The sequence below is a fragment of the Mesorhizobium sp. B1-1-7 genome (genome assembly GCF_006442705.1).
Taxonomy (GTDB): domain Bacteria; phylum Pseudomonadota; class Alphaproteobacteria; order Rhizobiales; family Rhizobiaceae; genus Mesorhizobium; species Mesorhizobium opportunistum.
The window spans coordinates 56,194-109,736 of record NZ_VFWQ01000007.1 but is presented as its reverse complement, the minus strand read 5'-3'; the positions used below and the strand labels follow the sequence as shown (position 1 = coordinate 109,736).

Here is a 53,543-nt window from a genome sequence, read left to right as displayed (position 1 = left end):
GCTCACCTACTCCCGTTACCAGGTCCGAACGGGGAAGGATGACCCCGATCGCGGCGGCGATCAGCAGAACTGCACAACTTCCCCAGATGACAAAGCGCGCGATGCCATTGGCGTTTTTCGAGAAGATCTGCGGCATCCCCTCGCCGGTTCTGCTGAAGGCAAACTCAGAGTTGACTACACCTAACGGTGCTTTCGCCACGAAAGTTCCGGAGCCATGCAGCAATCACAGAATGGTGACCGCCACGGAGACGGGTCGACAATTTAATCCGCAACCACAGCCGGTCGCGTGCGTTCGCCAGATATCACGATCTGTTCCACGCTGGAATAATGCCATGACCAACATCGCTGCCGACACCGCTCATCGTCCTGTGCGCCATCGCGGCGTCGCTTTCTGGTGGAGCGTTCTCGTCGGTATCCTATTGATCATCCTCGGCCTCCTGATCGGGGCCGGCGGCGCCTGGCTGATCGCACTTGGCGGATCATGGTACTACCTTCCCGCCGGCATCGCGCTGCTGATGGCAGGCATCCTGATGTTGGCTGGAAACCCGGCCGGTATCTGGCTTTACCTGCTGACCTGGCTCGCGACGCTCGCCTGGGCTTATTGGGAGGTGGGTCTTGACGGCTGGGCGCTGATGCCGCGTGTCTTGGCTCCTACGATCATCCTTGTCTTCGTTCTGCTGGCCATGCCTGCTTTCCGCGACGGTGCCGGGCGAGGCAGCCGGAATGCAGCCTATGTAACGGGCTTGCTGCTGCCGGTTATTGCAGCAGCGACGTTCGGCCTTTTCCACATCAGTGCCTTGGCGCAGTCACAACCTGCTCAACCGCCAACAACGTCCACCCCACCTGCACCTGTATCGCAGGACACCGCGATCCATCAGCCAGGCAACGATTGGCCGGTCTATGGCGGATCGGAATTGGGCACTCGTTATTCGCCGCTCAACCAGATCACCGCGGCCAATGCCTCCAAGCTCACCCGGGCCTGGTCCTTTCACACAGGCGACATGCCGAACCAGGCGACCAAGGATCTCTATTCGCCCGAAAACACGCCGCTGGAAATCGGCGGCCATCTTTATGCGTGCTCTGCCAACGACATCGTCATTTCCGCCGATGCGCGCAACGGCAAGGAAGAATGGCGTTACGACCCGAAGGTGTCCGACAACGCCATACCCTACGGTGCGAGCTGCCGCGGCGTCGCCTATTTCTCCGTTCCAGGCGCGAAGGCCGATCAGGCCTGCGCCACCAGGATCATCTTCGGAACGCTGGACGCGCGGCTGATCGCCATCGACGCCCGGACAGGGAAGCCCTGCTCGGATTTCGGCCAGCAAGGTAGCGTCGATCTCAACCAGGGCATCGGCGAGACGGTGCCCGGCTGGTACTCCGTCACCGCGCCGCCGACCATTTTGCGCGGCATCGCCGTCGTCGGCGCGCAGGTGAAGGACGGCCAGGCCGAGAACGCGCCTTCGGGCGTGGTTCGCGGCTATGACGCCACCACCGGCAAGCTCGCCTGGGCTTGGGACATGGGGCACCCCGATCGCACCGGCGCGCCGCCTCAGGGCGATACCTACACGCGCGGCACGCCGAATATGTGGACCGTCGCCGCCGCCGATCCGCAGCTCGGCTATGTCTACCTGCCGCTCGGCAATGCCGCCGTCGACTATTACGGCGTCGACCGCAAGGACTTCGAGAACCAGTTCAACTCGTCGATCGTCGCCATCGATGTCGCGACCGGCAAGCCCGTCTGGCACTTTCAGACTGTGCATCACGATCTTTGGGACTACGACCTCGGCTCGCAGCCGACGCTGGTCGATTTCCCGGCCGTGACCGGCAAGCTCGCGGCCATCATCGTGCCAAGCAAGCAGGGCCAGATCTACATCCTCGACCGCAAGACCGGCAAGCCGCTCTTCCCGGTCGAGGAGCGCAAGGTACCCTCGGGCGGCGTCGAGCCGGATAAGCTTTCCAAGACACAGCCCTATTCCGGCTACGCGCATCTCGACCAGCCGCCGCTCACCGAAAAGGATATGTGGGGCATGAGCCCGCTGGATCAGCTCTACTGCCGTATCCAGTTCCATCGGGCCTTCTATCAGGGTGAGTACACGCCGCCGACGGTTGATCGTCCCTTCATCGAATATCCCGGCTACAATGGCGGTTCGGATTGGGGCAGCGTCGCCGTCGACACTGACAGCGGCGTGCTGGTCGCCAACTACAACGACATGCCGAACTACAATCAACTCATTCCGCGCGAGAAGGCGGACCAGATGGGCTTCAAGCCGATCGACAAAGGTGGCAGCCCGAAGAAAGTAAAGGACATCGGCGATCCGCAGGCCGGATCCCCATACGCCATCGCGGTAAATGCCGGCTGGCGCCTTTCGACGGGCCTGCTCTGCTCGAAGCCGCCTTATGGTCATATCCGCGCCATCGATCTCAAGACCGGCAGAACGCTGTGGGACGAGCCGCTCGGCAGCGCAAACAACAACGGCCCATTCGGCATTCCGTCGATGCTGCCGCTCACCATCGGAACGCCCAACAATGGCGGCCCGCTGGTTACGGCCGGCGGCCTGATCTTCATCGCCGCGAGCACCGACAACAAGCTACGGGCGATCGACATCAAGACCGGCAAGACGGTGTGGCAGGCCGATCTTCCCGCCGGCGGCCAGACGACTCCAATGACTTATGAGGTCGATGGCAAGCAATACATCGTCATCGCGCCGGGCGGCCATCACTTCATGGAAACCAAGGTCGGCGACGAAGTCATTGCCTATGCTTTAGCTTCAGGATGAGCGCTCTGGAGCCGCAGGCCCTACGAAACGCCTGGAGCCTTTACCTTGTCCGGCCGCCATGCGGTCTATTCCCTGCTCGATTTCCGTTGCGCCTCGCACGCTCCGGCGTCGGGCGAGGACATCCATCCAGATCAAAATCAGGATCAGGAGAACGCCGGCGACAACCAGCATCCACATGCCGATGTGAAACATGAACGTCTCCCTATCGTAGGATGCGCCTTGCGATCGGGTATCGGGTAAGGTCGCGCCTAGACGTTCAAACCAGCGCGGGAAAAAACAGTTCCAATTCGAAAGGCGACAATCGTGCTCCGAGAAACAGCTTCCATCCTCATCGTTGGCGCCGGCCCGACGGGACTGACAAGCGGCCTTGGAGCTTGCGCGGCGCGGCGTCCACCCTCGTATCATAGACAAGAAGGACGGCCCCACGCCGCTCAGCAAGGCCGTCGGCATCAGCGCGCATAGCCTGGACGTTCTCGAAGCCTCCGGGGTTAGCGGGAAGCTGCTCGCAAAGGGGCTCAAGGTCCGCCACGCGCATTTCCACACGGAGACGCGCGAGCTCGTCACAATCGACTTCTCGCTGCTGCCGCACCGCTACAATTTCCTGTTGTCGCTGCCGCAGCGCGATACGGAAAGGATCATGGCCGAGATGCTGGCGACATTCGGCATCGAGGTCGAATGGCGTACGCAACTGGTTGGCCTCACCCAGCAAGCCGACAAGGTCGAGGCTCGGATCACGCGAGGCGGCGAAGAGGAAAGGCACAGTTTCGACATCGCCTTCGGCGCCGACGGCGCCGACAGCTCGGTCCGCAAGGCCGTGGGCATCGAATTCGAGGGCTACACCCACAGGCGGCAATGGAGCATCACGGATGCAGAGATCGCATCCTGGCCTTACGAGCCGGGAGCGGCGCAGGCTTTCCTCAATCGCAGCGGCGACGTCGGCTTCATCATACCGATCGGCGACAACCGCTTTCGCGCGGTCTCGAACACGCCCGATGCGCTGGCGCATGTCCCGGGCAATTATCACGTATCGCAGGTGCTGCGCACCGATCGTTTCCACATTCCGGCAAGGCAGGCGTCACGCTACCAGACCGCCCGCGCCTTCCTCGGCGGCGATGCCGCGCATGTCCACTCGCCTCTTGGCGCCCGTGGCATGAATCTCGGCATCGAGGATGCCGCCTCCTTTGCCCGGCGTTTCGGCGACGGCACGCTGGCTGGATATACCGATGAACGCCGGCCGGTAGGGCATCGCTGGATCGAGCTCAGCGAACGCATTCTGTCGACAGCGCAGTCGACCAACAGCTTCGTCCAGACGTTCCGCAACCTCGTTATGTGGACAATCGGGACGGTTCCCGTCCTGCAGCGACCGCTGCTCGAGCGCGTCGCGGGTCTGAAGGAGTAGCAGGGCGCGCGGCCAACCGTCGTCTTTTGCGTTCTCCCAGGCAACGAGCAGAACACCGGCAAAGACGCAGACAAAGCCGATGAGGTGGCCTTGAACACGTCCTCGACCTTGGCCGAGGCGCCGCTCTTCGCGACGATCTTTCCGTCGGCGAGGTCGAATTCCTCGTTATGGGAACCCGCCAGCGGACCGCCCTCGTCGGTCGCGGCGGCATAGAGCTTGGTTCGGATAGCGTCGCAGGCCTTGAGCACCGCCGAACACACGCTGGCCGTGGAGATCGACCCGCCCGAAACCGGAGCCGGAGGCAGGCTGCTGTCGCCCATTTCAACGCAGGCAGCGGCGACAGCAATTCGACCATCTCCGGACCGATGGCCTCTATTGTCATCGAGGCCCAGCGCTCGTAGTAGCGCTTCCAAGTGCCGACGCCCTGCCCGGCCCTTGCCGCTGGGATGAAGCGGGTAAAGATCGTCTGGTCGGCCTTTCTCTCGACCAGACTTACAATTCTCGGAAGCACCCTGGTGATCCAGGGCGTCGCCCATTCAGAGGGTTCGGCGAACAGTCTTTGCATATCCACGCAAACATGCGCGCAGTGCTTGCCAAGCGACCCGTAGCTCAATCCTTGAGCCGCCATCACAATGCCCGGCGGATTCGACCCCGCCGCGGTGAAGCCAAGTAGGAAAGCGCATATTTCGACGAGCCGGAGCGGCGCCTGAGATTCAAGATCTGATCCTCTGAACGTTTGGACAAACGCGTTGCCTTGATGCCTGTTCCCTCGGAAACCACATCTCGCGCCGAACGTTCAAACCGGATGAATACCATTGACCAGCCTCATCTCGACATGGAAGAGCGATGGTAGGGGCATCCGGCGTCGAGTTTCCCTTGCCCTTGAGCACGCAGCCAATGGAAGCGCGCACCGCGGAGGCATTGCCGTGGGACGACGGCCCCTGGCAGTACGAACCGAAATGGGATGGCTTCCGCTGCCTAGCCTTCAAAGACGGCAAAACCGTCGACCTCAGGGCAAAATCCGGCAAACCGCTTGGCCGCTATTTTCCTGAACTGATCGCGGCCCTGAGTGCGCTCACGGCAACCGAATTCGTTGCGGACGGCGAAATCGTGATCGAGGGGTATGCCTCTTTCGACGCGCTGCAGATGCGGCTTCATCCGGCGGAGAGTCGTATCCGCAAGCTCAGTCGGGAAACGCCCGCGCAACTGGTGCTCTTTGACATGCTCGCTGCCCCGGGCGGACAATCGCTGATCGAACTGCCCTTGCATGATCGGCGCGATGCAGCTGAAGATTTCGTTGCCAAGGCCCGGTCCAAGGCTTTGCGCCTCTCGCCTGCAACCACCAGCCTTGCGACAGCCGACAGATGGCTGAAGGACGCCGGCAGCGGTTCCGTGGACGGTGTCGTAGCCAAGCGGCTCAATGATCCCTACAGGCCCGGCGAACGCGCGATGGTGAAGGTAAAACGGCTGCGCACGGCCGACTGCGTAGTCGGCGGGTTCCGCTATCTGACCGGCACGAGGCAAGTCGGGTCGCTGCTGCTTGGCCTCTACAACGAAAACGGGCAGCTCGATCATGTCGGCTTCACCTCAACCATCGCCAACGATGAACGCAACGCTCTGACCGAGAGGCTCGAAGAGCTGCGTGGCGGACTAGGTTTTACCGGCAAGGCGCCGGGCGGGCCGAGCCGCTGGAGCACGGAGCGCAGCGGGAAATGGGAACCGGTGCGGCCGGAACTGGTCGTCGAGGTCCGCTTCGACCATGTTACCGGCAACCGTTTCCGGCATGGCACCAGGCTGCTGCGCTGGCGGCCGGACAAAGCACCGCACCAATGCACTTTCGAGCAGATCGCGTAGCAGTGACTTTCCGGAACAATCCGCCGGTGCGATTTCTGAAAGGAGCAGTCATTGGATATTGGAGAACGACATGGACCCCCGCAACAAGCAGCGATCCCAAAAGCAGGAAGAAACTGAAGCGCCGACCATCGAACAGCAGGATTGGGATTCCTTCGAAGGCAACAAGGTGCTTCCCGACAGCGTCGTCACCGAGAACGGCCCGGATCTGCGCGAGGCCGAACAGGCCCTGCCCGAGGAGGATGATGACAACCCCGATCAGGAAAGCGACGAGGCACTGCCCGACGACGAGGAGGAACGTGTGCTGTCGCGCGACCCGTCCAAGGAAGGCAGCCGCTTCGACGAGGTGTAGCTGACGGTCGGCCCGGCCGTGCCGATCCAAGCGCCTTCGCGCGGGTTGGCAGGTCATTGCGCGCGACCTGAATGCGGCTGACAGATTCGCCGGCACCGGAACATGTTGGACCCGGACGAGTTGAAGATCAAAGTCATAACAAGCCGAGCTCCACCATGAACCCGTCCACCACCGACCATGTTGAAATCCGCAAGTACAACCATCCAACCGGCGGATGGGGATCCCTCAAGTCGCTGATCCGCAAGGCGCGAGGCGAAGGTCTGTTGATGTCCGGCATCTGGAGCACGCTGCTCAAGCAGAACAAAGCCGATGGCTATATGTGCGTCTCTTGTTCGTGGGCGAAGCCCGCCGAGCCGCGGCCGTTCGAATTTTGCGAGAACGGCGCCAAGGCCACGATATGGGACCAGACGAAACGACGCTGCGGCCCGGAGTTCTTCGCCGCGCATTCCGTCAACGAACTGCTCGACTGGCCTGATCACGATCTCGAAAAACAGGGTCGGCTGCTTGAGCCGATGCGTTACAACGAGGTCACCGACAAATATGAGCCAATAGCGTGGGAGACCGCGTTCCGCGACATCGGCGCGGAACTCAACAGGCTCGATCCTAAATCCGTCGTCTTCTACACCTCGGGCCGGGCCTCGCTCGAAGCCTCGTTCATGTATCAGCTGTTCGCGCGCATCTATGGCTCGGGCAATCTGCCGGACTCGTCCAACATGTGCCACGAGTCGACCTCGGTCGGCCTGCCCGAGTCGATCGGCTCGCCGGTCGGCACGGTCCAGCTGGAGGATTTCAGCCATTGCGACCTGATGTTCTTCTTCGGCCACAACACCGGCGTCACCGCGCCGCGACTGCTCCATCCGATCGAGGAAGCACGCCAGCGCGGCATACCTGTCATCACCTTCAACCCGCTACCGGAACGCGGCCTGAAGCGTTTTAAGAATCCACAGAACCCCGTCGAGATGCTTTCGCCTGGTGCGGGCACCAGGATGTCGAGCGACTTCTATCAGATTCGCGGTGGCGGCGACATTGCGGCCATGACCGGCATTGCGAAAGCAGTGCTGGCTCTTGATGACGCCGCGAAACAGACCGGCGCCCCGCGCGTCCTCGACGTCGCCTTCATCGAAGAACACACGCATGGCTTCGAGGAGTTCGAGGCCTATCTACGCCGCACGCCATGGCAAAGGATCGAAGCCCGATCCGGCATTGCGCGCGCCGATCTCGAACATGTCGCCGACGTCTATAGTAAAGCCTCGGCGGTCATCGGCAATTACGGCATGGGCCTGACGCAGCACCGGCACGGGACCGAGAACGTCCATATGCTCTGCAACCTGCTCCTGATGCGCGGCAACGTCGGCAAGAAAGGCGCCGGCGTCTCCCCGCTTCGCGGTCACTCCAACGTTCAGGGCCAGCGAACCGTCGGCATCTCGGAGAAGCCTGAATTGGTCCCGCTCGACAAGTTCGCCGAATTCTACAAGTTCGAGCCGCCGCGCGAGAAAGGACGCGACACTGTGGAAACATGCGAAGGCGTGATCGACGGGTCGGTGAAGGCCTTTATCGGACTGGGCGGAAATTTCGTGCGGGCCGTTCCCGAAACAGGGCTGGTCGAAGATGCGTGGCGGCACTTGAGATTGCATGTCCAGATCGCAACAAAGCTCAACCGCAGCCACCTGATACCGGGAGCCGTCACCTATTTGCTGCCTTGTCTCTCGCGGATCGAGAAGGACGTGCAGAAGAGCGGCGAGCAGCACGTCTCCATGGAGGATTCCACGGCCTGCATCCACGGCTCCTTCGGCTCCCGGCCGCCGGTCGGACCCAACCTGCTCTCCGAGCCACGTATCGTCGCCGAGCTCGCGAAGGCGACGGTGGCGGCAAAGAGCTCGATACCATGGGATGAATGGGTGGCTGACTATTCGCGCGTGAGGGACGAGATCGAACGTTGCTACCCCGATCACTTCAAGGACTTCAACAAACGCTTCCTGGCGCCGGGCGGATTTCACCGCGACATAAAGGCCTCAAAGCGAGTGTGGCAGACACCCAACAAGAAGGCCAACTTCAAGCCGCCGACGATGCTGGAGACGGATCCGGACATCGACGTGTCGCGATCGGACGTACTGACGCTGATCACCGTCCGTTCCAACGATCAGTTCAACACGACGATTTACGGCTATCGCGACCGGCTGCGCGGCATCGACGGAACACGCATGGTGCTAATGATGAACGAAGACGATATCCGGCGGATGGGCCTTAGCGACGGACAGGAGATCGATCTGGAATCCGCCGCGGGCGACAGTGTCGAGCGCCGTGTGCGCGGACTGCGGGTCATTCCCTATCCAATTCCGCGCGGTGACTGCGCCGGCTATTACCCCGAGCTTAATCCGCTCATTCCGCTATGGCACCGGGCCGAAAAGGCACATGTGCCGGCGGCAAAGTCGGTGCCGGTGCGCGTGGTGATGCCTGGATGACGCTGAAGCACTACACCTCCGGCCTGACCTGCGAGTTTGGTTTCTCTGGCAGAACCCATCTCCGCCGAGAGCGGTCTTTGCCAATCGAGCTGGGAAATTTCACGGAAACACCGGCCTAGTGGCAGGCCAGAACCTCAGAACTGCGTCGGGTCATCAGTGGCCCAGGTCAGGTGTTGGAATCAACACGATGCGATGCCGCCGGGACTTTCCATTCGCGCCACGTCACAGTTGCTTCGCAAGTTCCTTGGCCAGCCGTTTACGCTCCCGCGCCGAGACTATTTGGCGTGTTTCGACCGTCGCAGAACGCAAGCATGCCTTGCCGCGGGCGTGGACTATCTCAAACCGGCGTGAGGCTCCAATCAGAATATCTTCCGAACCGTACATTCCAATAATCGTAATTTCGAACTGGTGAATGCCGCGGCTTAAACTCGATTCTCCGAGGATCTTCTCGCCCGTCTTTTCATGCAGAGCGTATTCCAGAATGCCTTCGAAGCTTCCCATGTCGACGAGTTTTCCAGGACCAACCGGGCCTTGGCGCGTCATGTGCGTCCAGCCAGACGGCGTCTTGGAATTCCTGAGATCTTCGGCATCGGAGATGAATATACGATGATGGCCGGACGGCGTTTCCAGATCGGCGATGACGCTTTGAATGAAAACTGCTCCTTCGCTCATGTTGGTGACGAAGCACCGCGCCGACAGCTCCCGTCCTTCGCCCCAATTGATCAAGAGCTTCGGCGTTCTTCGACGCTGGTGGCTTCGCCAGAAGATGTGCAGATAAACGGACCAAATCGCCAGCATGCCTATACTGGCAAAAGCCGAGATCAAGGTCGCCTTATTCGCCAACCATTGGTACATCCGGTGCCTCGTGCATTCTGATGTCGAATAGAACGTCGCCAGATTTGTTCCATGCAGCGGCTCGGCCGCTCCGCTGCCGACTTGCTGAATTGGTGCGGCGCAAGGTCGGCAGATGCCCAGGGTTACAGCTGGCGGCAACGAGGAGGCGATAGGCGGCCGCCAAAGCGACGCACGTTTGGCCCGTGCTTGGATGACAAAGAAATATAGGTCTACCATCCCCTTGCATGGCAGGCCTCCGTAGTCAGCCTAGATGAGAACCAAGACGATTTTATAGGTATTGGGATCGACGATGACGATCCGGCCGTCGGCGAGCACGAAATATTCGTAGCCTTCATAGGCCGGGACGATCTTTGACGGCAGACGGTGCAGGTGGATTTTTTGCCGAGGAACCTCCACACCGACTGAGATGTCGAAATCGACGTTGGAAACCGGCTCAACCTTGGTTTCCTTGATCACATTGGTGATTTGGGTTTTCTGTTCAACAGTGACGTTGTTGATCGAAGCGGTCTTGCCTTGATCCTGCTCGTTGGAGCCCTGGGCCTGGTTAGTTGTCGTGCCAGTCTTGCCCTGAGCCTGCTCATTGGTTTGTGTCTGGCTATTGCCCTGGGCCTGATTGGTTGTCGTGCCGGTCTTGCCCTGAGCCTGCTCATTGGTCTGCGTCTGTGCCTTGCCCTGAGCGTCCCTTCGCCAGCTAAAACCTCAGCTAAAAGGAATTGTTCCGAGCGAGATTAGGTCGGAAACATGCTCTTGAACGAGACATCGCCGTGGCCGGCGACGGGTCCGTCGCTGATCAATGCCAAGATGTTCGGCGGGATCGGCGAGAGCCAATCGAACAATGCTCCTGTTCACGCAGCGCCGTCCCTTTGAAAACGATTTGCGGCGCGTGGCGCTTTGGGGGGTGAAAGCACGCCATCCTCAAGCCCAAACGGCTGCGATTGGAACAAAGCCGTGAGACGGTTGTTCGGCTTCAATCCATCGAGCAAAGGAGCTTGAAGCCATGAACATCCGGATACTTCTTGGGGTGCTAGGCATCGCCGCGGCGCCGCTCGCCTTTCCGGCGGTTGCCGCCGACAACGCGCAGACCTTTGTCAACAAGGCAGCCATCGGCGGGATGTTCGAGGTGGATTCAAGCAGGATCGCGCAGGACAGAGCCAAGGACCAGCAGGTCAAGAATTTTGCCGAGAAGATGATTGCCGACCACGGCGCGGCGAATGAGAAGCTTAAAAAGATCGCCGGCGAGCAGAAGCTGGAGGTGCCCGCTCAACCCGACGCCCCGCATAAGAGCGATCTGGAAAAGCTGCAGAACACCACGAAGGGATTTGACCAGCCTTACGTCGAGATGCAGCGCGGCGCGCACGCCGATGCGGTGGACCTCTTCCAATCATACGCAAAGGACGGCGACAATCCCAGTTTGAAGGCATTCGCAGCGGAGACTTTGCCGACACTGAAGATGCATCAGGATATGATCGAGAAAATCGCAGCGGCCAACGCAGGCATGCCGGCGATCAAGTCGGCTTCCACGCCTAAACCGCCTGCCCCCGTTCCTGGCGCCAACAGCTTCACTGAAACCCAGGCAAAAAACCACATTGAGGACGCCGGCTACACGGATGTCTCTTCACTCGCCAAGGACAGCCAGGGCATCTGGCGCGGCCAGGCGAAGAAAGACGGAAAGAGCACCTCCGTCGCACTCGACTATCAAGGCAATGTCTTTGCCGACGAACAGTGATCACCAATAGGAGTCATCAAGATGCAAACCATTGCCGCGTTATTCGACGATTACGACGATGCCGCCGATGCCGTGGGCGAGTTGGAGGCCATGGGCGTGCCACCATCCGACCTCAGCGTCATCGCCAACAATGCTGATGGCCGGCATCCCTCTCCTGCTGCCGAGGACGCAGCCAGCGGCGCCGGGATAGGTGCTGTGGTGGGTGGCGCGGGAGGCTTGGCGACTGGTCTCGGCGCCATGGCGATACCCGGTGTCGGCCCGGTCATGGCGGCTGGTTGGCTGGCGGCGACCGCCGCGGGCGCGGCCGCCGGCGCAGTGGTGGGCGGGGCCGCCGGCGGCATCATCGGCGCCTTGACGGACGGCGGCGTGTCGGAGAACGACGCCAATGTCTATGCGGAAGGGGTTCGCCGCGGCGGCACGCTGGTCACCGCTCGCGTCGATGACGATCTTGCTCCGCAAGTCGAAGGGATCCTTCGCGATTCCAGATCAGTGAACGTCGCCGAGCGGCGGAACGAATACGAAGCAGGCGGTTGGACCGGATTCGATCCCGCGGTTTCCCGAGCCGAGGACATCGATCGCGGTACCGTGCGCCGCGATCGATGACTATCGCATCGCCTCAATCGCGAAGGATCGACCGCCAGCGCAGCGAATGAGGAAGCCGGCGTGAGACGAGTGCTGTTGCCGCTGATACTGACTGTGGTTGTTCTGTTGGCTTGCTACTGGGTGTCCGCCTACGTCGAAAAAGGCTGGCCGACCGCGCCGGTGAAGCGGACGCCGGAGCAGAACTAGGGCGGAAACGCGCCCCAGGACACATCTCCGGCGGCCGGCATAAAAGAGAATCCGCAAGACAGCAACAAGATGCCGGGCAATCAGTGATCGAGGCCTCTCGGGGGCGCCCTGGTTCACCTAAAGCGCGTCGCGTCGGAACAGATTCATGCGACGCGGTTTAGGTCGTTTGCTTGATGCATGTCGTTGTCGCAAAACCGAGGTCACTTTTGCGCGACATGCATTAGTCGCGATCGACGAATTTGTTGAAGCGGCTGGTGGCGCCATCGGCCGTCATGTCCTGATGCAGGAACGCCAAATTATTGGTGTCCATTATCCTGAAGAACTCTTCCCATTCGATGGGCTGCAGTTCCTCGTCCGCTTCGCCGAAATCCACGCGCAAGATGGCGCCCTTAGCAACGGCCGGCCGCCCTTCCCGCGCCTCGATCCATGCCCGGATAACCTCATGGTTTGTGGTTTTCAGTGCGTCGCTCACATCGGCCTCCTTGATTGCCGACTCGCTCACCATGCCTTGAGAGAGTAACCAGGCCTGGGCTTTCTTGTTCCTGAGCTTGCGTTCCCTCGATCAAACGAGAATCCCGAGAAACAGTACCGGAGGGCCATCCTCCGGACCGCCGCTCAGATAGGCGATCCGCAGAAGCGATGTATCGCAAAAGGAAACCTCCATGGATTCCACTCCGATCTCTACTTCCGCCCAACCTTGATGAAGGCGGCTTTGTTCCCCAGTTCGGACTCTTTGCCATTTGAAGGAACCAACCGCGGCGCTGCCGGTTCGGAAGGCATTCAGTGGAGCCTCATCATGCCAAATGCAGCGGAAATTCTCATCGATACTTTGATTGCCTGGAACGTTGAGGTCGTGTTCGGTCTGCCCGGCGACGGCATCAACGGCATCATGGAGGCTTTGCGGAAAAACCAGGACAAAATTTCCTTTATCCAGGTGCGTCATGAGGAGTCCGCCGCATTCATGGCCTGCGCCTATGCCAAATGGACGGGAAGGCTCGGCGTGTGCCTCGCGACATCAGGACCTGGCGGCGCCCACCTTCTGACGGGGCTCTACGACGCCAAGCTCGATCAGGCTCCGGTGCTCGCGATTACCGGAATGCAGTTCCACGATCTGATCGAGACGTTCACCCAGCAGGATGTCGATTTGACCCGCGTGTTCAACGACGTCGCGGTCTACAACGTGCAGGTCTCGGACGCGGCGCATATGGAAAACGTGGCAAGCCTTGCCTGCCGCACCGCGCTGGCCCGCAAGGGCGTCGCCCATCTTTCGATAGCCAGCGATATCCAAGAGCAGCCTTCCGACGCGGCCGAGCGCTCCAAGCGCAACCGTCCCGCGCATACGCCGCAGGACATGTTCGTCCCTCACTGCGTTGCCGAGGATGAGGAGTTGGACAAGGCGGCCGCCATCCTGAACGGCGCCAAGCGCGTGGCGATCCTGGCGGGGCGCGGCGCGATCGGTGCCTCGGCCGAGCTCGAGCAAACCGCGGAGTTGCTTGAAGCTCCAATTATCAAGGCGCTGCTCGGCAAGGCGGTGCTTCCGGACGACCATCCCTACACCACCGGTGGCATTGGCATCCTGGGGACCCTGCCGTCGCAGGAAGCGATGGAAACTTGCGACGCCGTCCTGATCGTCGGCTCGACCTTCCCCTACATCGAATACTATCCAAAGCCGGGGCAGGCGCGCGGCGTTCAGATAGATTGCGACGCGCAGCGCATCGGCTTGCGCTTCCCCGTCGAGGCGGGTCTCGTCGGCGAGGCGGCGGAGACGCTTCGGGCGCTCAATCGTCGCCTCAAAAGGAAGGCCGACCACGCATTCCTCGCCGCGGCGCAGACCTCGATGCGGGAATGGCGAGAGATGATGCGCCAATCGGAAAACGGCCATGCCCATCCACTCAAACCGCAACTCGTTGCCCGGGCGTTTGGCGAACGCCTGGCCGATAATGCCATATTGGCCACCGACTCCGGTCAAAACACCGAAATGGCGGCGCGCCATGTCGACCTCCGCCGGGGCCAGGCCTTCGGCGTTTCAGGCGCGCTGGCTTCGATGGCCTGCGGACTGAGCTACGCGATCGCCGCCGGCATTGCGTTTCCCGGCCGGCCGATCGCGGCGATTGTCGGTGATGGCGGGTTTGCCATGCAACTCGGCGAATTCTCGACGGCCGTGCGTTATGGCATTCCGCTGAAGCTGCTGGTCGTCAAGAACAACATGCTGAACCAGATCGCCTGGGAGCAGATGATGTTCCTCGGCAATCCGCAATTCGGCTGCGAACTGCAGCCGATCGATTTTGCCAAGGCCGCCGAGGCTATGGGCGGCAAAGGCTTCAGCATCGAGCGGGCCGACGAGGTGGAGCGTGTTCTCGACGAAGCCTTTGCCGCCGATGGGGCGGTCGTCATCGAGGCGCTTGTCGATGCCTATGAGCCGATGATGCCGCCGAAGATGCCATCAGATTATGCCAAGAATTTCCGCAACGCGCTGCCCCAGACTCCGGGGCACGAGCGGATCGCGCAGAACGTCGCGCGCGAGCCGGCCAAGACCATGATGGACGCCGAGGGATGACGCGGCCGCAGGCCCGCTGTTCCGCCGTCTGGGCCGGCGGGATCAATCCACGGCAGAAGGTGCGGACGAGCAAGTAATGCTCAGGTAGTTGCTCTGGCCGCCGTCTTCGTAGCCGTTCAGGTGCATCTGCGGCAGACCTCCTTCATAACTGCAACACTCATGACGGCAGCGCGCCGGATGATGGAGCTACGTTTCGCAGGGCCTGCGTTCAGCGTCCCGATCCTTCACGCAGGCGTCCGATTCGCGATCACTCTTTGGGCGCCTTCCCGTCCCTGGAGCGCTCAATCGGGTTGCCGGCTCCGGAGTTTTCCTCCGTGTCAGGGCAGAGTGTCGCTCGCCCCGGGGGATTCTGACCCTCGGATTGGTGCGTCTTGTCTTCCACCTCACCTTGTTTTCGGGTGAGCCCAAATCGACCGTGAGGCTTCTCGTTGTTCGCTGCGGCTTGTGAGAACTGGTCCGAGGGATCCGGGCCGGTGTTGGCCGGATATTTCCTGGCGCCGGTCTCGCGGCGGTTCTTTTCTTCGCTCATGGCTTATCTCTCGTTTCTCTCGTTGGCCTGTTGGATAACCGGAGAGTCGGAAGAGCGTTCCCCAAGGCGCGACAAGGCCGGCCGGTCCAGACTCAATGGAACAAATCATCGGACTCCTGATTGGGCGCGTGTAGGTGTCGGCTCCGCGCGAAGAGGCAGCAGCCATGGACAGGGAAGAACGCATCAGACGCAGCGCCCACGAAATCCGGGAGCGGGAGCGGCGGCCGGAAGGGCGGGAACAGGAGCACTGGGATCAGGAGCACTGGGATCAGGCAGTCCAGGTGATCGAATCTGAAGGCTCGCAGGCCGAGCGGGGCCTAGTCGCGCCGGCAGTCGGCACCGCCTCGGATCCAGACACAAACAAGTCGGGTGGCTAGGAGCCTCAGCGGAAGGACTTCCGATGTCGCGAACCTTTGCATGGATTGCAATCGCAGTAATCGTCCTTCTATTGATCGCCGTCTGGGTTTGGGCGGGTCGAGACTCGAGGCGCCCGCCGGGTCAGCAGCCTGCGCCTCACGCGATCGATCAGAGCGGCTGAGACAGGCCTCAACGCGCAACGGCTCACTCACCGCGTGGCCGTCTCACCTCCTTTGTTTCGCCGGGCCTTAGGAGGAACCAGCCGGCCGGAATTGGCTCGCAAGCCCCTGAAAAACTCCTCTACATAAGGCAGCAGCTCGAACAGCAGGATCACGCTCATCACAGTTGCAACGTACCCGACAGGCAGCTGCTGCTCCTTCCAGGCGAGGCCAAAGCGAGCACTCTCAGGCCCAAATCCGAACAGTGCCAGGAACTGGCCCCAGTGCAATGAAACCACGCTGACAAGCCCCATCAGCGGAATCATTTCAAGGAAACTGTGGACGTGCTGTTCGATCGGGCTCACGGTACGCGCGGTGGTCGCATAGCGCACCATATGGCGGTCGCCTCGTGGCTGAGAAAAACGATCATCATCACGGCAATGACCAAGGCGTTAACCTCCAGGAACATCGCCGCGAGCAAAGGAATGCCGACTTCGGCGAACTCAGCAGATGGATCAGCGATTCCTTTGCTCCGGTCGTCGATTCGATGTGCGTGGCACGATGGCAGAGCCAGTCGGCAAATCCGGCGACCAGCCAGACAGGCAGTACGAAGTACATCAGAATCAGCACCATCGGATCGTTCAGCATTGCAACGCTCTCCGGCACCGAACCGTTGTGGTTTTCATGGGATTCTCAAGCGAGCTGCATTTGTACCCAACGTCCTGCGGGTCCGAACTGCGCGCCGGGCTAATGGTTCCGAACGGCACAATCCTGATGTCCAAACGCAACCGGCTTTGGAACGACTTCTCCCTCACCACGTTCTACAAACAATTTTCCGATGGCATGGTTCTGCGAGACACGCTCCCCACGGTAAACCCACTGGTAAAAGATTTGCAGTAGCAGTCTCTCTTTCGGGAATAGGAGTAACGGAAACTCTGTGCAGGCCGGGCTTTGGCTGGCTGCATCGGGCGTAGCAATGCGAAAGGCACGTACATTCCCCAAGACTGCTACGAACTGAACGAGGGACCGCTCTGTGCCAGACTTGACAGGTGTTCGCTTACTGATCGTCGAAGACGAGTGGCTGTTGGCCGACGATCTGGCAAAATTCTTCGGCGACATGGGTGCTGTTATCCTCGGCCCCGTAGCAACGGTAGAGCAAGCCGAACGCCACACGCAGGCTGCCGAAGCCGCCATTCTGGACATAGACCTCAAGGGTCGGCGGGTGTTCCCGATTGCAGACGAACTGATGCGTCGCAACGTACCGTTCGTGTTCTTCAGCGGTTATCAGGACATAGCCATCCCGGAACATCTGAGACACGCCAGCAGCCTTTCCAAATCAGCGTCCAGGACCGCCGTGTTCGACGCTTTGTTCGCTCCGCAATCTACCCGATCAGGAGCCAAGTCGAAGGGAACCGGTTCAGACGATGTTCTTGGCCTTCTGCCAAAGCTGAGGCTTGCGGCGCGGCTGCTGCTTGGCGACGTAAGTGCTTCGGACCGGCTGGTCGAACGCACGCTGGAGAGGGCCCTCGACGAGGTCGAATCGAAGCCGACGGGACAGGCGACCGCCGATTGGCTGACTGGCATTATGGCCAAGATCGCCCGTTCAAGCGGATCAAGTTTGCTGCATTGACGTCCGTCCGAGCACTACCGGCGACTATCGCGACAGTCGCCGCCCAAAGCCCCGTTCGGTCAGTGCATGAAGCGACTTCTCAGCCAGGCAAGGAACCGATTGCCGGTGATGATCCGGCGGACGCGTCCAGCAGCCCAACTGGCCTGCATGGTTGCGCCGGCATGGCAGCTGCAGACGATTTCGTGCAATTCCCAATCGGAGAGTTCAAAGAAGCGCCTGGCTTCCCCATAGGTGTCGGACTGCAATCCCGAGGCCCTGAGCAGCGGATCCTCGAAGGCGACTGTGAGTGGCGATCCTGGCGCCCGCGCCTCTTCTCGCATGGCTGGATAGAGATATTCGGTGCCGGTGAGCGCGGCGAGACAGCGCAACGGATTCTTGTCGAGCAGTTCTGCCCACCTCTCTATCTTTTCAGCTTTTGTCTCGAGCGGCACGAGCGGATTGATATCCGCGATCGCGTGCAATTGATCGAGCGTTTGGTGTTTCATGATTGGCTCCCGTCCATTGTTGTCCGACCGGTTCATACCGGGCAAGTCGGCAGGGCCCGTCGAAGCGACCGGGGCGCGGGCCGATCAGGATTGCCCACCGATCTTGGGCAGGTGCCAATCGACGGCGCCTGCACAATATCGAACTGACAGTCGTCAGCAATGTTCCGGAGGAAGATGGAATTCGTGTATCGGGCTGCGCCGCCGCCAGAAGGTGGAGCATCGGCTCCTACAGTGCGGCGCGTTTCTCGATGATCTGGTTTGCGAGCTTGACCAGATCCGGGATCGCAGCCGGCTTCGACAGGTATGGCGCATCGTGAAAGACAGGCGCCTGGAACGCAGGATCATAGCCTGAATGCACTATGAAAGGCACATTCAGTGCCTTAAGCCGGCTGGCGGCAACACCGCGCTGCCCGTCCAGCAACTGAATATCGATGACGGCCACATCCGGCCTGTTGTCGGCCAACCAGGTTTCGGCCGCATGCTCAGAGGCTACACAGGCTACTCGGAACCCATTTTGCTTCAGTCCGTCTGCAACGTCCGAAGCGACCAGATATTCGTCTTCTACGATCAGTGCCAATGGCGCCTTCATATTCGCCTCCCGGCGTCCACCTGCGGACCTAACAAAACGCCGGCCGGCCGGTTCCATCATGAAGGGAGGCGGAGGACTGCTCCCGACTCAACGAGCGAGTGGGGGCCGCGAAGATTGCCTGACGTCTTGTTCAATTCTTCCGGGCCCGGAACTTCAGGGCCGCTCGGGGAAGCGAAGCACGCCCTTTTGCGACGCTTCATCCACATTGCCGACCGGATGGGGGCCGGCCTGGACCAGGCCGTCACCTTGGGCTTGGCCGAGCACGACCACGCCAGGCACACCCAAAATAAGGTGTGATCTGAGCAGACGGGCAAGCTTGGGGTGCAGCCCGTCGCCTCTAGGTGCCGCCAATGTATCCAGCGGGAGTAAGGGATTCATCACATGCCCTTTCTTTGGCTGTGCAGCCTGCGGCCGCCGTCGTGGAATAGTGAAGATTAAAGGCGCGCCTATTGGAATTGTTCCGGCTGCCCTCACGATCGTCACCCGCAATAGCGGACGGAATAACGAAAATGCGCTACCGAACGGCGCGTTGTTCTTCACCTCCAGCATATCCATCTGGAACAGCAAGGCCCGACAGATGTTTTGTTGCGAAGGAGTTGCCCGATGACCTTACCTGACGAGCGGACCCCTGCCGAGGACCGGGGCGAAATCCAGGCAGGCACAACTCAAGACAAGACACCCGGGTTCGATCCAGCGGCCGCGCCGCAGGAGACGGACGCCGAGGCGGGGAGTTCCGCGAATTCAGCCCGCCCCGCTGTCCGGCATGAACCAAATTTCACCAACCAGGCGAGTTTCGCCAACGCAATGCGGCGTCCAGAGAACGCGCCCGACCTTCAGCCGACCAGGACGGGACCTGTGCTGGTGATTGCGGCGTTCGTGGTCCTGGCGGCAGCCGTGCTGCTGCTTGCCGCACTACTGCGATAGTTGCCGGCGCACCACAAGTTTATAGCGGAAGGAGGCTATTTCGATGCCAAACTTAAGAAGGCTTCTTCGCCGTCTGTGGCCACGGAAAATTCAACCAGCGGCCGATCCATCACCGGTCGATGCGATCGTGCGGGTGTTGCGTGAAGCCAAGGATCAGGATTCGCGCGGCCACAAGGGATAGAGTTTCATACGTATAAATGTCGCGCCTACACCACCGGGTTGGCTGCACGCTCGACATGCGCCGGACCAAGTTGGTGTCTTGCGCTGTATTGCTTGACCATCATCGTTCCAGGAAATGGCCCAAGGCTCTCAGCGACGACAGCCGATCGGAAATGATCTTGAGCATAGCCAGTAGCGGGAACGCCAAAAGCGCCCCCGGCGCTCCCCACATCCAAAACCAGAATATCAGGGACAGGACGACAAGAACGGGATTCAAGGTAAAGCGGCGCGCCAGAAGGAGGGGGGTGACCGTCTCTCCTTCGATGAGATGAATCAGGAAATACAGCCCCGGCGGAAGAAGCGCCCACCACAGACTATCAAACCCAAGCAACCCCACCAGCAGAAAAATACCGACCCCGAGGAGAGGACCCAGAAAGGGAACGAAATTAAGCAGAAACGCAGTCGTGCCCCACAACAGTACGTCTCCGATCCCGCACAGATACATGGCTGCTGCGGTGGCCAATCCGACCAGAGCGTTCATGAGTGTTATCGTCAGCAGATAAATGGATATGTCACTTTCGATCCGTTGGAAAATCTCGACGGCCTGTCGTTTGTCGCCGAAATCCGGCAGTATCTCGACGAGGCGCCGAAGGAACGTGTCACCCGATAACAGGAGAAAATAGAGGACCAGGACCGTCGTGAGCAGTCCGTCCAGAACGGCCTTGGTGCCGGCGAACAATGTCCCGGCAAGACCTAGGTCGCTGCGTACCGCTACCATGGTGTGCCCCTGCGGAGGCGCGTTTGCGACTTCCTCGGCAACTTCCAGCGCGCCTTGCAACTTGTGCACCGGGCCGCTTAGCACCATTAAATGCGCTTCCAATCTTGGCACGCCCTGGGGCAGTTTTTGAGCCCACGTCGCCGCGGGCTCGGACAGGGCGGCCACAAGGCCGACCAATATCCCGACCACCAGGGCGATCGGCAAAATCGCTCCCCGTGCCCTCGGCACGAAAAAGCGTTCCAGCAGGCTGACAGCGGGTTGCAGGAGCAACTTGAGCACGACCGCAAGCACGAGCGGAAGCACTATGGCGCTCGCTGCAAAGGAGGCGGCAAGGATTGCCAGGAGGAAGAGCCCGCCTGTGAAGAATGTCACAAGGCGCAGGCGCGACGACTGGCTTGCGTGCGAGCTGTCACTCGGTTCGCGGACGGGGTCAGTCATGCCTGCAGGAGCCGGCGACGATTGTTCGAGCCCGGTGCGTCCGTTCGGCGCTGAAATCTTTGCCCGCATGTCCGGTGTTGAGGCGTTCCTCCGTGATCCGCTGTTGTTGCTCGTGGGTGGCCTTGGCTGTTTACGACTCCGATCGTTTCTTGAGCACGATCAGGATCACCACACCGCTCACAAAACCGGCAAATGGCACTGATGTTCCCTGTTGGAACCAAGAAACGGTGGGCTTCGGAACAACCGGCCCCCGGGTCAGTTGGATACGGCTCCAATGACCGAAATTGATTTGGAACGACCCGTGGCCGTACGGAAAATCGACAAGGACAGACATGAGCGCACATCCCTTGTGGCGCGCGAACTGCTTGAAGCGGAACGCCTGGCGCGCCAGGCGAAGACGGCCCGGCTGCGCGAACAGCGCCTGGCTGGGACGCCGGCGGGCAAACCGCCGCCGTCCGCCGCGAATCTTAAGCCGTCACGGAAGAGAACGAAAAATCATGGATGTTAGCTGGCGCTTGGGTCAGTTCGACGATGCCGTAACTGACCGCACAAATTGGGCAGCGTTTCAGCCAGGCCTGGTCGTCTTGCCAAGATGCATCGGCGTGGCCTGCCTATGTGCCTGTCTTGTCACTTTGTCGGCCCCGCTGGCATCCTGATTGCCGGCTTGCCTCAGCGCCTTCGCCGCCTGGGTCAAGGCAACCCGGTCACTGCCATGTTGCGCGATGAGCCGCTTCACCTGTTCTGTGGTGACCCCATTCTGGCGCGCGAAATGCTCGATCTCGTGTTCTTCAACCACCGCCAGCGTATCTCGAATTTTACCTGCGCTCTTGGTCATCTTGAATCCTCCTCGAAGGGCGTCGATGATGAACGAACGCCATCCAGCGATAATCGTTGCCTTGGATTCCTGACGACCCAGCTAGGTGGCGTCTGTCCGCGGGTGATCACCAGAATCGGCCGCCAATGCTGTGTGGCAGGTTGGACGCCGAGCGATTCAAGGCAGGTGCAGCGGTCTTGCGCCGGATCAGGCCAGCCACGCGCCAGCGAGTGTCACCGATCGTCACGAGAAGGAATTCTCACTCCCCGGCGGCTGGATCCCGCAATCCAATCTCGGTCTCGTCATACATGTGCTCGTGGATAATGCCTAGGATTTGCAGCCTCACCTCCTCGCGCGCCTCCGGCTGGATGAATGGCATAAGGAGATCTACCGTCTCGTTGACTCGCTGCGGCAGATCGGCTCCCGGGTCGCTCAAGTAATTGCCATGCGCATAGATGTTCTCGGCCAGCTTTTTGTTCAGATCGGAAAACAGTCCCATGGCGGCCACTCCGCTTTTCCGCCCGGAACGGCTGAATGCTCAAAATAGTTCCATCCCACGGCGGCCGCCTCTGGCCAATATCTCGAAGCTTGAATGTCCCGGCCCAATTTGGGCGACAGACGACCGGCCGTGAGGTCCGCAACGTCAACACGCTTGCAAAGCTATGGCAGTGATGCCGGCGCGAGCTCAACCCTTCCGGCTGCGCTCGACGAACTTGTTGAAGCGGCTGGTTCCTCCGCTGCCGGGCTCGTCCTGGTGGAGGAAGGCAAGATCGTTCTCCTCGAATATCCGGAAGAACTCCTCCCACTCGACCGGTTCAAATGCCTCCTCCGGCTCACCGAAGTCGATGCGCAATATGCCGCCCTCGCCCTTCGTACGGATCACCGCGGGACGGCCGTCCCTCTCCTCTACCCATTTGCGGATTTCATTGTGGTTGGTGGTCGTCTTCGCCTCGGACATGGCTTTCCCTTTCTCGCTGCGGAACCGATGCGGCTCTAACAGCACGCAAAGGGCAATGTTCCAAGCAAGGCAGCCTGGCATCCAACTCGCAGCATCCGGAACGGCGGCGAGGAACTTTGTTGAAGCAGGGAACAAACCTTTTGTCCCGCAGTTCGGAAGCCCAACGTCAAATCCGCAAGGAGTTCTCGTGAAACGTGTACTGGTTACAGGGGGCTGCGGTTTCATTGGCCGGCATGTCGCCCAGGAACTCGTCGAACATGGTTATGAAGTGCGCATCCTGGACGTGCTCCTCGACCAGGTGCACGGCGGCGAAACCGTGAGCATCCCAGCTGAATCCGAGCTGATAAAGGGCGATGTGCGTGACCGAGGCGCAGTATCCGAAGCGGTCTCGCACATCGACGCCGTCATCCACCTCGCCGCCGAGGTCGGTGTCGGCCAATCCATGTACGAAATCACCCGCTACGTCGGCACGAACGATCTCGGCACGGCGACCCTGCTCGAGGCGTTGATCAAGAAGCCCGTCGAACGGATTGTCGTCGCGTCGTCGATGAGCATCTACGGCGAAGGGCTCTACGAGACACCGGATGGACGGCGCATCAACGGTGCCCGCCGCAGCCCGGTCGACGTCAGGGCCGGCCAGTGGGACCTGCTGTCGGCCGCGGGCGAAATGCTAGTGCCTGTGCCCACCGACGAGGAGAAGCGGCCCGACCTCGCCTCGATCTACGCGCTGACCAAATATGCGCAGGAGCGCGCGGTGCTGATCTTCGGCCAGGCCTACGATCTGGATGCGGTAGCGCTGCGGCTGTTCAACGTCTTCGGCGCCGGACAGGCGCTCGCCAATCCTTACACCGGCGTGCTCGCCAACTTCGCCTCGCGCCTTGCCAACGGCAAACGGCCGATGATCTTCGAGGACGGCAACCAAAAGCGCGACTTCGTCCATGTGCGCGACGTGGCTCGCGCTTTCCGGCTGGCCCTGGAGCAGCGCCCGGCCGCCGGCCACGCCATCAATATCGGCAGCGGGCGATCCTACACGATCAGCGAAGTCGCCCGCCTGCTTGCCGAGGCGATGGGCGTTCCGAAGCGCCCCCCCGAAATCCTCGGCAAGGCGCGCTCGGGCGACATCCGCAATTGCTTCGCCGACATCGCCAAGGCGCGCGAGCTGCTCGGCTTCGAACCCAGCCATCTGCTGGAGAACTCGCTCGGCGAATTCGCAGCCTGGGTTCGCAACAGCGTCGCCGTCGATCGTGGTGCCGACATGAAGCGCGAGCTTGAAGAGCGAGGGCTGGTGTCATGAGACAACCTCATCGCGATCATCGCAATCAACCTGCAGCGATTGTCGGCGGCAGCGGCTTCATTGGCTCCAATCTCGCCGACAGCTTGTTGTCGGATGGCGAGCCGGTGCTGGTCATCGACAATCTCAGCCGTCCCGGCGTCGAACAGAACCTCCAATGGCTGGCGCAAAAACACGGCAGCCATCTCAGTGTGGAAACTGTCGACATACGCGACCAGAGTAGCCTGGTTTCAGCGTTGGCGCCGGCCAAGGCGATCTTCCATCTGGCTGCGCAGACGGCCGTGACCACCAGCCTGCGCGATCCCACGGAAGACCTCGACATCAATCTCAAGGGGACGTTCAACGTGCTCGAAGCGGCACGTCTGGCGAGCGTGCCGGTGGTCTTTGCCAGCACCAACAAGGTCTACGGCAGCTTGCCCCAGGTCGCGGTGCGGGAAGCGGACGATCGCTACGAGCCCAGCGACGAAGCCATCCGCGCCAACGGCGTGGACGAAACGATCGGGTTGAATTTTTGCACGCCCTATGGCTGCTCGAAGGGCGCGGCGGACCAGTATGTCCTTGACTACGCCAAGTCCTACGGCCTGCCGACCGCGGTGCTGCGCATGAGTTGCATCTACGGACCGCGCCAGTTCGGCACCGAGGATCAGGGCTGGGTCGCGCATTTCCTGCTGAGCGCGCTCAGCGATCGGCCGATCACGATATACGGCAACGGCAAGCAGGTGCGCGACATCCTGCATGTGTCCGATGCGGTCGCCGCTTATCGCGGCGTGTTGGCCAGGATCGAAGATCTCAAGGGGCAGGCCTTCAATCTCGGCGGCGGACCGCGCAATGCGGTCAGCCTGCGAACGCTGCTGTCGGAGATCGCCGCCATAACCGGCCGCGAGGTTGCGCTTCGCCATGATCTGCAACGCACCGGCGATCAGCCTTTCTTCGTCGCCGATACCCGCAAGATAGAGGACGCTCTCGGCTGGCGCGCGCATGTCCCGTGGCGCGAAGGTGTCCGCGATCTCGCCGGCTGGCTGCTGCGGCACCGTCTCCAGCCAGCTCCCGAAGCAGCGAGGTACGTCGCATGAAAATCGCACTGGTCAACCCGCACTGGACATACGAACACAGCATCTACTTCGGTTGCCGCCAACCGCACCTGCCGCTGGAGCTTGGTTACGCCAAAGCCCTGCTGGAAGCGGACGGTCACGCCGTGCTGATGCTGGACGGGCAACTGCAGGATCTCGACAACGCCGCGCTTGCCAAGCACGTAGCGGCGTTCGAGCCGGATATGACGGTGGTGACGACCGCGCCGACTTACCTCTTCTGGCGCTGCGCGCAGCCGGAGCTGCGGGTACCGGCAGAATTCCTGAAGCATCTCGCCGGGCGCGGCGGCCGCACCGTGGCTGTCGGGCCGCACGGCTCGGCGACGCCCGCTCCTACCCTGCGCAAGCTTGGCGTCGACATCGTCGTGCGCGGCGAATGCGAGGAAGTGGTGGCGGAGCTTGCCCGTCAAAGCGACTGGAGCGCCGTTTCGCACACGGCTCGGCTTGAAAACGACGAATTGATCTCAAACGGCGGAGTGCATGTCAGCGGCTTCGTCGACCACCCAGCGCTCCATTGGCCCTCGGACTGGATCGCGGCCCATGCGCACCATCATCACCGGTTCGACGCGAACCAGATAGGTGCCGGCGCGGAAGTGGAGGCGTCCCGGGGCTGCCCCTATAATTGCAGCTTCTGCGCCAAGATCGATTTCCGCGATGCGTACCGGCGCAGGAACCATGACGCCGTCGTTGCCGAGATCGACGGCCTGATCGCGCAGGGCGTCGGCTATGTGTATTTTATCGACGAGATCTTCCTGCCGCAGAAAGCGCTGCTTGAGGGGTTGATCGAGCGCGACGTCCAGTTCGGCGTCCAGACGCGGATCGATCTCTGGAAACCGGAGCTGCTGGAATTGCTGGGCGAAGCCGGCTGCGTCTCGATCGAAGCCGGCCTCGAAAGCCTGACCGTAGAAGGCCGCGAGATGCTGGCCAAGCGCTGCCGACTTGGGACCGAGGAATTGGCCGCGCTGCTGGTCAATGCCCGCCGTCATGTCCCTTTCGTCCAAGCCAATCTGATCGGCGTGGTCGAGGACGATCCGGCGCTGGTGGACTATTGGCGCAAGCACCTCATCGACAACGGCGTCTGGGCCAACGAGCCGGTGCCGCTCTATCCTTATCCAAGTTCGCCCAGCTACCGCGAGCTGTGGGGCGAACCCGACGATTTCGCTTGGGAGCGTGCGCATGAGCACTACCTCGCCTCGTTCCAGGCATTCAGCGACATCCAGGACCAGCGTCCACGCGCGCTTGCCGAGTTGGAGTGCTCATGCTGCAATCATTGACCTATCGCCCGAGACGTATCCTGATGACCACCGATGCCGTCGGCGGGGTCTGGCGCTATTCGCTCGATCTGGCGCGCGAGCTTGCGACCGGCGGCGACAGCATCATGCTGGCGGGTCTCGGGCCTCCGCCTTCGGCGGAGCAGGTCAGGGAGGCGCAATCGTTCACCACGCTCGAATGGCTTGAAAGCCCGCCTGACTGGATGACACGCGACGAGAACGATCTCGAGCAGTTTCCTGGCGAGCTGAAGGCCCTTGCGACCGCTTATGGCGCCGATCTCGTCCACCTCAACGCACCTACGCAAGCGGCGAAGCTCGATCTGCCTTGCCCTATCGTCGCGGTCTCGCATTCCTGCATCGTGACATGGCAGCATGCGGTGCGCGGCCAAGCCGTGGCGAGCGATTGGGCCTGGCAGAAAGATCGCAACAGGGCTGGGTTCGATCGCGCCGGGGTAGTCGTCGCGCCGAGTCGAAGCCACGCCGACATGCTTGAGACCTGCTACGGGCCGATCGCGCGGTTGAGCGTCGTCCACAACGGCGCCTTGCCCGGCCCGCTTGCGTCGCGCCGCGAGTCGTTCGTCCTCGCAGCCGCTCGCTGGTGGGACGATGGCAAGAACGCGGCGGTGCTGGATGCCGCGGCTGCGATCGCCGAATGGCCGGTCTATGCCGCCGGCCCGCTCGAAGGAGCGGCTGGACAAAGGGCTTGTCTCGATCATTGCGTCTCGCTCGGCTCGATCGGCCACGCCGAGGCACGTCAGCTTATGGCCAGGGCCAGTATTTTCGTTTCAACGTCAATCTACGAGCCCTTCGGACTTGCAGCTTTGGAGGCCGCGCTCTCGGGCACGCCATTAGTGCTCGCCGACATTGCAACCTATCGCGAGATATGGGACGGCGCGGCCATCTTCTTCGACGCACGTGATCCGCACGCGCTTGCAGAATGCATCGCCCGCCTCGCCCGCGACGCGGATTTGCGGCGCCAACTCAGCCGGCGCGGCGCTCGGCGTGCGCGCAGATATTCATTGCAGGCGCAGTCGGCGGCGATGCGCGAAATCTACGATCAGGCGGCGATGGCCGTGGCGGGGCATTGATCATGCAATTCGTGTTCTACACCCACTCGGTGGTGTCCGACTGGAACCATGGCAATGCGCATTTCCAGCGCGGCATCATGCGCGAGCTCATCACGCGTGGGCATCAAGTGATCGCGCTCGAGCCAGCCGACGGGTGGAGCCGTTCGAACCTGCTGACCGAGCAAGGCCCCTTCGCCATCGAACGTTTCCGCAAGGACTTCCCCGAGCTCGTTCCGGTGACCTACGACGCTTCTTTCGATCACGAGGCATGGATGGCCGACTCGGGTGTGGTGATCGTCCATGAGTGGACGGATCCAGATCTCGTCGCCCGCATTGGGCGAGCCAAGCTCAATGGCGGCAAATTCACGCTTCTGTTCCACGACACGCACCACCGCGCCGTCTCGTCGACGCAGTCGATTTCGGCGCTCCACCTGGAGCATTTTGACGGCGTTCTGGTTTTTGGCGAGGCATTGCGGGAGAGCTATCTTCGCGCCGGTTGGGGCAAACGGGCCTTCACCTGGCACGAGGCAGCGGACGATCGTTTGTTCAGGCCGCATCCCGAAATCGAGCCTGTGTCGGAGCTGGTCTGGATCGGCAATTGGGGCGATGAAGAACGCAGCGCCGAAATCCAGCAGTTCCTGATCGATCCGGCACGCGAGCTCGGCCTGTCGGGAACCGTTCATGGCGTGCGCTATCCAGCGGGAGCACTGGCCGCACTCGCCGATGCCGGCCTGCGCTACGAGGGCTGGATCGCCAATGCGGACGTTCCGAAAGCGTTCGCGCAGCACCGTGTCACAGTGCACATCCCGCGCCGGCCTTACCGAGAACACCTGCCCGGCATTCCCACGATCCGCATGTTCGAGGCATTGGCCTGCGGCATCCCTCTTGTCTCGGCGCCCTGGTCGGACGTCGAAGGACTGTTCCGTCCCGACACGGATTTCCTGTTCGCCCGCGACGGCGCCGAGATGCGGCAGCACCTGCGCAATGTGCTGCATGACGCCGAGCTTGCAAAGGCGCTGGCAGGAGCCGGACTGGAAACCATTCTCGCGCGCCACACATGCCGGCGCCGCGTGGATGAGTTGTTCGACATACTCGTCGCGTGCGGCAATCGGCATGCATTCGAGGGCGCATCAACAAAGGAGGCCGCCGCATGAAAATCGCGTTTTACGGATCCAGTCTGCTGTCGTCCTACTGGAACGGCGCCGCCACCTATTATCGCGGCCTGCTGAAGGCCCTGTCCCGACGCGGTTACGATATCGTCTTCTATGAGCCGGATGCCTTCGACCGGCAGAAACACCGCGATATCGAGCCCCCCGACTGGTGCGGCGTCGTCGTCTATGACGCAACGCCGGATGGGTTGATGGAGGTCGCATCCCGTGCCGCGCAGGCAGACATCGTCGTCAAGGCCAGCGGCGTCGGCTACGAAGACGAAGCCCTGTTGCGCGCTGTGCTCGACCACGCCCGCAGCGACGCGCTGACGGTGTTCTGGGATGTCGACGCCCCGGCGACACTCGGCGAATTGCGAAACGATTCCGACCATCCCCTCCACGAGGCGCTGAAGAGGATCGGCCTCGTGCTGACCTATGGCGGCGGCGATCCCGTCGTTTGGGATTACAGAGGATTTGGCGCGGCCGAATGCGTGCCTATCTACAATGCGCTCGATCCCGAGACGCACTTCCCTGTTGCCCAGGACCCCCGCTTCACCTGCGATCTCGCTTTTCTCGGCAATCGCCTGCCGGACCGCGAGGCACGGGTCGAGTCATTCTTTCTCGAGCCCGCGCGTGCCTCGGCCGGCCAAATCTTCCTGCTCGGCGGATCCGGCTGGGGTGACAAGCAGCTGCCGGCGAATGTCTCCTGGCTTGGGCATGTCGGCACCCGAGACCACAACGCTTTCAACGTCACGCCAAAAGCGGTGCTGAATATCAGCCGTGACAGCATGGCCACCAACGGATTTTCGCCCGCGACACGGGTCTTTGAGGCGGCTGGAGCTGGCGCTTGCCTCATCACCGACGCCTGGGCCGGCATTGAGATGTTCCTGACGCCCGGGGAGGAAATCCTGGTCGCGCGGGACGGCGTCGATGTTGCCGAGATTACGCGCACGCTCAGGCCACGGCGGGCGAAGGCGATCGGCGCGGCAGCGCTTCGGCGCGTTCTTGCCGAACACACCTACACGCTGAGAGCTGAACTGGTTGATACCATCTTCAAGGCGCATTTCGAGCGCCGGACCGTGGAGGCCGCGGAATGACGAAGCCGCTCGATATCGTTTTCCTCGGTCTTTCGTTGTCCTCTTCGTGGGGCAACGGCCATGCGACCACCTTTCGGGGGCTGTTGCGAGCGCTCAACAAACTCGGCCATCGTGTCACATTCCTGGAGCGCGACGTGCCCTGGTACGCACATCATCGCGACCTGCGCGAGCCCGATTTCTGCCGCTTGCGCTATTACGACACGGTCGACGAACTCCACCGCAAGCACAAGCGAGTGCTTCAGCGGGCCGATGTCGTGGTGGTCGGTTCCTTCGTACCCCAGGGCAGAGCGATCATCGACGAGCTCGCGTCGCTGCGCACCGGGCAATTCTGCTTTTATGACATCGACACGCCGGTGACGCTGGCAAGGGTTGCCGAAGATGATTGCGATTATCTGGCCCGCCGGCAGATTCCCTATTTCGACATCTATTTCTCCTTTACGGGCGGGCCGACTCTCGAACGCCTGACATCCGAATTCGGCGCCCGCCGGGCAGAGCCCCTCTACTGTTCCGTCGATCCCGAGCGACACCATCGAAACGGCAATACGATCGAATGGGATCTAGGCTACCTCGGCACCTACAGCGCGGACCGGCAGCAGACCCTGGAAGCACTTCTGCTTGAGCCTGCGCGTCGGCTCCCGGATCGACGCTTCGTCGTGGCGGGCGCGCAATATCCTCGCGATATCGCCTGGCCAGACAATGTCGCGCGGATCGAACATCTGCCGCCTGCCGAGCATGCCGATTTCTACAGCCGGCAGCGCTACACGCTAAATGTGACACGCACCTCGATGATCGCAGCCGGATGGTCGCCCAGCGTGCGGCTTTTCGAGGCTGCGGCGTGCGGGACGCCGATCATCAGCGACCGCTGGCCCGGCCTCGATAACTTCTTTCCGGCTTCGGCGATCCAGACGGCCGGCAGCGCGGATGATGTGACGCGAATCCTTCTGACACAGTCAGACAGGGCAAGACTCCGTATGGCCAGACAGGCACATTCGCTGGTCCTGGCAAGACACACGGGAACCGCTCGGGCACGTGAATTCACGTCCGCACTGACGCAGTCAGGACAGATCCGTCCGGTGCTCGATCTGGGCGTCGAGAGTGCAGCATGACAGGCAGACGACAGGAGAACACAGAGATGCGGCGTTCAAAAAAGGCCCAACGGACACGGACGGTGCTTGTCGCCGGCGGTGCCGGTTTTCTCGGTTCGCACCTATGCGAAGCCCTGTTTCGCGATGGTTATCGCGTAATCTGTGTCGACAACTTTCTCACCGGCCGAATAGAAAACATCACGTCGCTCATCGGCCAATCGCGATTTCGGCTGATCGAGCAAGATATCTGCAATCCGCTCGAGCTCGGCGAGCCGGTCGATCGTATTTTCAACCTGGCATGTGCGGCATCGCCGCCCCGCTACCAAGCCGATCCCATCCACACGACGCGCACCTGCGTGATCGGAACGCTCAATCTGCTCGAGCTTGCAGTTTGCGACGACGCACGGTTCCTGCAGGCATCAACGAGCGAAGTCTATGGCGATCCCGAACAACATCCCCAACGCGAGGACTATCTCGGCCATGTGAACTGCACCGGCCCGCGCGCCTGCTACGACGAAGGCAAGCGCACCGCGGAGACACTTTGCTTCGACTATCTGAGAGCCGACATGGCCGATGTCCGTGTTGCCCGCATCTTCAACACTTACGGGCCTAGGATGGATCCCGCCGACGGCCGCATCGTCTCGAACCTTGTCATGCAAGCGCTGGAAAAGCGGCCGCTGACGATATTCGGCGATGGCCGACAGACCCGGTCCTTCTGCTACGTCACCGATCTGGTCGAAGGACTGTTGCGGCTCATGGATATCGAGCCCAATCCGCGCCAGCCGATCAACCTGGGTAACCCTGGAGAATTCACCATCCTCGATCTGGCAGGCCTGGTGAGGGAACTGACCGGCACCAGATCGCCCGTGAAATTCCTGCCTTTGCCGGAAGACGACCCTCGCCGGCGGCGCCCCGACATCGCCCGTGCACGGTCGCTTCTTGGCTGGTCGCCCAAAGTGCCTCTCAGGCAAGGTCTGCTGCAGACGGTCATTTATTTCGCCGATCTTGGCAACGGTGCGGCAGAGCCGCCGGTCGCAGCGACAAACAGGTCGGGCGCAGGTGGATTTGAACCTGGCGGCCGCGACAATCCGGATGCGACCCGCGTTCTTTACGCCGAAGGGGAACATCCGACAGAGATTCTGGTTGGGCCCGATCACCCCCGGCACGGAGAACGCAGTCGTGCAGTCGAAGCGATCAGCCAAGGACATCGAGCAGATGGCGGCCGCGCAAACCGCCGACTTCCTGCGACGATCGTCCATCACGTATCTCGAATGTTGCGTCAGCCTGATGATGACGCATCTCCAACGCGAAGAAGTCGCCAGCATCCTCGAGCAGGAAGCTGACATGTTGCGCAGGCTGGACTGAGCCTTGAGCGTCAGATGTCATGACGAAAAAGCGGCTCAGTAGCAGGTCCGCGCATCACCTTGAAGAGGAACAGATATGAGCCTCGGCACAATCCTTATCATTATTCTGATCCTGCTGCTAATCGGCGCGATACCGACCTGGCCATATTCGTCGGGCTGGGGTTATGGGCCATCGGGCATCGTCGGCGTCATCCTAATCATCTTGGTGATCCTGGTGCTCATGGGCCGGGTTTGAGGGCCAGATTGGAAGGAATGAGCTGTTCCGTCCGCAGGTGGTGAGATGACATCCGGTCGCGGCCGATGGTGGCAAGCCGGTTCGACAGCAGAGGTCGGCAGTCATCCTGCAGGTGTCGGGTCAATCCCGAACGGAACTCGCGCTGCCACCGACTTTCTTCTTCGCGGACGATCCGCTGCCGATCCAAAGCGCAGCAAGGATCAACGCGGCCGCTAAATAAAACGCGCTGGCGCCCACCCACATGATCAGGCCGCCGAGTTGCTGGTCTTCAAGCGCTGTCAGGCCCCATTGCGGTGCTGCCGAGTCGTTCCCCACGAATATCTGATTTTTCGACAGGGCCAGAATCGCGCCGAGCAGACCGCAATGCATGGAGGTGAAGAACAGATAAAACACCGACGCGCCGTGGCCTTTGCGGCGGGCGCGGCCATTGAGCAAGGCCCACCAGAAGAGCAGCGCACTCGTCAAGAAGCTGAAATGCTGCAGCCAGTGCACCGGCTCGCTGGCAAGCGCGACATTGAACAGGACCGGCATATGCCATAGCCAGATGGCGAGACCGTGCAGGACGGTGGCGGAGGCCGGCTCACTCAGGCTTCTCCATGTCATTCGCAGAAATGCCCAATGTGCGCCGCCGGCAAGGTGCCGCCGCGTGGAGGGCGGAAATGCCCACAACATGGCGCCGAAAGGCCTCGACAGTACAAGCGCGGGAGCCGCGACGATCATCAGCACCTCGTGTTCGATCATGTGCGCGCTAAAGAGCCGCTCGCCCAGTCCATGCAGCGGAGACACAAGTGCCAGTCCAAGCGCCGCCCAGCCCGCCACAAAACAGCTCATTTGCCGCCAAGTGACGCCGCGTCCCGCTCCTGCCTGCCACCAAAGCCGGGCAACACCGCAGGTATAGAGGAACAATACGACACCAAGTGGAATGACGGTCATGGCGGAGAATGACCAGCCGCCAGGTACCTGGTCCGCGCCGTGGGCGAACGCAACGGTCGGCGCCAGCAACGCACATGGCGCCGAAAGGAGTCTTCCGAGCAACGACGCCCGGCGAAAGGAGCGGGCAACCCGCATCAAAGTCTCGGCACCCAATAAAGCACCGCGTAAAGCGGCAGCCACGAGAGCACGACGAAGTACCAGTAAAACGCATTGTCCTCGGCATCGCTGAAGCGTTTACCCCTGCCATGCCGCGTGAACATCAGCACGGTCAGGACAAGCGTATCGGCGACGTCGGTCAGCACATGCACACCGTGCAGGCCGAGCAGCAGCCAGACGAAGGAACCGTATGCATTGTCGCGCCAGCGTACCGGCAACGCCGAAAATTCGATGATGCGCAGCCCGATGAGCAGCAGACCGACCGCACTCATGACGAGCAGCAGCAGGCGGACCGGGCGCAAGTCCTCCCGCATCGCCGCGCGCCTCGTCAGGAAGTTCGGCAGCGCGCTGACAACAAGGACAAGCGTGAAGAGCGAGGACCAGACCAGGTTCAAGGGAATGGCATCCCTCGCCCAATCCTTGTTGGTGACGGCCAGGTAGAGATAGCCGCCAATTCCAAGGGCGAAGCCGGTTCCTTCCAGCAGACAGAAGGAGAAGGTGCCCCACCATGGGGTGACGCGCGAGCCGAAGGCATAGGTCGGCAAACCCGAGACATCGATGACCGTGCGGGGCATTTAGGTGTTCTCCTCCATGGATTTCGGCCAGAACCAGGCAACGAGCACGATGGCGACGACAGGCGAACCCCAGGTTATCGCCCATGGCGTGTAGATCGAACCGATGAAGATCACGGCGGTGGCGAACGCCGCCAGAAAGGGCCAAATCGAAGGCGCCGGAGATTCCTCGCGAATATCAGGCCGGGCCTCGGTGACGCTTGTCACGACCAGTTCGCGTTCGTCGACCTTGAGGCCGCTCACCACCGGCTTGACATCGTCCTCATCCCAAAGCGGCGAGCCGCTTGTGACATAGGGAATGCGATCGAAATTCTGCGCCTGGGGCGGCGAGGTAGTCGCCCATTCCAGCGTATCGGCATTCCAGGGATTGTCGCCGGCTACGGGACCGGAGCGGGCGCTGACGGCCATATTGTAAAGCATCAGCACGAAGCTTGCGAAGAACAGCAGCGCACCGGCGCTGGCGAGCAGGTTGAGCCCGCCCCAGCCCATCTCCGCCGGGTACGTATAGACCCTGCGCGGCATGCCCCACAGGCCGAGCAGATGCATCGGAAAAAAGGCGATATTGAAACCGATGAAAGCGAGAGCGAACTGCCACTTGCCGAGCCGCTCATCCATCAGCCGACCCGTCACCTTCGGGAACCAATAGTAGACGGCGGCGACAAGCGGAAAGAGAGTGCCGCCAATCAGCACATAGTGGAAATGGGCGACGACGAAATAGGTATCGTGTACCTGCGTATCGATGGGCACCGACGCCAGCATGACACCCGAAAGTCCGCCTGCGACAAAGATGAAGAAAAAGCCGAACACGAAGATCAGCGGGGTCTTGAGCACCGGCTTTCCGTCCCAGAGCGTGGCGATCCAGCAGAATATCTGGACGCCGTTCGGAATGGCGATAGCCATGCTGGAGGCGGTGAAGAATGCCGCGCCGACCTGTGGCAGGCCGGTCACGAACATGTGGTGGACCCATAGACCAAAGGACAGGAAGCAGATCGCGATCAGCGACAGCACCATCGGCAGATAACCGAATATCGGCCGCCGGGCGAAGGTTGCGATGATCGCCGAGACGAAAGCGGTTCCGGGCAGGAAGATAATATACACCTCGGGATGGCCGAAGAACCAGAACAGGTGCTGCCAAAGCAGCGGGTCGCCGCCGGCTTTGGCATTGAAGAACTGGGTGCCGACCAGCCGCTCCATGATCAGCATCGACGAGGCAAGCATGATCGCCGGCATGGCGAAGATGATGATAAAGGAGTTGACGAGCATCGCCCACACAAACAGCGGGATACGGTCGAGCGTCATGCCCGGCGCGCGCTGCTTCAGCACTGTGACGACGATCTCCACAGATACCGCAAGCGCAGCGACCTCGGTAAAGGTGATCATCTGCGCCCAGTAGTCTGGCCCCTTGCCTGGAGTGAAATCCAGGTTTGCGAGCGGCACATAAGAGAACCAACCGACATCCGGGCGAATGCTCAACGCGAACCCGCCCCATAACATCAGGCCGCCGAACAGGTAGACGTAGTAGGAAAAGGCGTTGAGGCGCGGAAAGGCGATATTGCGCGTGCCGACCATGAGCGGCACGAGGTAGACGGCGAACGCCTCGCCGACGGGCACCCCGAACAGGAACATCATCGTGGTGCCGTGCATGGTGAAAAGCTGGTTGTAGAGCTCGGCATCGACGAGGTGACTGTCCGGTCGCGCAAGCTGCAGCCGCATGATGATCGCTAGAATGCCGCCGGCGAGCAGGAACGCGAAGGCGGTCACGGCATAGCGGATTCCGATGATCTTGTGGTCGACGGTTGAAAGGGCGCCGATTAGGCCGCGCGTCGTGCCCCAGGTTTTGTTCAACCTTGCGCGCAGTTCCTCGTCGCCCAGATCGGAGTCACGGGCCGCGCGAGGTTCTTCGACCGAAAGGCTCATTGCAAGTTCTCAGGCAAAGTGGACGTCACGGCGCTTTGCTGCGCCAGATCGACCGGCTTTGCCGCCGCAGCCTGACCGGCGCGCCAGCGTTGGAAATCGTTTGGCTCCAGCGCCACGACGAATATCGCCATATGCGCATGCTGCTGACCGCAAAATTCGGCACACTGGCCGCGATATATGCCGGGCTTGCTCGCTTCGATACGGAGTTCGTTGCTTTTGCCGGGGATGAGATCGAGCTTGCCCGCGAGACTTGGTATCCAGAACGAATGGATGACATCCGCCGTGGCGAGCTTGATGTCGACCGGGCTGCCGACCGGGATGCGAATCTCGTTCGCCGTTTCGAAGCCACCGTTTCCTTCATAGCGGACCTGCCACCACCACTGGTGGCCCGTGACTGAGATCGCCAGCGCGCCGCCGGCCCCATCCGCAAAAATCGCCCTTTGTCCGCCGAAGCTGAGCAGCGCCAAACCTGAGAGGATGATGGTGGTGGACGTCAGCATCGCGGCAAAGGCGATAAGCATCGGCCGGTTGACGGCTGGGCGCGCGCCTTCTGCCGGTTCGCCCCGACTGTCGCGCCGGTGCGTCAGCGCGAGTAGCAGGCCAGCCATGGTGACGAGCCAGACGACACCGAGCACCGCCGTGAAGGTCCAGAACAGAACAGCCAGCGTGTCGGCCTGCTCGCCATGCGGATCTAGCGCCGACTGCACGCCGGCGCAGCCCGGAAGGAGAGCGGAGTCAACAATGACAGCCAGCGGACCGGCCAACGGCGACCGAACCCTCTCGGAGACACCCCGAAACAGGGGGAGCGCGGCATCCGGAACTCTCCCGTCCCGTTCCGTGTTGTTGGGTTCTTCCCATGTCGAAGGGGCGGAGCCGTGAGTCTCAGACGCGACATCAAGATTTTCGGCGAGCCCGGCTTCTACCTTGCGACGCTCCTTGCCTTCTGCCTCATTGGCGGCGTTCTTCTGTTTTGCGGTATTTACGCGCCATAACTGCGACGGTGGACGTCCGGGGCAGTCGCCGACCCCGAAGTTCTGCATCTCGTGAGCCGGCCAAAGATCCATTCGGGGTGGTCACCAAGAGGAAGACGCTTCACTCGGCTGCCTGCCTAACCGGCCATCCGTGAGTTTTAGAACCGGTAGGGAAGAATAAAGTTCCTTGAGCTTGCCTCGACGCAGGCTACGTGGCACCGCCCTTCCCTGCTCGACAGACTTCCGCGACATCCAGATGTATTCATTGACGGCCTTCAGAGCGCTTGGAGAAATAGGCCGCTGCTGCCCGTATGTCCTCGTCCGTAAGGCGTTGGGCCGCGGCGGCCATGATACGCCAGAATTGCGTACCGCCCCTGCCCTCGGACCGGAACAGCTTCAGTTGCCCTTCGAGATAGGGCGCGTGCTGGCCGTCGAGGCGGGGATAGTTCGGATTCTTGTCAGCGCCGATGTGGCAGCCGGAACAGGCAGGGACGTTCCGTTCCGGAATTCCGGCCTCCGCGATTTGCTGTCCTCTGTTGATCACTTCCGCCGGGACTGGATCGCCGTCCGTCGAGACCGGCGGCTGTGCTGCAAAATGGCGGGCAAGCGCGGCCATCTCCGCAGGGGCGATGCCGGTCACCGGCAGAGCCATGAAGCCGCTTGTGCGATCGCCTCTGGCAAAGGCCTCGAGACTGGCGAGCAGGTAAGCTTCGTTTTGCCCAGCGAGCGCAGGGATGAGACCACTCCTCCCCTCGCCGTCACTCCCGTGGCAGCGAGTGCAGTTGGCGAGTGCGCCCGGATTAGTAGGCTGCTGCGCGTTGCCTGTTGCGCCCCCGGCGTCAAAAGCAAGTGCCCGAAATTCGTTCCCATCTAGCTTCGGCAGCTCCCGCAGGAAAGCAACCATCGCCCAGACTTCGTCATCGCGGTCGCGGGCCGGCCATGCGGGCATTCCTGTGAAACGTATCCCGTGCTTGACGATCCGAAAAAGCTGGGCGTCGGTCCAATCTCCGACCGTCAGCGCCAGATCCGGCGGTTGTGGAAGCATGCGCAGCACCGCCGGCGAGCGAAGTTCGCCAGGTGCGCCGTGGCAGATCGCGCAGCCTTGCGCAAAATGGCCGGCCGCTGCCGGGATCCCGCGCCTGTCGAGAGTTCTCGGCGCGTTTACGGTCAAAGCATAAGTGCGCACGGCCGAGCGCATGGCGAGTTCCAGAAACCAGGCCGTCATCTTCCAATGGCCGGTGCTGGCACCAACATTGAAAAACCCAATCCACGCTCCGAGCAAAATGACGATAGGCAAACAGACGGCGGCAATGAGAACGTGCTTGAGTCGGACCATTATCGGCTGGTTCGTCACCCTGCTGATCTCATCTTCTTCCTCGGAAGGGGCATTGGGCGCCTTTGTCCGAGGATAGATCCGATGACCGGGCATCACTGCAAGGCTTTCAGGTAGCGCGCGATCGTCTGGATTTCGATTTGCGGAAGCATATCGAACGCAGGCATTTTCACACCCGGTTTTAGTAAATCAGGTCGAGCGATGAAACGTGCTATGGCTTCCTCGGTGTTCGGCAGGACCCCCGCACCAATTGCTCTTCGCGACCCGACGTGGGACAGGTCCGGGCCAATCGTCCCATGGGCCTCGGTGCCTCTTATGGCATGACACGCGCCGCAACCGTTGCGTAGGAACAACGACAGCCCGCTATCCGGCGGGGACTGAGATCCGGTTGGCGCTTCGGCCCGCTGTGTAGCTTCGATCGTCGTGAACGTCGGCACACCCGGCGGCTCGACAGGTCTCGCACATTCGACTTCTGCGGCGACCCAGATACCAGCGTTGGCGGGAACCCAGAGCGCGCAACCCACCAGCAGAAAGAGGGCGGCGTTCAACGACATGGTATTCCTCCCGCGCTTTAACTTGGGAGACCCGGCGAGGTTCCATGGCCTTCGCCGGCGTTTTGAGCACCCGGATCGGAACAACTGGCCGAGCTACGGCTTTTTAAGCACGACATTTACACAACGGTGATCAGGCTTTCACCGGCGATGGCCGGGGAGCCACGCCGTTAAACGCATGTGCCGACAACCGCAGTCTGGCTCCGAGCGCAAGAAGGAAGCGAATGTCAGATATTCCCGCCGAAGAAATCGAGGGCCGGCTGAACGCTATTCGAGTGCTCGTGACCTTGCTGCTCACCGAAGCCGCCAAAGATTCCAGCAATCCCGAACACCTGTTTGAGCAAATCGAGGATGAGCTGCAGCTTCAAAATCACCAGAAAGATCCCGGCGTCCTACCGTCCAGGGCCTTTGCGATCGAAGCCGCCCAGGCCAGCGAGCTAAAGGTGATCGCAGAGGGAGCGAGAGCTCGACTTGCCGGGTTGAAGTCAAAATCGCGCTAGAACTGGCCATCGAGGACAGACCTCTCCCGAGCCCGGCAGCCGTGGCGCCCAACAGGGAGGTCAAGAATCGGTCATAGAGCGTTGCGATCGGTCTATGTGCTGGCCGTCCGCGAAGCAGACATGCCGATCCTCGATTCGACTTCGCAATTATTCCGGCTCTCAAGGAACATTCCTGGCCCGTCCCAGTTCGGTGACGTGGAAGGTTCCCTCAACAGCAGAGGCGGCAGTTTCGTGACATCGAAAAAGGTTCGCATCGGCGTCGTCGGCGTCGGCAATTGCGCGTCCTCCCTCGTGCAAGGCCTAACCTACTATCGCCAGGCAAAAAGCAACGAGCCTATCCCTGGGCTGATGCATGCCGATCTCGGCGGCTACCACGTCGACGACATCGAGGTCGTCTGTGCTTTCGACGTCGCCAAGGGCAAGGTGGGGCGCGATGTGGCCGAAGCAATTTACAGCGCCCCAAACAACACCTTCCGGTTTGCCGACGTGGCGCCGATTGGCGTGCGCGTGGAACGCGGGCCGACGCTCGACGGCATCGGCAAATATCTGCGCGACGAAATCGAGGAAGCGGAGGAACCGGTCGCCGACGTGACCGCAGCCCTTCGCGAAAGCGGAGCCCAGGTGCTGGTATCCTATTTGCCGGTCGGCTCCGAAGCGGCCACCCAGTTCTATGCCGAACGCGCTCTGGAAGCCGGATGCGGGTTCGTCAATTGCATTCCGGTCTTCATCGCCTCGCGGCCGGAATGGCGTCGACGTTTCGAAGAGCGAGGCCTTCCCCTTATCGGCGACGACATCAAGAGCCAGGTGGGCGCGACGATTGTTCACCGGCTGCTCGCCAACCTTTTCCGGGAACGTGGCGTGCGTATCGACCGCACCTACCAGCTTAATTTCGGCGGCAACACGGATTTCCTCAACATGCTGGAGCGGGAGCGGCTGGAATCGAAAAAGATTTCCAAGACACAGTCAGTCACCAGCCAGATCGACGTTCCGCTTGAACCTGGCAACATTCATGTCGGACCAAGCGATCATGTGCCTTGGCTCACCGATCGCAAATGGGCCTACATCCGCGTCGAAGGCACGACTTTCGGCGGCGTGCCATTGAATGCCGAGCTGAAGCTGGAAGTCTGGGATTCGCCCAACTCCGCCGGCGTGGTGATCGACGCCGTGCGCTGCGCCAAGCTTGCTCTCGATCGCGGTATTGCGGGGGCGCTCACGGGGCCGTGCAGTTACTTCATGAAGTCGCCACCGGAGCAGTTCACCGACGCCGAGGCCCGCCTGCGGACGCTCGCTTTCATCGCAGGCAGGGACGAGCCGATGCTCGACGCTGCGGAATGACCACGACCTTCTTCCTTGTCCGGCATGCGGCGCATGACGACGTCGGCCGCTGCCTGGCCGGCCGCCTGAACGATATCGACCTCGGCACCGCCGGCCGGTCACAGGCTCAGAATCTGGCCCAACGCATGGCGAGGGAGCCGCTTGCCGCGATTTTGAGCAGTCCACGCAAGCGCACGTTGGAGACCGCGAAACCCATCGCCATGTCATGCGGCGTCGAGCATGTTTCGATCCGCCGCGAATTGGATGAGATCGACTTCGGTGCATGGTCCGGCAAGACGTTCGAAGAGCTGAATGGCGATGCCGCCTGGCGAATGTGGAATGACCAGCGACAGAACGCACGCACGCCGAGCGGCGAGACCATGCTGGATACGCAGCAGCGGGTTATCGGCCTGATGGATGCGTTGCGCCAACAGAAGCCAAACCAATACGTCGCGCTGATCAGCCATGCGGACGTCATCAAGGCTGCGGTGTGCAAGGTCCTTGGCCTTCAGCTCGGCGACTGCTTTCGTTTCGACATTGAGCCCGCCTCGATCACCACCATCGTCCATGGCGACTGGGGCTCAAAGCTCATTCGCCTGAATGAAGTCGCCTGACGGGAGCTGCCGATGCGCATGGTCATCTTCGGTCTCACTGTCACTTCCTCCTGGGGAAACGGACACGCCACGCTCTGGCGCGGGCTGATACGAGCGCTCGCGCCACTCGGCTGGCGTATCAGCTTCTTTGAGCACGACACCCCCTACTACGCCGGCGCAAGGGACCTCGACCATCTCGATGGCGGCAACGTGGTGCTCTATGGGGGTTGGGATGATGTTGCCCAGGCCGCGGCGGTCGCGGTCCGGGAGGCTGACGCTGTCATTGTCACCTCCTACTGCCCGGATGCTGTTCAAGCCTCACACCTCGCGCGCGAGAGCTGTCCCGGACTGAAAGTGTTCTATGATCTTGATACTGCGGTGACGCTGGCGCGCATCGAACAAGGCGACCAGCCACCCTATTTCGGCCCGGAAGGGCTTCGCGATTTCGACCTGGTGCTGAGCTACACCGGCGGCCCGGCGCTTGATGCACTCAAGACCATGCTGGGCGCGCGTCTCGTCGTGCCGCTCTATGGCCATGTGGATCCCGGCCACCATCGGCCGTCGCAGCCTCGGGCCGAATTTGCCGGAGATCTGTCCTATCTCGGCACCTATGCCGACGATCGGCAGACCGGCGTCGAAAAATTGCTTGTCGCGCCGGCAGTCCGGATGCCCGACCGCCGCTTTGTCATTGGCGGCGCACAATACCCGCAGGATTTCCCGTGGAGCGACAATATCTTCTTCGTCAGGCATCTGCCGCCCGCCGACCATCCGGCCTTCTTCTGCTCGTCACGTCTGACCCTGAACGTCACCCGCGAGGCGATGGCGCGTAAGGGTTGGTGCCCCTCGGGCCGGTTGTTCGAAGCGGCGGCCTGCGGCGCCGCGATCGTTTCAGATGACTGGCCGGGCCTGGAAAGCTTCTTCGAGCCTGGCAAGGAGATACTGCTCGCGCATTCCACGGAAGACGTGGTCGCAGCGCTCGGTTTATCGGATGGCGAGATCGAAGCGCTGCGCCGTAGAGCCCGTGAACGCGTGCTCGATGAACACACATCCGCTCGCCGCGCCGCGGAACTGGATCGAATCCTGAATGAGGCGCCCCGGGCGCCGGCAAGCGAACAGATGAAGGAAGCCGTCTGATGTTGGGCATCGTGCCCGCCGCGGGGCGCGGCAGCCGCATTCAACCGCTGGGCTTTTCCAAGGAGTTGCTGCCGGTGGGCAGCCGGATGGACGGGCAAACCGAGCGCCCCTGCGCGGTCAGCGAATATCTGGTGCGCCGAATGGTGCGCAACGGCGTCGACAGGATCTGCTTCATCATCGGCTCGGGCAAGTCGGACATACTCGAATATTATGCCGCCGGCTATGACAGCGCCGCCGCTATCTTCGTGGCCCAGCCCTCTCCGGTCGGCCTTTGCGACGCGATCTTCCGCGCCGCGCCTCTCGTCATGCCGGAAGAAACGGTGCTGATCGGTCTGCCGGATACGATCTGGTTTCCCGAGGACGGCTTCTGCCAACTTCCTGACGACCGTCTGTCGTTCCTGCTGTTTCCTGTGGACCGGCCGGAGCTTTTCGACGCCGTGGTCACCGATCAGGATGGCCGGGTCGAGCAGATCCAGGTCAAGCAGCAGGACGCGGCCACGGACTGGGTATGGGGAGCATTCAAGATGCCGGGCCGCATCTTTCACCGGCTCGCGGGGCTCTGGCGCGAGCGGGATGGTTGCGACGAATATTTCGGCACGCTGGTCAATGCCTATCTGGACGTCGGAGGTGAAGCCTTAGGCGTCAAGGCGGGCTTGGCCTATGTCGATGTGGGGACGTTCAACGGCTACCGCACGGCACTGCGGCTACTTGAAAACAACGAAACGTCGGAAGACGAAGGCACGCCGATGTTGGTGCCGCCCAGCAGTTCCCAGGTGCCGTACCTGCCAGGCGAAGGAGGCTGACCATGTTGCATTCCGACGCGGAAATTCGCCGTCGCATCGATGCGCTGGGCCCGTGGTTTCACAACATGGAATTGGCCGGCGTTCAGACGGCTCCCGATCATTTCCTCGGCAACTATCCTTTGGTCAAATGGCAGAAGTTCGCTGATGCGATCCCGGCCGATCTTTCAGGCAAGTCGGTGCTCGACATCGGCTGCAACGCCGGCTTCTATTCCATTGAAATGAAGAAGCGGGGCGCCGATCGCGTGCTCGGCATCGATTTCGACGTGGCCTATCTGACGCAGGCGCGTTTCGCCGCCGAAATCGCCGACTGCGACATCGAATTTCGCGAGCTGTCGGTCTATGACGTCGGCGCCCTCGGCGAGACTTTCGACATCGTGCTCTTCATGGGTGTGCTCTATCACCTGCGCCACCCGTTGCTGGCACTCGACCTGATCCGCCGGCACGTCGCGCGGGATCTGGTGATCTTCCAGTCGATGCAACGCGGCAGCAGCGAGGTCCCCGCGCTCGAACAGAACTACCATTTCTGGACGCACGATCTGTTCGATCGACCTGAGTTTCCGAAACTGCACTTCATCGAACACCGCTATGCGGACGATCCGACCAACTGGTGGATTCCGAACCGCAGTTGCATCGAAGCCATGCTGCGCAGCTCAGGTTTCGAGATCCTGCTTCACCCGGAAGACGAGGTCTACTTCTGCCGTGCGTCCGGTGAGCCGGCTGGCGGAGGCGCGGTCTACCCTGCGAAAGGAAGAAACGATGATTGAAGCTGCGATGATCTGGAACGAGCCCAACAACAAGTCGCATTGGGACCCCGAACTCGATCCGGACTGGAGCCGCTTCGCGAACATGGCAATCCTGGCGGCCGATGCGATCGGTCTCGAAAACCCGGCGATCACCCGGGTGCTCGGTGGCATTTCGCCGATCGACGCCGGGTTCATGTCATTGATGAAGGGGTACGGTGTGCTCGATCGTGTCGACGCCGTTGCCGTGCATGGCTTCCCGCTCGACTGGAATCTTTGGCAAATGCATGAATGGCCGCAAAAGCTCGCCGAGATTGCCGAAATCACCGATCTGCCGATCTGGATCAGCGAAGCCGGCGTGTCGAGCTTCGGCGCCGAGGAGGTCCAGGTCTGGGGCCTGCGGCGGACTGCGGAGCTGCTGCTTGGCCGCGCACCCCGCGTCCAATGGTACAGCCTCTACGATTTGCCGCACGCCTGGGGCGCGACCACGCGGCATCGCGAGGTGGAAGGCTCCTCCTATTACCGTCATTTCTACATGGGCCTGCTGCGCGAGGATGGCACGCCCAAGCCGGCTCTTGAGGAATTCCTGCGCCACACTCCGCAGATGGGCTTGGTCCAGTGGTTCCATTTCGAGGACCACCGGCTGGACGAAGCCGTCGCCTGGATGAAGCGGCTGGGCGTCACAAATCTGCGCACGGGCCTTTCCTGGGCCGACAGTTTCAGACCGAACGCTCTCGATTGGTTCGACCGCCAGATGGAAGCCCTGGCGGATTTCGACGTCACCGTCACTTTTTGCTTCACGCCCGAACACCGGGGCATGCAGCCTCACCACACAAGTCCGCCACAAGTGCCCGAAGAATTCGCTGAATTCTGTGCGAGCATGATGCGCCGCTACGCACCTGGCGTGCACAGCGACGCGATGCCGATGCGGCGGGTCTCGGCCGCATGAGGTCACCATGTCGTCCATCGACCAGTCACCTAATCTGCTGGCAGAATTCGCCACACGGCTGACCGGCAACGACGTCGATCCAGGTGCCGGTATAATGATCGTCGTGGCGCACCCGGACGACGAGACGATTGGCATCGGCGGCCACCTCGCCGGACTGTCTGAGTGCCGTATCGTGCATGTCACGGACGGAGCCCCGCGCAACCTTGCCGACGCAAAAGCCAATGGTTTCGATACGTGGCAAGACTACGCCGATGCCCGTCGCGGTGAATTGGGGGCCGCGCTGTCGGCGGTGGGCCTGTCGTGCGGAATCCTGACCCGCCTTGACTATCCTGATACGGAAACGGTCATGCATCTCGTCCCGCTCGCGCAGGAGCTGGCCTGCCTCTTGGCTGCCGCCGAGATCCGCTTCGTCTGCACGCATCCCTATGAAGGAGGACATCCCGACCACGACGCCACTGCCTTCGCGGTTCATGCCGCCTGTCAGTTGCTGCGCCGCGACCGGTGTCCGGCGCCCAGCATCATCGAGATGGCATTTTACGCCGCGGGGCCGAAAGGCCCTGTCTTCCAGGATTTCGCCGATGATCTCGGGACGGATCGTATCGAGGTACGTCTGACCGAATCGGCCTTTCGGCTTAAGCGAGCCATGCTGGCCAGCTACACGACCCAGTTGCGGACGCTTGCATCGTTCTTTGGGGCGACAGAGCGATTCCGTTTGGCGCCCGCCTATAACTTCCGCGCACTACCCAACAACGGGAGGCTCTATTATCAATTGCTGCCGTTGGGGTTCGAGCCCACGACCTGGCTGAGCGCCGCGGCTCGCGCGCATGAGGAGCTTCGGCTCGATCAGCCATGACGCTTACCGTGCTCAACGTCGCCTATCCGCTTGCGCCCGTCGGCCCCGATGCGGTCGGCGGTGCCGAGCAGGTGCTGTCGATGCTGGATCGCGCGCTGGTGCGGCAAGGCCATCATTCCATCGTCGTCGCCTGCCGGGGCTCCAGCGCGGCCGGGACACTGGTTGAGACACCCGCGGAAACAGGCGTGCTCGATGAGACGGCAAAAAGCCGCGCCCAACGCGCGCATCGCGCGGCAATCGCTGCGGCCCGGGCGCGTTGGCCGATCGACGTCGTTCACCTGCACGGCATCGATTTCGACGCCTATCTCCCTGGCGACGGCCCGACGCTTGTGAGCCTGCACCTGCCGCTCGCCTGGTATCCACCCGACGTGCTGAGACCGGCCCGTAAGGACCTGTGGCTGCATGCTGTTTCGGAGGCGCAGCAAAAAACCGCGCCGCCTGGATCGAGACTGATCGCGCCGATCCCAAACGGCGTAGACATCGATGCGCTGAACGAGATGCGATCGCGGCGCAATTTTGCGCTCGTGCTGAGCCGAATTTGCCCGGAGAAGGGCGTCCATCTGGCGATCGAGGCCGCCAAGCGTGCCGCCGTGCCGCTTGCGATTGGCGGTCAGATCTATCCCTACCAGACACATGTCCAGTATTTCGCCGACGAGGTGGCGCCTCGCCTCGACAGACGGCGGCGCTTCTTGGGACCGCTCGGGTTTTCCGCCAAGCGGAGGCTTCTGAATGCCGCCCGTTGCCTGGTCATTCCGAGTCTTGCCGCGGAAACAAGCTCACTGGTTGCCATGGAAGCGCTTGCGTGCGGCACGCCTGTTGTGGCCTTTCCGAATGGCGCCCTGCCCAATGTCATCGAACACGGCAAGACCGGATTTCTCGTCAACGATGTTGACGAGATGGCGAGCGCCATAAAGGCCTCGGCCGACCTCGACAACGAAACATGCCTGGGCGAGGCGCGACATTGCTTCTCGCTCGATCGCATGATTTTGGCCTACATGGATGCCTATCGGGCATTGGCAGAATTCGGCGCTTCCCACTCGGGGTCGAGGGCCGCGCAGTGAACGGCTTGCGCACCGATGTCATACGGGACCCGGGTGCGTTCGACGATCTTGAGCCGCATTGGTGGCCGCTCTGGTCGCAATGCGCCTCTGCCACGCCTTTCCAGTCGCCCGCCTGGCTGTTGCCATGGTGGCGGACGTTCGCGCCTGGCGATCTCTCGGTGATCGCTGTGTGGAGCGGAAATGATCTCGCGGGACTGGCACCGCTCTATCTCGAGAGGCACGCGTCAGGTTCGCGCCTGCTTCCGATCGGGATATCGCTGAGCGACTATCTCGATGTTCTTTGCGTACCCGAACTCAAGAAAACCGTCGGGACCGCGATTGCCGAAACAGTGCTTTCGCTCGAATGGGCGCAATGGATTCTGCCGGATCTTCCGGCTGAAGCCGTGTCCCTGGATCTCGTACTGCCCGATATTGAAGAGAACCTGTCTGCCGGCCATGCCGCCTGCCCAGTGCTTGCCTTGGCCGGCGGCGAGACGATTGCGGGCTCGGTTCCCGCGCGGCGAAGACGACAGCTTCGTCGCGCTCTAAGAGCCGCGCGACGGAGAGGCCGGGTAACGATCACGCGTGCGGAAGCCGCACCAGAGATGTTTCTCGGCCACCTGATCCGCCTGCACAAAGCCCGTTGGGCTGGAGAGGGCGGTGGCGTGTTGACGGACATGGCCCTGGGATTCCATCGGAAGGCCCTGCCCCGCCTTGCCGCGAACGATCTGGCGCGATGCTGGCTGATCGGAATCGGCGACGCTGTCGTCGGTGCGTATTATGGCTTCCATCATCATGGTCGCGCCTATGCCTATCTCGGTGGTTTCGACTTGGCCTATGCGCAGGAGAGCCCCGGCGCGATCCTGATCGGCGAGGCCATTGCCGAAGCCGCTCGCGAAGGGGCACGGGAGTTCGATTTTCTGCGCGGCCGGGAGAGATACAAGTATAGCTGGGGGGCGGTGGACAGGTGGACGGCACAAAGGGTCTGGACCCGGAGCGCAGAGCTGTGATCGCGGCAGAAGAGCAGAGGATGGCCGCCAGCCGCATTCTCGAGAATTGCATGGCAGACGACCTGTCCGCCGAGGTAGCGGTAGCCAGACTGGCCGTCAATCTTACGGCGGAAATCAATGCTGCGGAATTGGCGGACATCGCGCTGGAGATGCGGACAAAGGCCTCCCATTGCAGAGACTGGCTCGAGGACGTGGCCGCGCTTCTTTCGGCCAACACGGACGCCTTCGACAGTCTTCGGGCGACGGCAGGTTCCGTGTGTCATGACCGACAGGACGGCGAAACCGGTGAGGTGACGGTCCGCCGGCTGGCCAGCGGGTTTGACCAGGCGGTCGCCATCTCACCGGCTGCCAGCGTCCAACTTTCGTCGCTCGGCGATGAGGAAAAGCTCTCGGCCACGACCGCCGAGATCGCCTCTTGGCTTGAGAAACACGGGTTTACAGGCGCGGACAAGACAATACTCGACATCGGCTGTGGTATCGGCCGTTTCGAATGCCAACTCCACGCCAAGACCGGGCATATTGTCGGTACCGATATTTCCTCCAGGATGATCGCAGTCGCGCGTCGGCGGTGCGCCGGGATCGGCAACGTCGAGTTCCGCCAGACCTCTGGCCTGGATCTTGGCGAATTCGCCGACGAGAGCTTTGACGGCATCCTGGCGGTGGACATTTTCCCTTACCTGGTGGTCGCCGGCGTCGCCGAGCGGCACTTCAGCGAAATGGCGCGCCTATTGCGACCTGGAGGGATGGCGGCAATTCTCAACTATTCATATCGAATGTCGCCCGCCGCCGATTCTTCCGACATCCGCAACCTCGCCAATGCATGTGCCATGGACATCGTGATCGACGGCGACACGCCGTTCCGTCGCTGGGATGGCACCGCCTTTCTTATTCGTCATACCGGCGGAACATAACAGGCGAACCGAAGTTCGGGCGCCGAAACCACTTGCGCAGAAGCTGGCAGACCCAGGAGAAGCAGATGGCATTCGGCGGCAAGAAACACATGGGCCGCGGCAGTCAGGGCAAAGGTTCCGGGACCGGGGCGAAAACGGAGGTTCCGAAAGACATGCTCGGCGAAAATGACGTCCTGTCGAACCGGGATAAGAAGCAGCATACAAAACAGCGCGGCCTCGACAGCAATCGGACCAAGTCCGATCAATATCAGGACCACGCGGGAAACCGGCTTCCCGAAGACTAAGCTTGCAGCGGCTCTCACCGGACTTGCAGGCGCGCAAACGGATCAGGTATGGGGTCAGGCAGAGGGCTTTGCTCTGGGCAAAATCCAGTGCCGAGCCAAGGCTGATTGGCGGCTGGAGCGCCTTGCAAACTCTGGCCGTCTATGGTCTCAGTGAATTTTCGAAGGGACCTTAATTGCTAAGAGAATGCCATGTCTCGCCCGAGCCAACGCGATCCCGCCAGCGACGCAAGCCTGAGCATAGACAAAGAGATTGCATCGCTGTTGACCGCGATCGAGCAGGAAAAGGTCCCCGATCGCCTGATCAAGCTCGCGATTGAGCTGCAGAATGCGCTGATCCAGAAGCGTCGCTGTGAACCGGAAACCTGACGCATGCCTTCATCGAGGTCTGTCAGCAGCCCTATCCCAGTGGTCTTCCAACACATGCTCATGTCTTTCGACCAGCGCTTGCGATGAGCTTTCATCAAGCGATTCCAAGACGCATGCACGCGCGCGGTTGAGGCGGCTTTTGATGGTTCCTATCGCGCAATTGCATATCTCGGCGGTTTCTTCGTAGCTGACGCCCAGCACACCGATCAGCATCAGCACTTCGCGCTGATGTGACGGAAGCTTCTGGATGGCTTGGTAAACTTCCTTGCTCTGAATGGACCACTCTTGGGAGGCTTCCGAAATCGGTCTGCTGGAGACGCAATCGAGCAATCCAGGTGCTTCTCTGGCTGCAGCCTTCACCCGCGTATAGTGCGTGTTGCGCATGATGGTGAAAAGCCAGGACTTCAAGCGCGTCCCCGGCTCGAACTTGTCCAAGTTGGCAAGCCCTTTGGTCAAGGTCTCCTGCACCAAGTCATCGGCATCATCGGGAACACGGCAAAATGTGCGTGCAAACGCGCGCAAGGCAGGGATGAGATCGACAACGTTGATTTCGCCCGGCACGCAGTCAGGCGTGGCATGGCCATTGGGTAACACGGTTCGAACCCCGACAGCGAGTTGATAACAATGACTAGGAAGAATGCGCAACGATGACGATCGTTCCTGTTCGAAACGAACCTTGCTCGGGTGTCGTTCACTAATCATTGATACCGCGGTTCCGGCTACAGGAACCAGCTCACTACCAGGCCAGCCGAGGCCGCAAAGATTGCTGTCGTCGTGATGCCCCCCAGGATGTTCGTGCTTCGGCTATTGATCCTGTCGCCCATAATCCTGCGATCGTTCGTCATCAACAGGATCAACAGCAGCAGCGGGGGAGTGGAAAAGCCTTGCACCACGCCCGCCCAGACCAGCGCATGCATTGGATTGAAGCCAAGAAAATTTAGGACGACCGCGATCAGGGTGAATGCCCCCGTCGCCAGATAGAAGGCCGGCGCTTTCTGCGGCTTCGCGTTCATGCCATGGTTCCAGCCCATGGCCTGCGCGAGATCGAAGGCAGCGCCTGTCGTCATGACAGGAACCGCCAGAAAGCCGACACCGATCACACCGGCGGCGAAAAATATGCCTGCTGCATCGCCAGCAAGCGGTCGCAGCGCTTCAGCCGCCTGGGCCGCCGTTTCGATTTGGGTTTGGCCGGCCTTGTGAAGCGTCGAACCCGTCGAGAGGATGATGAAGTACATGATCAGGTTGGAAAAAGTCATGCCGATCAGAATGTCGTGGCGCGACCGGCGCAACTCTCCCTCAGTCGCTCCTTTGCGCTTCTCAAGAGTGGTTCTGCCCTTGGCGATCTCCTCTTCCACCTCCTGGTTGGATTGCCAAGTGTAGAGGTAGGCCGAAAGTGTCGTTCCTATGATCGCAACCAGTATAGACAAGTACTCACGGTTGAGATGAACCTTCGGCAGAAAAGTACCGCCTAACACCGAACTCAGTTCTGGCTTGGCGAAGACAGCCGAGACAACATAGGCGAGCAGCGCCAACGCCAGTACCCGGAATAGATTCCTCAGGAGGCCGTATGAACCAAAAACTTGAAGAGCGAACATAAATGCTGCAATGAAAACGACGATCATCGGCACGGGCAACGGCACGAACAGGTTGATCGCCGCCGACATGGCGCCGAGATTCGCGGCAGCCTCGATCGTGTTGCCAATCAAGACTCCAACCAGGACCGACCATAGCAGCCAGCGCGGGTAGAAATCCGCGATGACCTGGAACAATCCCCGCCCCGACACCTGGCCGAGCTTCGATGAGAGGTACACGACAGTGTACATCATCGGCAGTGTCACGGGTGCGGTCCAAAGCAGGTCGGGCCCGAATCTTGCTCCCGCGCTGGCATAAGTTCCGATTGCCGAGCAATCGTCGTCGGCTGCCCCCGCGATTAAGGCCAGCCCAACGGCTCTTCCGACATCTTTGCGCCCGCGCCTGTCCGCCTCATTATTGGCTTGCTCGGTCATCACTTGCGCCCGGTGCCGTCGGAAAAGGATCGGCCAAACATGAGTGAATGGGTGCCGCCTTGATTCCTGCGGCCGAACTGCCCCGTCGGGCGTTTTGTTCCGCCGCAGGATCCGGCCATCCAGCTGTGGAGGTCATGCATCACATCCCGTGAGCAGAATTTTCAGAGCTCTTGGAACGACTGCCTATGGCTGGTGAACCGCCAATAGGCTCCGTCTGGTTGGTTGTTGGCTACAGGCGCAAGTTCGCCTGCCCTGGCGGCAGTGGTCTATGAAAGATGCCGCAGTTTGCTGAGAGAAGGCCGATCACTACGGGCCAGAGCGCCGCGTGGCCTTAATCCTTATGCTCGCCGAAACGCGCGACCGCCTCGATCAACATCGTCGTGTCGACAGGCTTCGATAGTCTCGGCGAATCCTGGAACTGATCGGGGAACACCGTGGCGCTGTCATAGCCGGTGAGAAAGACAAAAGGCACACCGCGGGTGGCGAGGTGCTCCGCAATTGGGAAGCTGCGTTCGCCATGCAAGTTGACGTCGAGCACCGCCCCGTCCAGCTTGACGCCGTCGATCTGCTCAAGTGCCTGTTGGACGGAGGGTGCGGGACCGACGACATCGCAACCAGCTGTCTTCAATTCGTCCGACAGATCGAGCGCAAGCAGGAATGCATCCTCGACGACGAGAACCCGCAGGCCGGATAATGGAGCGTTCTTATTCATTCGTTTCTGAGCGGAAGATCGACGGCTTCCGTCCGGGACAAGGGTATTTCAAGCAGGCATTCCACGCCCGAGGGCTTGAAGCTCAACCCCACAGTTCCCCCCAACTCGTATTCCAAACTCTGCTGGATGAAGGTTGTTCCGAAATTCCTGCGGGATGGTTCTTCTACGATCGGGCCGCCGATTTCTTTCCAGCTGATCGCTAACGTGTTCAACGTTACGACATCCCAGGACACTTCGACGCGGCCGGTGTCTACGGAAAGCGCACCATATTTGGCGGCGTTGCTGGCGAGCTCGAAAAAAACCATGCCGAGCGTCGCCGCCGTGGCCGAATTGAGGTGGAGCGGCCGCCCCTTGACAACAACGGCCTGGCGTTCCGTGCTGCCGTAGGGAGAGAGCGTCGCCCTGAGCAGCTGCTCGAGATCGGCATCGCCCCAATTGTAAGATGACAGGACCTCGTGCGTGCGGGCCATCGCCTGCAATCGCTCGTGAAATGATGTCGAGAACTCGCCTATCGAGATCGACGAACGGGTCATGCGCGAAGCCAGCGCGGTAACCGTGGCGAGGATGTTCTTCACGCGGTGCTGTAACTCGTGCAGCAGCCTCTCCTGGCTCCGCTCCGCCTCCTTGTGGGTCGATATGTCGACCAGGGCCGCGATCGCACCGCGGACCTTGCCGGATTCATCGAACAGCGGATTTGCCGAAATCATCACGTCGACGCTTGAACCGTCCGCCCGCGTGATGCGCGCCTCATATCCGGGAATGGCTTTGCCCGTCCGCATCGCTTTTTGCAGGGGCTGATCCCCCGCGTCCACTGCAACGCCGTTAACCGTCAGCGGCAGCACAACCGCCATTGATGCCAGCTTGCCGTCCGCGCCGCTCCGGGCAGCAAGTTCAACCGCCCGGCGATTAGCACGGATCGCCTCGAAGTTACCGTTCTCGGCGATGAGAATGCCCACCGGCACCAGGTCCAGCAGCGTTGCTAGGCTTTCGACGCGGTTGCGCAGATCTTGCGAGAGCGTGCCGATCTTTTCCTCGGCTTTCACGATCTGGGTGACATCGACGAAGGTGACGACCACGCCGGCGATGACATTCTCGACCGTACGGTACGGCAGAACGCGCATGATGTAGCGCCGGTCGTTGTCGACGCCCTCGATCTGCCGCTCGATCGCTCCAAGCCGCTGTAGCACCTGCTCCAAATCGCCCTGCAATCCGTCGGCCAGAAACCGCGGACGTACATGCGCGAGGGGCCGCCCGACATCGCTTTCGACCAGCCTGAACAGGTCGCGCGCCGTCGGCGTAAAGCTCTTGATGCAGAGATCGCGGTCGAGGAAGACGGTCGCGATCTGGGTGCTTTCGAGCAAGTTCGCCATGTCGTTATTGGCGCGGCTGAGTTCGTCGACACGGATGCTGAGCTCAGCATTGACTGTTTGCAATTCCTCGTTGATCGACTGCAATTCCTCTTTCGAGGTTTCCAGTTCCTCGTTGGACGACTGCAGCTCCTCATTGATGGATGACAGCTCCTCGTTGGACGATTTCAACTCCTCGTTGGAGGATTCGAGTTCCTCCGTCGTGATCTGCAGCCGTTCCCTGGTTTCCCTCAGCTCCTTTTCGAGCTGGCTGACATTGGCGCTTTCGACATCGTCGGCTGTGCGGTCTGGCTCG

At 61.3% G+C, this 53,543-nt stretch carries 62 protein-coding genes and 3 pseudogenes (2 of these 65 only partly in view); 37 read left to right on the top strand and 28 right to left on the bottom strand.

The features are described from left to right. Nucleotides 1-136 carry the 5' end (the start) of a cytochrome c3 family protein gene (locus FJ978_RS13585; RefSeq protein WP_041164423.1) on the bottom strand. The gene continues 521 nt to the left of window position 1, outside the view, so only the first 136 of its 657 coding nucleotides appear in the window; its start codon is at nt 134-136; its stop codon lies beyond the left edge, outside the window. 196 nt (nt 137-332) lie between these two features. Between FJ978_RS13585 and FJ978_RS13580 the strand changes: the two genes are divergently transcribed. Continuing rightward, complete coding sequence (locus FJ978_RS13580) at nt 333-2,777, top strand: membrane-bound PQQ-dependent dehydrogenase, glucose/quinate/shikimate family (protein ID WP_181176688.1); 2,445 nt, start codon at nt 333-335, stop codon at nt 2,775-2,777. On the opposite strand, the gene FJ978_RS13575 is transcribed toward FJ978_RS13580, so the two are convergent. Then, complete coding sequence (locus tag FJ978_RS13575) at nt 2,769-2,969, bottom strand: hypothetical protein (RefSeq protein ID WP_140572505.1); 201 nt, start codon at nt 2,967-2,969, stop codon at nt 2,769-2,771. The genes FJ978_RS13580 and FJ978_RS13575 overlap by 9 nt on opposite strands. A 175-nt stretch (nt 2,970-3,144) precedes the next feature. Here FJ978_RS13575 and FJ978_RS13570 point away from each other — a divergent pair, with 175 nt between their 5' ends. Continuing rightward, a complete protein-coding gene (locus FJ978_RS13570; protein ID WP_246678119.1) occupies nt 3,145-4,176 on the top strand; it encodes an FAD-dependent monooxygenase in 1,032 nt (343 codons plus the stop codon). Between the two features lie 95 nt (nt 4,177-4,271). Here FJ978_RS13570 and FJ978_RS13565 read toward each other — a convergent pair. Next, nucleotides 4,272-4,502, bottom strand: a pseudogene (locus FJ978_RS13565) (molybdopterin cofactor-binding domain-containing protein); the annotation flags it as partial. Between the two features lie 14 nt (nt 4,503-4,516). Beyond that, a pseudogene (locus FJ978_RS33195) lies at nt 4,517-4,804 on the bottom strand (cysteine hydrolase); the annotation flags it as partial. A 218-nt stretch (nt 4,805-5,022) separates the two neighbouring features. Between FJ978_RS33195 and FJ978_RS13555 the strand changes: the two are divergent. The 3 genes from FJ978_RS13555 (at nt 5,023) to FJ978_RS13545 (ending at nt 8,841) form a co-directional block, all read left to right on the top strand. Further along, the gene (locus FJ978_RS13555; protein ID WP_140572504.1) at nt 5,023-6,030 is read left to right on the top strand and encodes an ATP-dependent DNA ligase; all 1,008 of its coding nucleotides are present in this window, start codon (nt 5,023-5,025) and stop codon (nt 6,028-6,030) included. Nucleotides 6,031-6,100: 70 nt separating this feature from the next. Next, nucleotides 6,101-6,379, top strand: a complete 279-nt coding sequence (locus FJ978_RS13550) for a hypothetical protein (RefSeq protein ID WP_140572503.1) — start codon at nt 6,101-6,103, stop codon at nt 6,377-6,379. A gap of 155 nt (nt 6,380-6,534) precedes the next feature. Next, nucleotides 6,535-8,841, top strand: a complete 2,307-nt coding sequence (locus tag FJ978_RS13545) for an FdhF/YdeP family oxidoreductase (protein WP_140572502.1) — start codon at nt 6,535-6,537, stop codon at nt 8,839-8,841. 222 nt (nt 8,842-9,063) lie between these two features. Here FJ978_RS13545 and FJ978_RS13540 read toward each other — a convergent pair whose 3' ends face one another. Both FJ978_RS13540 and FJ978_RS33515 read right to left on the bottom strand, forming a co-directional pair. Further along, nucleotides 9,064-9,696, bottom strand: a complete 633-nt coding sequence (locus tag FJ978_RS13540) for a hypothetical protein (RefSeq protein WP_013897153.1) — start codon at nt 9,694-9,696, stop codon at nt 9,064-9,066. 246 nt (nt 9,697-9,942) lie between these two features. Further along, nucleotides 9,943-10,152: a DUF1236 domain-containing protein gene (locus tag FJ978_RS33515; protein ID WP_348640310.1), complete on the bottom strand. Its 210-nt coding sequence runs from the start codon at nt 10,150-10,152 to the stop codon at nt 9,943-9,945. 541 nt (nt 10,153-10,693) lie between these two features. Here FJ978_RS33515 and FJ978_RS13530 point away from each other — a divergent pair. Genes FJ978_RS13530 through FJ978_RS33395 form a run of 3 tightly spaced genes read left to right on the top strand, consistent with a single transcriptional unit; the run spans nt 10,694 to nt 12,211 of the window. After that, nucleotides 10,694-11,422, top strand: a complete 729-nt coding sequence (locus tag FJ978_RS13530) for a DUF4142 domain-containing protein (protein WP_013897155.1) — start codon at nt 10,694-10,696, stop codon at nt 11,420-11,422. A gap of 21 nt (nt 11,423-11,443) precedes the next feature. Beyond that, complete coding sequence (locus tag FJ978_RS13525; protein ID WP_140572501.1) at nt 11,444-12,025, top strand: hypothetical protein; 582 nt, start codon at nt 11,444-11,446, stop codon at nt 12,023-12,025. Nucleotides 12,026-12,085: 60 nt separating this feature from the next. After that, entirely contained in the window at nt 12,086-12,211 is a 126-nt protein-coding gene (locus FJ978_RS33395; protein WP_281405987.1) for a hypothetical protein, read from the top strand. A gap of 220 nt (nt 12,212-12,431) precedes the next feature. Here FJ978_RS33395 and FJ978_RS13520 read toward each other — a convergent pair whose 3' ends face one another. Beyond that, nucleotides 12,432-12,683 (bottom strand): hypothetical protein, encoded by a 252-nt coding sequence (locus FJ978_RS13520; protein WP_041165141.1) that lies wholly within the window; start codon nt 12,681-12,683, stop codon nt 12,432-12,434. Nucleotides 12,684-12,773: 90 nt separating this feature from the next. Further along, nucleotides 12,774-13,154, bottom strand: coding sequence for a hypothetical protein (locus FJ978_RS33190; RefSeq protein ID WP_246678138.1), 381 nt, complete (start codon nt 13,152-13,154; stop codon nt 12,774-12,776). Here FJ978_RS33190 and FJ978_RS13515 point away from each other — a divergent pair. After that, complete coding sequence (locus FJ978_RS13515; RefSeq protein ID WP_246678134.1) at nt 13,065-14,768, top strand: thiamine pyrophosphate-dependent enzyme; 1,704 nt, start codon at nt 13,065-13,067, stop codon at nt 14,766-14,768. The two genes, FJ978_RS33190 and FJ978_RS13515, sit on opposite strands and share 90 nt — an antisense overlap. A 247-nt stretch (nt 14,769-15,015) precedes the next feature. On the opposite strand, the gene FJ978_RS13510 is transcribed toward FJ978_RS13515, so the two are convergent. Further along, nucleotides 15,016-15,297: a hypothetical protein gene (locus FJ978_RS13510; RefSeq protein ID WP_140572498.1), complete on the bottom strand. Its 282-nt coding sequence runs from the start codon at nt 15,295-15,297 to the stop codon at nt 15,016-15,018. Between the two features lie 164 nt (nt 15,298-15,461). Between FJ978_RS13510 and FJ978_RS13505 the strand changes: the two genes are divergently transcribed. After that, nucleotides 15,462-15,674: a DUF2934 domain-containing protein gene (locus tag FJ978_RS13505; RefSeq protein ID WP_140572497.1), complete on the top strand. Its 213-nt coding sequence runs from the start codon at nt 15,462-15,464 to the stop codon at nt 15,672-15,674. 188 nt (nt 15,675-15,862) lie between these two features. Here FJ978_RS13505 and FJ978_RS33510 read toward each other — a convergent pair whose 3' ends face one another. Next, nucleotides 15,863-16,207 (bottom strand): hypothetical protein, encoded by a 345-nt coding sequence (locus tag FJ978_RS33510; protein WP_348640309.1) that lies wholly within the window; start codon nt 16,205-16,207, stop codon nt 15,863-15,865. A 14-nt stretch (nt 16,208-16,221) separates the two neighbouring features. Here FJ978_RS33510 and FJ978_RS33505 point away from each other — a divergent pair, with 14 nt between their 5' ends. Together FJ978_RS33505 and FJ978_RS13495 are read left to right on the top strand one after the other, a co-directional pair. Next, nucleotides 16,222-16,563, top strand: a complete 342-nt coding sequence (locus FJ978_RS33505; protein WP_348640308.1) for a hypothetical protein — start codon at nt 16,222-16,224, stop codon at nt 16,561-16,563. Nucleotides 16,564-16,896: 333 nt separating this feature from the next. Continuing rightward, on the top strand, nt 16,897-17,442 hold the full coding sequence (locus tag FJ978_RS13495) for a response regulator (protein WP_224730567.1): 546 nt from the start codon (nt 16,897-16,899) through the stop codon (nt 17,440-17,442). 59 nt (nt 17,443-17,501) lie between these two features. On the opposite strand, the gene FJ978_RS13490 is transcribed toward FJ978_RS13495, so the two are convergent. The 3 genes from FJ978_RS13490 to FJ978_RS13480 form a co-directional block, all read right to left on the bottom strand. Next, nucleotides 17,502-17,927, bottom strand: a complete 426-nt coding sequence (locus FJ978_RS13490) for a hypothetical protein (RefSeq protein ID WP_140572495.1) — start codon at nt 17,925-17,927, stop codon at nt 17,502-17,504. A 226-nt stretch (nt 17,928-18,153) separates the two neighbouring features. Further along, nucleotides 18,154-18,516, bottom strand: coding sequence for a response regulator (locus tag FJ978_RS13485; protein ID WP_013897164.1), 363 nt, complete (start codon nt 18,514-18,516; stop codon nt 18,154-18,156). A gap of 153 nt (nt 18,517-18,669) precedes the next feature. Further along, entirely contained in the window at nt 18,670-19,071 is a 402-nt protein-coding gene (locus FJ978_RS13480; RefSeq protein ID WP_181176687.1) for a hypothetical protein, read from the bottom strand. 48 nt (nt 19,072-19,119) lie between these two features. Here FJ978_RS13480 and FJ978_RS13475 point away from each other — a divergent pair, with 48 nt between their 5' ends. Then, nucleotides 19,120-19,440, top strand: coding sequence for a hypothetical protein (locus FJ978_RS13475; RefSeq protein WP_013897165.1), 321 nt, complete (start codon nt 19,120-19,122; stop codon nt 19,438-19,440). A gap of 280 nt (nt 19,441-19,720) precedes the next feature. On the opposite strand, the gene FJ978_RS13470 is transcribed toward FJ978_RS13475, so the two are convergent. Further along, complete coding sequence (locus FJ978_RS13470) at nt 19,721-20,815, bottom strand: AI-2E family transporter (RefSeq protein ID WP_140572493.1); 1,095 nt, start codon at nt 20,813-20,815, stop codon at nt 19,721-19,723. On the opposite strand from FJ978_RS13470, the gene FJ978_RS13465 reads away from it, so the two are divergent. Together FJ978_RS13465 and FJ978_RS13460 are read left to right on the top strand one after the other, a co-directional pair. Next, nucleotides 20,814-21,017, top strand: a complete 204-nt coding sequence (locus FJ978_RS13465; RefSeq protein WP_140572492.1) for a hypothetical protein — start codon at nt 20,814-20,816, stop codon at nt 21,015-21,017. The two genes, FJ978_RS13470 and FJ978_RS13465, sit on opposite strands and share 2 nt — an antisense overlap. 72 nt (nt 21,018-21,089) lie before the next feature. Then, nucleotides 21,090-21,323 (top strand): hypothetical protein, encoded by a 234-nt coding sequence (locus FJ978_RS13460; RefSeq protein ID WP_140572491.1) that lies wholly within the window; start codon nt 21,090-21,092, stop codon nt 21,321-21,323. 57 nt (nt 21,324-21,380) lie between these two features. Here FJ978_RS13460 and FJ978_RS13455 read toward each other — a convergent pair whose 3' ends face one another. The 3 genes from FJ978_RS13455 to FJ978_RS13445 all read right to left on the bottom strand — a co-directional run bounded on the left by FJ978_RS13455 (nt 21,381) and on the right by FJ978_RS13445 (nt 22,587). Beyond that, on the bottom strand, nt 21,381-21,650 hold the full coding sequence (locus FJ978_RS13455) for a DUF3606 domain-containing protein (protein ID WP_013897168.1): 270 nt from the start codon (nt 21,648-21,650) through the stop codon (nt 21,381-21,383). A 238-nt stretch (nt 21,651-21,888) separates the two neighbouring features. Continuing rightward, entirely contained in the window at nt 21,889-22,128 is a 240-nt protein-coding gene (locus FJ978_RS13450) for a hypothetical protein (protein WP_013897169.1), read from the bottom strand. 186 nt (nt 22,129-22,314) lie between these two features. Continuing rightward, entirely contained in the window at nt 22,315-22,587 is a 273-nt protein-coding gene (locus FJ978_RS13445) for a hypothetical protein (RefSeq protein ID WP_140572490.1), read from the bottom strand. A gap of 187 nt (nt 22,588-22,774) precedes the next feature. On the opposite strand from FJ978_RS13445, the gene FJ978_RS13440 reads away from it, so the two are divergent. From FJ978_RS13440 to FJ978_RS13400, 9 genes and pseudogenes are all read left to right on the top strand, one after another. Beyond that, nucleotides 22,775-23,881 (top strand): SDR family NAD(P)-dependent oxidoreductase, encoded by a 1,107-nt coding sequence (locus FJ978_RS13440; RefSeq protein WP_140572489.1) that lies wholly within the window; start codon nt 22,775-22,777, stop codon nt 23,879-23,881. Next, nucleotides 23,878-24,951 (top strand): NAD-dependent epimerase/dehydratase family protein, encoded by a 1,074-nt coding sequence (locus tag FJ978_RS13435; protein WP_140572488.1) that lies wholly within the window; start codon nt 23,878-23,880, stop codon nt 24,949-24,951. Before FJ978_RS13440 ends, FJ978_RS13435 begins: the two co-directional genes overlap by 4 nt. After that, the gene (locus FJ978_RS13430; protein WP_140572487.1) at nt 24,948-26,240 is read left to right on the top strand and encodes a TIGR04295 family B12-binding domain-containing radical SAM protein; all 1,293 of its coding nucleotides are present in this window, start codon (nt 24,948-24,950) and stop codon (nt 26,238-26,240) included. Before FJ978_RS13435 ends, FJ978_RS13430 begins: the two co-directional genes overlap by 4 nt. Beyond that, nucleotides 26,225-27,325 carry a glycosyltransferase family 4 protein gene (locus FJ978_RS13425; RefSeq protein ID WP_140572486.1) on the top strand — a complete coding sequence of 367 codons (1,101 nt, stop codon included), beginning with the start codon at nt 26,225-26,227 and terminating at the stop codon, nt 27,323-27,325. The genes FJ978_RS13430 and FJ978_RS13425 overlap by 16 nt, the downstream gene beginning before the upstream one ends. A gap of 2 nt (nt 27,326-27,327) precedes the next feature. After that, entirely contained in the window at nt 27,328-28,458 is a 1,131-nt protein-coding gene (locus FJ978_RS13420) for a glycosyltransferase (protein ID WP_140572485.1), read from the top strand. Continuing rightward, nucleotides 28,455-29,549: a glycosyltransferase gene (locus tag FJ978_RS13415; protein WP_140572484.1), complete on the top strand. Its 1,095-nt coding sequence runs from the start codon at nt 28,455-28,457 to the stop codon at nt 29,547-29,549. The genes FJ978_RS13420 and FJ978_RS13415 overlap by 4 nt, the downstream gene beginning before the upstream one ends. Further along, on the top strand, nt 29,546-30,655 hold the full coding sequence (locus FJ978_RS13410; protein WP_140572483.1) for a glycosyltransferase: 1,110 nt from the start codon (nt 29,546-29,548) through the stop codon (nt 30,653-30,655). Before FJ978_RS13415 ends, FJ978_RS13410 begins: the two co-directional genes overlap by 4 nt. A 26-nt stretch (nt 30,656-30,681) precedes the next feature. After that, nucleotides 30,682-31,635 (top strand): annotated as a pseudogene (locus FJ978_RS13405) (UDP-glucuronic acid decarboxylase family protein); the annotation flags it as partial. A gap of 439 nt (nt 31,636-32,074) precedes the next feature. Continuing rightward, nucleotides 32,075-32,233 (top strand): DUF3309 family protein, encoded by a 159-nt coding sequence (locus tag FJ978_RS13400; protein ID WP_140572482.1) that lies wholly within the window; start codon nt 32,075-32,077, stop codon nt 32,231-32,233. Between the two features lie 120 nt (nt 32,234-32,353). Here the strand turns inward: FJ978_RS13400 and FJ978_RS13395 are convergent, their stop codons facing one another. From FJ978_RS13395 to FJ978_RS13370, 6 genes are all read right to left on the bottom strand, one after another. Further along, the gene (locus FJ978_RS13395) at nt 32,354-33,235 is read right to left on the bottom strand and encodes a cytochrome c oxidase assembly protein (RefSeq protein ID WP_246678118.1); all 882 of its coding nucleotides are present in this window, start codon (nt 33,233-33,235) and stop codon (nt 32,354-32,356) included. Nucleotides 33,236-33,300: 65 nt separating this feature from the next. Beyond that, on the bottom strand, nt 33,301-33,897 hold the full coding sequence (locus FJ978_RS13390; protein ID WP_140572480.1) for a cytochrome c oxidase subunit 3: 597 nt from the start codon (nt 33,895-33,897) through the stop codon (nt 33,301-33,303). Then, a complete protein-coding gene (gene ctaD, locus FJ978_RS13385; RefSeq protein ID WP_140572479.1) occupies nt 33,898-35,811 on the bottom strand; it encodes a cytochrome c oxidase subunit I in 1,914 nt (637 codons plus the stop codon). It abuts the gene before it with no gap. Continuing rightward, nucleotides 35,808-36,875: a cytochrome c oxidase subunit II gene (coxB, locus tag FJ978_RS13380; RefSeq protein WP_140572478.1), complete on the bottom strand. Its 1,068-nt coding sequence runs from the start codon at nt 36,873-36,875 to the stop codon at nt 35,808-35,810. The genes ctaD and coxB overlap by 4 nt, the downstream gene beginning before the upstream one ends. A gap of 169 nt (nt 36,876-37,044) precedes the next feature. Then, entirely contained in the window at nt 37,045-38,118 is a 1,074-nt protein-coding gene (locus FJ978_RS13375; protein WP_246678117.1) for a c-type cytochrome, read from the bottom strand. 92 nt (nt 38,119-38,210) lie between these two features. After that, nucleotides 38,211-38,669: a c-type cytochrome gene (locus FJ978_RS13370; RefSeq protein ID WP_140572476.1), complete on the bottom strand. Its 459-nt coding sequence runs from the start codon at nt 38,667-38,669 to the stop codon at nt 38,211-38,213. Nucleotides 38,670-38,890: 221 nt separating this feature from the next. On the opposite strand from FJ978_RS13370, the gene FJ978_RS13365 reads away from it, so the two are divergent. From FJ978_RS13365 to FJ978_RS32795, 13 genes are all read left to right on the top strand, one after another. Next, a complete protein-coding gene (locus FJ978_RS13365; protein WP_140572475.1) occupies nt 38,891-39,166 on the top strand; it encodes a hypothetical protein in 276 nt (91 codons plus the stop codon). 231 nt (nt 39,167-39,397) lie between these two features. Beyond that, on the top strand, nt 39,398-40,501 hold the full coding sequence (locus tag FJ978_RS13360) for an inositol-3-phosphate synthase (protein WP_140572474.1): 1,104 nt from the start codon (nt 39,398-39,400) through the stop codon (nt 40,499-40,501). Next, a complete protein-coding gene (locus FJ978_RS13355; protein WP_013897188.1) occupies nt 40,498-41,094 on the top strand; it encodes a histidine phosphatase family protein in 597 nt (198 codons plus the stop codon). The genes FJ978_RS13360 and FJ978_RS13355 overlap by 4 nt, the downstream gene beginning before the upstream one ends. Nucleotides 41,095-41,106: 12 nt before the next feature. Then, nucleotides 41,107-42,207 (top strand): glycosyltransferase, encoded by a 1,101-nt coding sequence (locus tag FJ978_RS13350; protein ID WP_140572473.1) that lies wholly within the window; start codon nt 41,107-41,109, stop codon nt 42,205-42,207. Further along, the gene (locus FJ978_RS13345; RefSeq protein WP_140572472.1) at nt 42,207-43,010 is read left to right on the top strand and encodes a sugar phosphate nucleotidyltransferase; all 804 of its coding nucleotides are present in this window, start codon (nt 42,207-42,209) and stop codon (nt 43,008-43,010) included. The genes FJ978_RS13350 and FJ978_RS13345 overlap by 1 nt, the downstream gene beginning before the upstream one ends. Nucleotides 43,011-43,012: 2 nt before the next feature. Continuing rightward, nucleotides 43,013-43,774: a TIGR04290 family methyltransferase gene (locus tag FJ978_RS13340; protein WP_140572471.1), complete on the top strand. Its 762-nt coding sequence runs from the start codon at nt 43,013-43,015 to the stop codon at nt 43,772-43,774. Then, nucleotides 43,767-44,699, top strand: coding sequence for a beta-xylosidase (locus FJ978_RS13335; protein ID WP_013897192.1), 933 nt, complete (start codon nt 43,767-43,769; stop codon nt 44,697-44,699). The genes FJ978_RS13340 and FJ978_RS13335 overlap by 8 nt, the downstream gene beginning before the upstream one ends. 7 nt (nt 44,700-44,706) lie before the next feature. After that, nucleotides 44,707-45,552 (top strand): PIG-L family deacetylase, encoded by an 846-nt coding sequence (locus FJ978_RS13330; RefSeq protein ID WP_140572470.1) that lies wholly within the window; start codon nt 44,707-44,709, stop codon nt 45,550-45,552. Then, nucleotides 45,549-46,613, top strand: coding sequence for a glycosyltransferase (locus tag FJ978_RS13325; RefSeq protein ID WP_140572469.1), 1,065 nt, complete (start codon nt 45,549-45,551; stop codon nt 46,611-46,613). The genes FJ978_RS13330 and FJ978_RS13325 overlap by 4 nt, the downstream gene beginning before the upstream one ends. Continuing rightward, nucleotides 46,610-47,602 (top strand): GNAT family N-acetyltransferase, encoded by a 993-nt coding sequence (locus FJ978_RS13320; RefSeq protein WP_013897195.1) that lies wholly within the window; start codon nt 46,610-46,612, stop codon nt 47,600-47,602. The genes FJ978_RS13325 and FJ978_RS13320 overlap by 4 nt, the downstream gene beginning before the upstream one ends. Nucleotides 47,603-47,652: 50 nt before the next feature. Next, the gene (locus FJ978_RS13315; RefSeq protein ID WP_224730550.1) at nt 47,653-48,513 is read left to right on the top strand and encodes a class I SAM-dependent methyltransferase; all 861 of its coding nucleotides are present in this window, start codon (nt 47,653-47,655) and stop codon (nt 48,511-48,513) included. 65 nt (nt 48,514-48,578) lie between these two features. After that, nucleotides 48,579-48,797, top strand: a complete 219-nt coding sequence (locus FJ978_RS13310) for a hypothetical protein (protein WP_140572466.1) — start codon at nt 48,579-48,581, stop codon at nt 48,795-48,797. Between the two features lie 189 nt (nt 48,798-48,986). Continuing rightward, nucleotides 48,987-49,163 (top strand): hypothetical protein, encoded by a 177-nt coding sequence (locus FJ978_RS32795; protein ID WP_013897198.1) that lies wholly within the window; start codon nt 48,987-48,989, stop codon nt 49,161-49,163. Nucleotides 49,164-49,172: 9 nt separating this feature from the next. Here FJ978_RS32795 and FJ978_RS13305 read toward each other — a convergent pair whose 3' ends face one another. The 5 genes from FJ978_RS13305 to FJ978_RS13285 form a co-directional block, all read right to left on the bottom strand. Continuing rightward, nucleotides 49,173-49,724, bottom strand: a complete 552-nt coding sequence (locus tag FJ978_RS13305; RefSeq protein ID WP_245265138.1) for a sigma-70 family RNA polymerase sigma factor — start codon at nt 49,722-49,724, stop codon at nt 49,173-49,175. A gap of 158 nt (nt 49,725-49,882) precedes the next feature. Then, nucleotides 49,883-51,169: an Nramp family divalent metal transporter gene (locus FJ978_RS13300; protein WP_140572465.1), complete on the bottom strand. Its 1,287-nt coding sequence runs from the start codon at nt 51,167-51,169 to the stop codon at nt 49,883-49,885. A gap of 331 nt (nt 51,170-51,500) precedes the next feature. Then, nucleotides 51,501-51,881 carry a response regulator gene (locus FJ978_RS13295; RefSeq protein WP_013897201.1) on the bottom strand — a complete coding sequence of 127 codons (381 nt, stop codon included), beginning with the start codon at nt 51,879-51,881 and terminating at the stop codon, nt 51,501-51,503. Then, on the bottom strand, nt 51,878-53,251 hold the full coding sequence (locus FJ978_RS33185) for a PAS domain-containing protein (protein WP_246678133.1): 1,374 nt from the start codon (nt 53,249-53,251) through the stop codon (nt 51,878-51,880). Before FJ978_RS33185 ends, FJ978_RS13295 begins: the two co-directional genes overlap by 4 nt. A gap of 130 nt (nt 53,252-53,381) precedes the next feature. Next, nucleotides 53,382-53,543, bottom strand: partial view of a CheR family methyltransferase gene (locus tag FJ978_RS13285; protein ID WP_140572463.1) — the 3' portion only. The gene runs 1,926 nt beyond the window's last position; 162 of the gene's 2,088 nt are visible here — the last part of the coding sequence; its start codon lies off the right edge, out of view; the stop codon is at nt 53,382-53,384.

What these genes read in the sequence shown, in the direction of transcription:
- FJ978_RS13435 (WP_140572488.1), top strand. Translation starts at nt 23,878, where the DNA reads ATGAGACAACCTCATCGCGATCATCGCAATCAACCTGCAGCGATTGTC.
- FJ978_RS13375 (WP_246678117.1), bottom strand. Translation starts at nt 38,118, where the DNA reads ATGGTCCGACTCAAGCACGTTCTCATTGCCGCCGTCTGTTTGCCTATC.
- FJ978_RS33185 (WP_246678133.1), bottom strand. Translation starts at nt 53,251, where the DNA reads ATGGCGAACTTGCTCGAAAGCACCCAGATCGCGACCGTCTTCCTCGAC.
- FJ978_RS13325 (WP_140572469.1), top strand. Translation starts at nt 45,549, where the DNA reads ATGACGCTTACCGTGCTCAACGTCGCCTATCCGCTTGCGCCCGTCGGC.
- FJ978_RS13420 (WP_140572485.1), top strand. Translation starts at nt 27,328, where the DNA reads ATGCAATTCGTGTTCTACACCCACTCGGTGGTGTCCGACTGGAACCAT.
- FJ978_RS13430 (WP_140572487.1), top strand. Translation starts at nt 24,948, where the DNA reads ATGAAAATCGCACTGGTCAACCCGCACTGGACATACGAACACAGCATC.
- FJ978_RS13485 (WP_013897164.1), bottom strand. Translation starts at nt 18,516, where the DNA reads ATGAAGGCGCCATTGGCACTGATCGTAGAAGACGAATATCTGGTCGCT.
- FJ978_RS13470 (WP_140572493.1), bottom strand. Translation starts at nt 20,815, where the DNA reads ATGACTGACCCCGTCCGCGAACCGAGTGACAGCTCGCACGCAAGCCAG.
- FJ978_RS13415 (WP_140572484.1), top strand. Translation starts at nt 28,455, where the DNA reads ATGAAAATCGCGTTTTACGGATCCAGTCTGCTGTCGTCCTACTGGAAC.
- FJ978_RS13350 (WP_140572473.1), top strand. Translation starts at nt 41,107, where the DNA reads ATGCGCATGGTCATCTTCGGTCTCACTGTCACTTCCTCCTGGGGAAAC.
- FJ978_RS13525 (WP_140572501.1), top strand. Translation starts at nt 11,444, where the DNA reads ATGCAAACCATTGCCGCGTTATTCGACGATTACGACGATGCCGCCGAT.
- FJ978_RS13335 (WP_013897192.1), top strand. Translation starts at nt 43,767, where the DNA reads ATGATTGAAGCTGCGATGATCTGGAACGAGCCCAACAACAAGTCGCAT.
- FJ978_RS13465 (WP_140572492.1), top strand. Translation starts at nt 20,814, where the DNA reads ATGCCTGCAGGAGCCGGCGACGATTGTTCGAGCCCGGTGCGTCCGTTC.
- FJ978_RS13550 (WP_140572503.1), top strand. Translation starts at nt 6,101, where the DNA reads ATGGACCCCCGCAACAAGCAGCGATCCCAAAAGCAGGAAGAAACTGAA.
- FJ978_RS33510 (WP_348640309.1), bottom strand. Translation starts at nt 16,207, where the DNA reads ATGGTGCGCTATGCGACCACCGCGCGTACCGTGAGCCCGATCGAACAG.
- FJ978_RS13315 (WP_224730550.1), top strand. Translation starts at nt 47,653, where the DNA reads ATGGCAGACGACCTGTCCGCCGAGGTAGCGGTAGCCAGACTGGCCGTC.
- FJ978_RS13505 (WP_140572497.1), top strand. Translation starts at nt 15,462, where the DNA reads ATGGACAGGGAAGAACGCATCAGACGCAGCGCCCACGAAATCCGGGAG.
- ctaD (WP_140572479.1), bottom strand. Translation starts at nt 35,811, where the DNA reads ATGAGCCTTTCGGTCGAAGAACCTCGCGCGGCCCGTGACTCCGATCTG.
- FJ978_RS13410 (WP_140572483.1), top strand. Translation starts at nt 29,546, where the DNA reads ATGACGAAGCCGCTCGATATCGTTTTCCTCGGTCTTTCGTTGTCCTCT.
- FJ978_RS13530 (WP_013897155.1), top strand. Translation starts at nt 10,694, where the DNA reads ATGAACATCCGGATACTTCTTGGGGTGCTAGGCATCGCCGCGGCGCCG.
- FJ978_RS13400 (WP_140572482.1), top strand. Translation starts at nt 32,075, where the DNA reads ATGAGCCTCGGCACAATCCTTATCATTATTCTGATCCTGCTGCTAATC.
- FJ978_RS13455 (WP_013897168.1), bottom strand. Translation starts at nt 21,650, where the DNA reads ATGACCAAGAGCGCAGGTAAAATTCGAGATACGCTGGCGGTGGTTGAA.
- FJ978_RS13425 (WP_140572486.1), top strand. Translation starts at nt 26,225, where the DNA reads ATGCTGCAATCATTGACCTATCGCCCGAGACGTATCCTGATGACCACC.
- FJ978_RS13460 (WP_140572491.1), top strand. Translation starts at nt 21,090, where the DNA reads ATGACCGAAATTGATTTGGAACGACCCGTGGCCGTACGGAAAATCGAC.
- FJ978_RS13445 (WP_140572490.1), bottom strand. Translation starts at nt 22,587, where the DNA reads ATGTCCGAGGCGAAGACGACCACCAACCACAATGAAATCCGCAAATGG.
- FJ978_RS13580 (WP_181176688.1), top strand. Translation starts at nt 333, where the DNA reads ATGACCAACATCGCTGCCGACACCGCTCATCGTCCTGTGCGCCATCGC.
- FJ978_RS13480 (WP_181176687.1), bottom strand. Translation starts at nt 19,071, where the DNA reads ATGGATATGCTGGAGGTGAAGAACAACGCGCCGTTCGGTAGCGCATTT.
- FJ978_RS33190 (WP_246678138.1), bottom strand. Translation starts at nt 13,154, where the DNA reads ATGACGCACCTGGATAAAGGAAATTTTGTCCTGGTTTTTCCGCAAAGC.
- FJ978_RS13540 (WP_013897153.1), bottom strand. Translation starts at nt 9,696, where the DNA reads ATGTACCAATGGTTGGCGAATAAGGCGACCTTGATCTCGGCTTTTGCC.
- FJ978_RS13370 (WP_140572476.1), bottom strand. Translation starts at nt 38,669, where the DNA reads ATGTCGTTGAACGCCGCCCTCTTTCTGCTGGTGGGTTGCGCGCTCTGG.
- FJ978_RS13450 (WP_013897169.1), bottom strand. Translation starts at nt 22,128, where the DNA reads ATGGGACTGTTTTCCGATCTGAACAAAAAGCTGGCCGAGAACATCTAT.
- FJ978_RS13300 (WP_140572465.1), bottom strand. Translation starts at nt 51,169, where the DNA reads ATGACCGAGCAAGCCAATAATGAGGCGGACAGGCGCGGGCGCAAAGAT.
- coxB (WP_140572478.1), bottom strand. Translation starts at nt 36,875, where the DNA reads ATGGATCTTTGGCCGGCTCACGAGATGCAGAACTTCGGGGTCGGCGAC.
- FJ978_RS13545 (WP_140572502.1), top strand. Translation starts at nt 6,535, where the DNA reads ATGAACCCGTCCACCACCGACCATGTTGAAATCCGCAAGTACAACCAT.
- FJ978_RS32795 (WP_013897198.1), top strand. Translation starts at nt 48,987, where the DNA reads ATGTCTCGCCCGAGCCAACGCGATCCCGCCAGCGACGCAAGCCTGAGC.
- FJ978_RS13310 (WP_140572466.1), top strand. Translation starts at nt 48,579, where the DNA reads ATGGCATTCGGCGGCAAGAAACACATGGGCCGCGGCAGTCAGGGCAAA.
- FJ978_RS13330 (WP_140572470.1), top strand. Translation starts at nt 44,707, where the DNA reads ATGTCGTCCATCGACCAGTCACCTAATCTGCTGGCAGAATTCGCCACA.
- FJ978_RS13575 (WP_140572505.1), bottom strand. Translation starts at nt 2,969, where the DNA reads ATGTTTCACATCGGCATGTGGATGCTGGTTGTCGCCGGCGTTCTCCTG.
- FJ978_RS13355 (WP_013897188.1), top strand. Translation starts at nt 40,498, where the DNA reads ATGACCACGACCTTCTTCCTTGTCCGGCATGCGGCGCATGACGACGTC.
- FJ978_RS13390 (WP_140572480.1), bottom strand. Translation starts at nt 33,897, where the DNA reads ATGCCCCGCACGGTCATCGATGTCTCGGGTTTGCCGACCTATGCCTTC.
- FJ978_RS13490 (WP_140572495.1), bottom strand. Translation starts at nt 17,927, where the DNA reads ATGAAACACCAAACGCTCGATCAATTGCACGCGATCGCGGATATCAAT.
- FJ978_RS13365 (WP_140572475.1), top strand. Translation starts at nt 38,891, where the DNA reads ATGTCAGATATTCCCGCCGAAGAAATCGAGGGCCGGCTGAACGCTATT.
- FJ978_RS13510 (WP_140572498.1), bottom strand. Translation starts at nt 15,297, where the DNA reads ATGAGCGAAGAAAAGAACCGCCGCGAGACCGGCGCCAGGAAATATCCG.
- FJ978_RS13475 (WP_013897165.1), top strand. Translation starts at nt 19,120, where the DNA reads ATGACCTTACCTGACGAGCGGACCCCTGCCGAGGACCGGGGCGAAATC.
- FJ978_RS13295 (WP_013897201.1), bottom strand. Translation starts at nt 51,881, where the DNA reads ATGAATAAGAACGCTCCATTATCCGGCCTGCGGGTTCTCGTCGTCGAG.
- FJ978_RS13555 (WP_140572504.1), top strand. Translation starts at nt 5,023, where the DNA reads ATGGTAGGGGCATCCGGCGTCGAGTTTCCCTTGCCCTTGAGCACGCAG.
- FJ978_RS13340 (WP_140572471.1), top strand. Translation starts at nt 43,013, where the DNA reads ATGTTGCATTCCGACGCGGAAATTCGCCGTCGCATCGATGCGCTGGGC.
- FJ978_RS13345 (WP_140572472.1), top strand. Translation starts at nt 42,207, where the DNA reads ATGTTGGGCATCGTGCCCGCCGCGGGGCGCGGCAGCCGCATTCAACCG.